This is a genomic window from Cupriavidus necator, assembly GCF_040578825.1.
GTDB classification, from domain to species: domain Bacteria; phylum Pseudomonadota; class Gammaproteobacteria; order Burkholderiales; family Burkholderiaceae; genus Cupriavidus; species Cupriavidus necator_E.
Genome location: NZ_JBEFLI010000051.1, coordinates 1 through 51,398, shown reverse-complemented (window position 1 = coordinate 51,398; position 51,398 = coordinate 1). Strand labels below are relative to the sequence as shown.

The following is a 51,398-nucleotide window of genomic DNA, read 5'->3' as shown; positions in this document are numbered from 1 at the left end:
GTACTTGATAGCCAGCCGCTCAGGCGACGCGCTTTTTGGTTACTTTTTGTCGCTCGGACAAAAAGTGACCCGCCCAGGAGGGCGGAACCAAGCGGTTCAACACCAACAACATGTCACCAACAGCGAAAACCAGTCGAGCATCGACAAAGATGTAACCCGTAACGCACACCCCCACCCAAACCAATCCCAATCACCCCCCAAAAATCCGGGAATACCCCAATTCATCCATACTTGTATATACAAGACTATACATCCCTATGCGTCGCAGCCAAAAACCCATCCGCGCCGCCCCGAACCCGCAAGACCCAAAGGAGCACCCCATGACCACCCCCACCCGCTTCCGCGACACCGAAATCCGCGCCCCGCGCGGCACCAAACTCACCGCGAAGAGCTGGCTCACTGAAGCCCCCCTGCGCATGCTGATGAACAACCTCGACCCCGAGGTTGCAGAAAACCCCAAAGAACTCGTCGTCTACGGTGGCATCGGCCGCGCCGCCCGCAACTGGGAATGCTACGACCGCATCGTCGAAGCCCTGACCCGCCTGGAAGACAACCAGACCCTGCTGGTCCAGTCCGGCAAGCCCGTCGGCGTGTTCCAGACCCATCGCGACGCCCCGCGCGTCCTGATCGCCAACTCCAACCTGGTCCCCCACTGGGCCAACTGGGAACACTTCAACGAACTCGACGCCAAGGGCCTGGCCATGTACGGCCAGATGACCGCAGGCAGCTGGATCTACATCGGCAGCCAGGGCATCGTGCAAGGCACGTATGAAACCTTCGTCGAGGCCGGCCGCCAGCACTACGGCGGCGACCTGAAGGGCCGCTGGGTGCTGACCGCCGGCCTCGGCGGCATGGGCGGCGCGCAGCCGCTGGCCGCCACGCTCGCCGGCGCCTGCTCCCTCAACATCGAATGCCAGCAAAGCCGCATCGATTTCCGCCTGAAGACCCGCTACGTCGACGAACAGGCCACCGATCTGGACGACGCACTGGCCCGCATCGACCGCTACACCTCCCAAGGCAAGGCCATCTCGATCGCGCTGTGCGCCAACGCCGCCGAAGTGCTGCCAGAGCTGGTGCGCCGCGGCGTGCGTCCGGACATGGTGACCGACCAGACCAGCGCGCATGATCCGCTCAACGGCTACCTGCCCGCCGGCTGGAGCTGGGACGAGTACCGCGAGCGCGCGCAGCGCGAGCCGGCCGTGGTGGTCAAGGCCGCCAAGGCATCGATGGCCGCGCATGTGCGCGCCATGCTCGACTTCCAGCAGGTGGGCGTGCCCACCTTCGACTACGGCAACAACATCCGCCAGATGGCCAAGGAAGAAGGCGTCGCCAATGCCTTCGACTTCCCCGGCTTCGTGCCCGCGTACATCCGCCCGCTGTTCTGCCGCGGCATCGGCCCGTTCCGCTGGGCCGCGCTGTCCGGCGATCCGCAGGATATCTACAAGACCGACGCCAAGGTCAAGGAACTGATCCCCGATGACGAGCACCTGCACCGCTGGCTCGACATGGCGCGCGAGCGCATCAGCTTCCAGGGCCTGCCGGCGCGTATCTGCTGGGTGGGGCTGGGCCTGCGCGCCAAGCTCGGCCTGGCCTTCAACGAGATGGTGCGCAGTGGCGAGCTGTCGGCGCCGGTCGTGATCGGCCGCGACCACCTGGACTCGGGCTCGGTCGCCAGCCCCAACCGCGAGACCGAGGCCATGCAGGACGGCTCGGACGCCGTGTCCGACTGGCCGCTGCTGAACGCGCTGCTCAATACCGCCAGCGGCGCCACCTGGGTCTCGCTGCACCATGGTGGCGGCGTGGGCATGGGCTTCTCGCAGCATTCCGGCGTGGTGATCGTGTGCGATGGCACCGATGAGGCCGCCGCGCGCATCGCCCGCGTGCTGCACAACGACCCCGCCACCGGCGTGATGCGCCATGCCGATGCCGGCTACCAGATCGCCGTCGACTGCGCGCGCGAGCAGGGGCTGGACCTGCCGATGTTGCGTAACTCTTTGCGCGACTGATCCGGCGGCCGACAAGAGCCGCTGTGCCGAGCCGGGCCGCCGTGCGCGCCCGGCCAACTCCATTCCATTCACGGAGACACCCATGTCAATCAACACCACCGCCGGCGTGGCGGTCGCCGCGCCACCGGCGCAGTTGTCACGCACGCGCGCCATTGCCGCCATCACCATCGGCAACGGCCTGGAGTTCTACGATTTCGTGGTCTACAGCTTCTTTGCCACGCTGATCGGCCGCCTGTACTTCCCCGTGGACAATCCCACCGGGCAGTTGCTGATGTCGTTCGCCACCTTCGGCGTCGGCTTCCTGATGCGCCCGCTTGGCGGCCTGCTGATCGGCATGTACGCCGACCGCGCCGGGCGCAAGCCCGCGGTGGCACTGACGCTGTGGCTGATGGGGCTGAGCTCGCTGATCTTTGTGGTGACGCCGCCGTACGCGCAGATCGGCCTCCTCGCGCCGGTGCTGGTGGTGGTGGCGCGGCTGGTGCAGGGCTTCGCCATCGGCGGCGAAATGGGCGCCTCCACCGCGCTGCTGCTCGAATACGCCGACGACCGCACGCGCGGCTTCTATACCGCGTGGCAGCCGTTCAGCCAGGGGCTGGCGGCGCTGCTGGGCGCGATCACCGGCCTGGTGCTGAGCAACGTGCTGGCGCCGGCGGACCTCGAAGCATGGGGCTGGCGCCTCGCCTTCCTGATCGGCATCCTGGTGATTCCCGTCGGCCTCATCATCCGCCGCCGGCTGGAAGAAACCGCCGCGCCGGTGCGCCATGGCGAGCACGCCGCGCAATGGCCGCTGCTGCGCCGCCACGGGCGCGAGGTGATCGCCAGCATCCTGCTGATGGTCGGCCTGGCCTCGTCGACCTATATCGTCGTCTACTACCTCAGCAACTACGCGGTGAGCGTGCTGAAGATGCCGCTGTCGCTGGGCATCTGGGCGGCTTGCGTCGCGGCGCTGGTGCAGGTGGTGCTGTCGCCGTTCGCCGGCTGGCTGGCGGACCGCGTCGGCCGCAAGACCGTGGTGCTGTGGTCGCGCGTGGCGCTGCTGGCGATGGTCTATCCGGCCTTTGTGCTGATCAATGCCGAGCCGTCGCTGACGCGCCTGCTAGTGGTGGTGGGCTGCCTGTCGGTGCCGATGTCGATGACCGCGCCGGCGTCGATGGTGCTGGTCAGCGAGGTGCTGCCGCAGCGGCTGCGCGCAACGGGCCTGTCGATTGCCTATTGCGTGGCGATTGCGATCTTCGGCGGCTTTGCGCAGTATTTCTCGACCCGGCTCATTCAGATCACCGGTGATGTCAATGCGCCGGCACTGTATGTGATCGGCTGCGGGCTGGTGTCGCTGGTCGGCCTGGCGATGGTGCCGGAAACGCTGGGGCGCCGTCTGAAATGAGCGAGGCAGCAACACGGGTATCGCCCGGACCGTCCGACACGGTCTGGCGCGGCCGGCGCGATGCCGGCGAGGCGGGCGATACCCGCCGCATGTTTGAAATCGTCGCCGGGCGCGCCACTACGCGCGAGGCAGGCGTGCCGGTGCTGCTGGGCTTCTGCTGCGATGCCGGCGTGCTGCGCAACCAGGGCCGCCCCGGCGCCGCCGGCGGTCCGCGCGAGATCCGCCGCGCGCTGGCCGGCGTACCGGCGCATGCGATCGGCCGTTTTATCGACGGCGGCGATATCGTGTGTGAAGGCGATGCGCTGGAAGACGCGCAGCAGCGGCTGGGCGCGGCGGTCGCCGCCGAACTGGCCGCGGGCGCGTTCCCGCTGGTGCTGGGCGGCGGGCACGAAGCGGCGTGGGGCACGTGGCAGGGGTTGCGCGCGCATCTCGATGCGCAAGGCGACCGCGGCCGCGTGCTGATCGTCAACCTCGATGCCCACTTCGACCTGCGCGGCACGCGGCCCGGCAGCTCTGGAACGCCGTTCGACCAGGTCGCCAGCGATTGCCTGCGCCGCGGCGAGCGCTTCGATTATGCGTGCCTGGGCGTGAGCCGGCTCGGCAACACCGCCGCGCTGTTTGCGCGTGCCAATGCGTTGGGGGTGCGGTATGTCGAGGATGTCGACATGCAGGAGCGACACCTTGACGCGCAGCTGGCCGAACTCGACCAGTGGGTGGACGAGGCCGACCATGTGTACCTGACCATTGACCTCGACGTGCTGCCCGCGGCGGTGATGCCGGGGGTGTCGGCACCGGCGGCGTATGGCGTGCCGCTGGTGGTGGTGGAAGCGATTGCCACCAGGCTGCGTGACAGCGGCAAGCTGCGGGTGGCGGATATTGCGGAGTTCAATCCGCTGTATGACAGGGATGGGTGTGGGGCGCGGGTTGCAGCGAGGTTGTGTTATCGGTTGCTTGGGGGCTGAGCCAGGCCAACGGTTTTGGGTGCTCAAAGGCCGCCCGAACCAGCCTAAGCAAGGTGTTCTACCAACTTCCCACACTTCACTTTCCCCACCCAAACCCTCGGGTTAACACCTAGAACGCCGTTCGGTTTCCCGAACGGCGTTTTCCCATCCCGGTCCGGATTCCCGAACCGTGCGCCGGAAGCACTTAAGTTTCCCATTTAAATTCAACAACTTACATCCAAAAAGAAAGCCCTCCCGGCTGGCACACCCCGTGCATATAGGGCGCCCGCTGACAGCGCCAACAGGTCGGCCGGCACGCCCCAGTCGTCCCGGCCCATGCCAAAAAACAAAGGAGGAAACACATGTCTGACCCCGCCTTGCACACCCCCCATATCGCCGCCCGGGCGAACCGCTGGCACCTGTTGCCGCGCTGACAAAACTCACGGCCGGTCCGGCACTCCCAAACGCCGCCCAGCCTTTCCGCAATACAGACGCCCGTCCCGGCATCAACACTCGCCAGGGAACGGACGCACAGGCCTGATCCACGATGAAACTGAATCGACTGCCCACCCTGATCTTCATTGCGATGCTGCTCGGCGTGCTGGTCGGCACCGCCGCGCACAATATGGCGCCGGACGCCGCCACCGCCAAATCGATTGCGAACCACCTGTCCATCCTGACCGACATCTTCCTGCGGATGATCAAGATGATCATTGCGCCGCTGGTGTTCGCCACGCTGGTGGCAGGCATTGCCAGCATGGGCGACGGCCGCGCCGTCGGCCGTATCGGCATGAAGGCGATGATGTGGTTTATCGTCGCCTCGGTCACCTCGCTGCTGCTGGGCCTGGTGATGGCCAACCTGCTGCAGCCGGGCCACGGCATGAACCTGGCGCTGCCGGCCGCTGACGCCACGTCGAACCTGAAGACCGGCGCACTGAACCTGCGCGACTTCATCGCCCACATGTTCCCGAAGAGCTTCGCCGAGGCGATGGCGCACAACGAGATCCTGCAGATCGTGGTGTTCTCGCTGTTCTTCGGCTTTGCGCTGGGCACCGTCAAGGACGGCGTGGGCAAGCCCGTGCTGCAGGCTATCGAAGGCCTGGCCGAGGTGATGCTGAAGGTCACCAACTACGTGATGGCGTTCGCGCCGGTGGGCGTGTTCGGCGCGATCGCGGCGGTGATCACCGCGCAGGGCCTGGGCGTGCTGATCGTGTACGCCAAGCTGATTGGCAGCCTGTACCTGGCGCTGGCGCTGCTGTGGGTGGCGCTGATCGCCGGCGGCTACTACTTCCTGGGCCGTGACGTGTTCCGCCTGCTCAAGCAGATGCGCGCGCCGCTGATGATCGGCTTCGCCACCGCCAGCAGCGAATCGGCCTACCCGAAGGTGATCGACCAGCTGACCCGTTTCGGCGTCAAGGAGCGCATCACCAACTTCGTGCTGCCGCTGGGCTACTCGTTCAACCTGGACGGCTCGATCATGTACACCTCGTTTGCCGCGCTGTTCGTGGCGCAGGTGTATGGCATCGAGCTGTCGCTGACCCAGCAGATCACCATGCTGCTGGTCCTGCTTATCACCAGCAAGGGGATCGCCGGCGTGCCGCGCGCCTCGCTGGTGGTGGTCGCCGCCGTGCTGCCGATGTTCGGCCTGCCGGAGGCCGGCATCCTGCTGGTGCTGGGCATCGACCACGTACTCGACATGGGTCGCACCGTGACCAATGTGCTCGGCAATGCCATTGCCACCGCCGTCGTCGCCAAAAGCGAAGGCGCCATCGGCGCGCCGGTACCGTCCGAGGAGGATGAACCCGTCGCGGATACCACCACCGGCCTGGCATCTGCCCAGGTCGTGGCGGGCAAGTAACAGCGTCCGCCTGGCGTGCCAGGGCCCGGTTGCCGACGAGGCAACCGGGCCTTTTTGCATTCGGGCGCGGGATCTTGCTCCCTCGCTGTGGTAAAAGTAGGACCCGCGCCGGCCCCCCGCCTTCCCCGCGCGGCGGCTTTGCCACCTGCCTTACCCAACACCTGATGACCGGCCCGCTACACCCCCGCGGCGATACCACCCGCCCGCCTTCCTCCTTTGCCGCCTCCGCTGCCGGTGCCGCTCCCGCTGGTGCCGCCAATGGCGCCACGCGCCGGCCGCATGGCCTGCGCGGCGCCGCGCCGCTGCTGGCATTGCTGGCGCTGGCGGTGCTGGTGGGACTGGCCGGCTCGCTCGGCTACCGCTACAGCTACGACACCGCGCTGGCGCGCCAGGCCGAGCGCGGCCAGGTGCAGCTGCGCCTGTACACCCAGGCGCTGGAAAGCGAGCTGGCCCACTACGACTACGTGCCCGGCCTGCTGTCGCTGGATGAACGCATCGCCGCGCTGCTGCTGCGCCCGGACGACCCCACGCGGGTAGCGCGCGCCAACGACTACCTGAGCGCGCTCAATACCCGCGCCGGCACGCGCGTGGTCTACGTGCTGGATGCCCACGGCAAGGTGCGAGCCACCAGCAACTGGCAGCGCCCGGACAGCTACCTGGGCGAGGACCTGAGCTTCCGCCCCTACTTCCGCTCGGCCATGGACGGCCAGCTCGGCCGCTTCTACGGCGTGGGCACCACCCGCAGCGAATCGGGCTACTACCTGTCCGCGCCGCTCGGCGACCGCGACAACCCGACCGGCGTGGCGGTGGTCAAGATCGGCCTGGAGCCGCTGGAAAACCGCTGGCAGGGTGCCGACAGCCAGATGCTGCTGACCGACGAGAACGGCGTAGTGATCCTGGCCTCGGACCCGTCGTGGAAACTGGCCGCGCTGCGCCCGCTGTCGGACGAGACACGCGAGCGGCTGTCGCGCAGCCTGCAGTACAACCGCGCCCCGCTACCGCAGTTGCCGCTGGCCACGGTGCGCAAGCTGGCCAATGGGAACGGGGGCAACGGGGGCAACGCGGGCAACGGCGGCAACACCAGCAGCGATGAACTGGTGCGCCTGCGCCGCGGCCCGCCGATGCTGGCGCAGCATGCCGCGCTGCCCGGCACCGACTGGCAGCTCACGCTGCTGACCAACACCTCGCTGGCGCGCGTGGCGGCGCTCAACACCGCCGCGCTGGCCGGCGTGCTGACCGCCTTCGTGCTGCTGCTGGGCGCGGCCTGGAACGTGCGCCGGCGCATCATCAATGAACGCCTTGCCGCGCGTGCCGCGCTGGAAGCGGCCAACAGTGAGCTGGAGCGCAAGGTGGCCGAGCGCACGGCCGACCTGTCTGCGGCCAACCAGCGCCTGCAGGCCGAGGTGGCCGAGCGCATCCGCGCCGAGACCGTGCTGCGCCAGGCGCAGGACGGGCTGCTGCAGGCCGGCAAGCTGGCCGCGGTGGGGCAGATGTCGACCGGCATCGCGCATGAGCTGAACCAGCCGCTGGCGGCGCTGCGCACCATTTCCGGCAATACCGGCAAATTTCTCGAGCGTGGCGACTACGGCACGGTGCGCGCCAACCTCGACACCATCATCGGCCTGGTCGAGCGCATGGGCCGCATCACCGGCGCGCTCAAGTCGTTCGCACGCAAGTCCGGCACCGGCAGGCGCCAGGCCAGCCTGGCCGAAGCCATCGACAACGCGCTGTTCCTGCTGCAGACGCGCGTGGACGCGGTGCAGCCCGGACTGCAGCGCGATATCGACCCGGCGCTGGCGGTGGTGTGCGATCCGAACCGGCTCGAGCAGGTGCTGGTCAATCTGCTCGGCAATGCGCTCGACGCAGTGGCCGGCACGCCCCAGCCGCGCATCGCGCTGCATGCGCACCTGTCCGGCGGCATGGTGCACCTGACCGTGCGCGACAACGGCACGGGCCTGTCCGAAGAGGCCTTCGCGCGGCTGTTCGAACCGTTCTTCACCACCAAGCCGGCCGGACAGGGACTGGGGCTCGGCCTGACGCTGTCGGCCGGCATCCTCAATGAGAACGGCGGCAGCCTGTCCGCCGCCAACCACCCCGACGGGGGCGCGTGTTTCACGCTGGTGCTGCCGCTGGCGCCGCCGCAGGAAGCCAACCCGGCCACCACACAGGATGCAAAGCATGCCGGCTGACCTGACCGTTCTGATCGTCGAGGACGATGCCGATGTACGCCTCGGCTGCGAGCAGGCGCTGCGCCTGGAAGGCATCGCCACGCGCGGCGTGGGCAGCGCCGAGGCGGCGCTGCGCGAGGTTGGCCCGGGCTATCGGGGCGTGGTCGTCAGCGATATCCGCCTGCCGGGGCAAGACGGCATGGCGCTGCTGGCGCAACTGCGCGGGCGCGACCCGACGCTGCCGGTAATCATGATTACCGGCCACGGCGATGTGGGCCTGGCGGTGCAGGCGATGAAGCAAGGCGCCTACGATTTCCTGGAGAAGCCATTCTCGCCCGAGCAACTGGTGGAAGCCACGCGCCGCGCGCTGGAACAGCGCCGCCTGGCGCTGGAAGTGTCAGAACTGCGCGAACGGCTGGCCGGGCGCCAGAAGCTGGAAACCCTGCTGATCGGCCATTCGCCCGCGGTGGAACGGTTGCGCCGGCTGATCGCAGACCTCGGCGCCACCGATGCCAACGTGCTGATCCACGGCGAAACCGGCACCGGCAAGGAGCTGGTGGCGCGCTGCCTGCACGAGGCGAGCCAACGCCATGCGCGCAACTTTGTCGCGATCAATTGCGGCGGGTTGCCGGAGCAGTTGTTCGAGAGCGAGATCTTCGGGCATGAGGCCGGCTCGTTCACCGGCGCCGCGCGCCGGCGCATCGGCAAGATCGAGCATGCCGAGGGCGGCACGCTGTTTCTCGACGAGATCGAGAGCATGCCGATGCCGCTGCAGATCAAGCTGCTGCGGGTGCTGCAGGAACGCGTGGTGGAGCGGCTCGGCTCGAACCAGCCGGTGCCGGTCAACGCGCGCGTGGTGGCCGCCACCAAGGCCGACCTGCGCGTGCTGTCCGATGCCGGCCAGTTCCGCGCGGACCTGTACTACCGGCTGAACGTGATCACGCTGGAGCTGCCGCCGCTGCGCGAGCGGCGCGAGGATGTGCCGGCGCTGTTCGAACACTTTGTCGCGCAGGCGGCGCTGCGCTTCGCACGCGAAGCCGTGCCCGCGTCGCCGGCCGAGCTGGCCGCGCTGGTGGCCTACCCATGGCCGGGCAATGTGCGCGAGCTGCGCAACCTCGCCGAGCGCCATGTGCTGGGACTGGGCTGCAACCCCGGCCAGGGCACCACCGCGCCCGAGGCGCTGTCGCTGGCGCAGGCGGTCGAGCAGTTCGAGCGCGCGCTGATCGCCGACGCGATGCGCCGCCACGACGGCAACCTGAGCCGCGCCAGCGAAGCGCTCGGCATGGCCAAGACCACGCTGTTCGACAAGGTGCGCAAGTACGGGTTGTAAGCCAAATGTCAACTCAGCCGTGCAAGCTTGCGGACTGCGCCGATCCATCACGGCGCGACAAGACATGCTGAAGCGGCTGCTGAATTCCGACGCGCCCGCCCCGCGCATTGTCGACCGCGCCGGGAACCACCTCGTCAACACGGTGTCTGCGTTACTGGTTCAGGGGGTTGCATCCCCGGTACAAATGTGCGGCGAAGAACAAAAGTGCGTCTGAATATAGTTTTTTCTTACTTATAGGCTTGCCTTTGCGGCATATTATGGGGTTCCGGCAAATCCGGACCCGAGGCATGCAATTTGCGGAATTGGTTGCAGCCTCAGGAAAATGACAAAAACGTCAAATTAAAACAAACAGCCGTCCGGCCGGCGGGGAGCGGGCCAGGACACAGGGTCAGTCAACCATTGGCAGTGACAAGAACGCGGCGCAGTGCCTGGCGCCGCGTGCGCATTCCGAACGCGACTGCCTTCAGGACCACGGGTGATTGGATGAAACTGGATCCGGCACTGGCTGAAAAGCCTTACTACAGCACGCGTACAGCGGCAAAACTGCTCAATGTCTCATTGGGTACCGTACAAAAGATGGTGGAACGCGGCGAACTGGGCGCATGGAAGACCAACGGCGGCCATCGACGCATCCACAAGGAGACCGTGCATCGCCTGCTGGCGACGCGCATCGGTCACGAACCCGCCTCGCCGCACGGCCTGGACCTGGTGGTTTTCCATCCCAACCACCAGGAAGCGCAGCGCATCCATAGCCAGCTCGCCAAATGGGGGCTGCCGCTCAAGAGCGTGGTGGTGGACGATGTGCTCGACACCGTGATCACGTCGGTCAGTGCGCATCCGCGCGTGGTGCTCTACTACGTCGAGGAACTGAACGACAACGAGTCGGCCACCATCGAGAAACTGCAGAATTTCTTCGCCAGCCAGCACGTGATCTTTGCGGTGATCACGAACCGGCAGGCCTATGACGGCGTCGCCGACGCGCTGCAGCACTGGGGCATCATGGTGTTCCTGAAGACGCCTTCGCTGGAAGAAGTCAAGGGCTTCCTGCGCGCGCAGTTGATGATGGGGCGGGCTACCTGAGGCCGGGCTGACCTATTCCGGCTGCCGGTTTGCTCCCCTCTCCCGCTGGCGCGCTGGCGGGAGAGGGAGCAGCCAAGTGGTGAAGCTTCAGGCCACCGCCGCACGACGCGGCGTCACCACCCCCACCTGCCCATCCGCCTGCGCCATCATCCACCCATACAGGTTGCGCGGATCCGGCGGCATCGCCACCAGCTCCACCGCACTGCCAACCCGGTGCGCATGCGCCGCGGCATACAGCCAGCGCAGCGCCGAGTAGTCTTCGAGCGCAAACCCCACCGAGTCGAACACCGTGACTTCGTCGGCCGCCGTGCGTCCCGCCGCGCGGCCGGCCAGCACCTGCCACAGCTCGGTGACGGGCGCGTCGGGCGGCAGTTGCTGGATCTCGCCTTCGATACGCGTCTGCGGCTCGTACTCGACCACGATACGCGCGTGGCGCAGGATGTCGGCATGCAGCTCGGTCTTGCCGGGGCAGTCGCCGCCGACCGCGTTCAGGTGCATGCCGGGGCGCACCATCTCCGGCGTCAGGATGGTGGCGCGGGTCTTGTCGGCGGTCACGGTGGAAACGATGTCGGCATCGGCCAGCGCGGCTTCGATCGACGCCGCCGCATGGATCGTGAGTCCCTGCACGCCCGACAGGTTGCGCGCCAGCCGCGCCGTGGCGGCGGGATCGATGTCATAGGCGGCGATCTCGCGCACACCCAGCATGGCGTGGAAGGCCAGCACCTGGAACTCCGCCTGCGCGCCGTTGCCGATCAGCGCCATGGTGCGGGCGCCGGGCCGGGCCATGGCGCGCGCGGCCAGCGCCGAAGTGGCGGCGGTGCGCAGCGCGGTGGCCAGCGTCAGGTCCGCCAGCATCAGCGGGAAGCCGGTTTCCACTTCGGCCAGCAGGCCGCACGCCATCACCGTGGGCATGCCGTGCTGGGCATTGCGCGGATGGCCGTTGACGTATTTAAACGCGTACTGGATGCCGTCGCTGACCGGCATCAGCTCGATCACGCCGCGCGCCGAATGGCTGGCCAGGCGCGCGGATTTGTCGAAGGCGTCCCAGCGCAGGAAGTCCTGCCGCACCTGCTCCGCCATCTGCACGATGGCGGCCGGCGCGCCGACGGCGGCCACCAGGCGGGCCACGTCGTTGGCGTCGAGAAACAGCGACCGGGCGGTATTGTTCATCATTGTCTCCGGGGGATGGGGTGTGGATATCAGGCAGCCGCCGCGGCAATGCGCCGCCCGCTGCTGCGGTCCAGCCGCAGCGTCATGCAATACGCGCCGCCGCCGGACAGCATGAAGGGGGACAGGTCGACCTCGTGCAGCGTGTAGCCGCGCCGGCCCAGCTCGGTGCGCAGATGCGGCGTGGTGCGGGTCATCACCACCTGGTCGTCCAGGTTGACCGCGTTGACGCTGAAGTGGCGCAGGTCGTCGGCGGTGGCCTCGATGCGCAGCCGCGCCGGCACGCGCGCGCGCAGCTCGCGCAATGCGGCTTCGCTGAAGGCCGGCGGGTAGTACAGCACCTCGCCCCCGGACAGCGGGCAGAAGCACACGTCGAGGTGGTAGCTCTGCTCGGTGGCCAGTTCCAGCGCCACCACGTCCTTGCCGAAGTAGTCCGATACGGCGGTCGCCGCCTCGTGCGACGAGCGCGGCCCGAAGCCGGCCCAGAAATGGCCGCGGCCGGCGTCCCAGATGCAGTCGCCCGCGCCTTCCTGGAAGCAGCCTTCGGGCAGCAGCGCGACGTGGTCCAGCAGGCCGCGCTCGCGCAAGCCGCCAAAGATCGCGGCGAACGGGGCTTCTTCGCCGCGGCGCTGCGGATAGCGGAAGCGCGCCAGCAGCGCGCGGCCGTCGAGGACCACGGCGGCGTTGGCCGGGAACACCATGTCGGGCAGCCCCGGCGCGCCGGCAGCCACTTCCACCGCAAAGCCGGCCCGGCCAAGCGCCTCGCGCAGCCCCTCGAACGACTGCATCGCACTGCGGTGCATGCCGCGCGGATCGCGCGCCCAGGCGGCGGGGTCCATCCACGGATTGATGCTATACGACACGTCGTAGAAAGTCGGCTCGACAAGCAGGATCGTGGGGGTGTTGATCACGGCGGCTCCTTTTGGGTTCTTGGTAGTGGGGTCGGGAAAGAAATCGGTCGATTCAATTCTCCGGCAGGCCCGCGCTAACTAATAGCCAGCAATTTGCGCAATTTGCGCCTACCATTCAGCAAATTGCCAGCCTGTTCCGGCAAATCGCAAAGCCTCTCTACCGCCCCGCCATGGATGCCACGGATCACCAGCTGCTAGCCCTGCTGCGCGACAACGCGCGCACCCCCGTCACCGCGCTCGCCCAGGCGCTGCGCGTGTCGCGCGCGACTGTGCAGAACCGGATCGACAAACTGGAAAAAGAAGGCGTGATCGTCGGCTACACCGTGCGTTTGCGGCCCGAAGCCGAGTCGCACCGCATCCGCGCGTGGATGACCATCGCGGTGGAGGGCAACAAAGCCCGCACCGTACTACAGGCGCTGCGCGGCGAGCCCAACGTGCAGGCACTGCACACCACCAACGGCCGCTGGGACATCATTGCCGAGCTGCGTGCCGACACCCTGGAGGCGTTCGACCGCACGCTGGACCGGGTCCGGCTGATCGACGGCATCAGCGCCACCGAGACCAGCATCCTGCTGTCGACCTACAAGCTTTAGGGCACGGCGCGGGCAGCGACCGGACCGCCCCATTACAGCGGCAATGTTCTTGTGCGGTGCAGAATGCCCCGACATGGGGAACTATCTGCACCACAGGCAACGGAATATATCAACGCGTGATATATTTCATGCACCATTCCAAAGCGCCCCCCGTCACAAGAATGCCAACCGCCCCCGCCGTCTCCGCCCTGGCGCAGAATGCCCGTGCCTGGCTGCGCACATTTGCCCCCGTTCCGGTCGCCGCCAGCCGCCATGAGCGCCTCAAGGGTTGCATTGGCGCCTTGCTCGGCCTCTTTTGCACCGAGTGGATCTGCCACCAGACGCTGGGTGGCTTCAATCCCTGGTTCGTCGCCCCGATGGGCGCTTCGGCAGTGCTGCTGTTCGCAGTGCCGTCCAGCCCACTTGCGCAGCCATGGTCGGTGATCGGCGGCAACCTGCTGGCGGCGGTTGTCGGCGTGGCGTGCGCGCGCTGGATACCGGATCCCGGCCTGGCTGCGGCCACGGCGGTAGCGGTGGCAATTGCGCTGATGTTCCAGTTCCGCTGCGTACATCCGCCCAGTGGCGCGGTGGCGATCACCGCGGTGTTCGGCGGGCCCGCGGTGAGCGCGCTGGGCTTCGGCTTTGTGGTAGTGCCGGTGCTGTTCAACTCGATGCTGATGCTGCTGATGGCGCTGGCCTTCAATAACCTGTCGCAGCGGCGCTACCCGCACCGGCCGCCCGAGCCCGCGGCCCAGCATGGAACTAAGGACGTGCCGCCGACCCAGCGCGTGGGCTTTATCCGCGCCGACCTGGATGCGGCGCTGAAGGCGCGCGGCGAATTCCTCGATATCGAAGAAGACGACCTGGAGCAGATCCTGGTGGCGGCGCAGCTGCGCGCCTACCGGCGCCACTTCGGCAATGTGCTGTGCGGCGAGATCATGTCGCGCGATGTCATTACGGTGCGCCCCGACCAGCCCGCCCACGAGGCCGGCCACCTGCTGTCGCGGCACCGGATCAAGGCGCTGCCGGTGGTGGACGCGAACCGCAAGCTGGAAGGCATCATCACCCAGAGCGATTTCTTCGCGGCGCAGCGCGATACCGGTGCGCGCCGGCTGGCGGGCACCGTGCGCAACCTGATGACGCGCGTCGTGGTCACCGCGCGCGCCGACCAGCCGATGGTGGAGCTGGCGCAGGCGTTTTCCGATGGCGGGCTGCATCATGCGCCGGTGATCGACGACCAGCGCCGCGTGGTCGGCATGGTGACCCAGTCGGACCTGGTTGCGGCGCTGCTCAAGAGCGGCGTGATGGCGGTGCCGGCCTGAGCCCGGCTGCGCTCGCTGGCCGGCTGTTCCTTCCCGCCTCTTTTCCCTTCGCCCTCCCCTCGTTCCCGCTACCGCGGGGACGGCGCCGCGCCGCTGTTCAATGTCATCAAGCTATGGCACTGTGGGCGCATCCGGGCATGCTGCACTGCGGTGACGGCTGACGCACCCGCCCCCCGCTTTGGCATGGCCCGACACGACGTAGGCTATATTTACGCCGTTTCCGTCACCCCCGACGGCTAGGAGAGCCATCAAATGAGTTCCGGCCAGTTAATCGAAAAGATCGCCGCGGTCTTTGCCCTGATCGTTCTGATCGGCGGCTCGCTGCTGGTGCTCGCGCCGTTCACTACGGCGCTGCTGTGGGGCGCCATCCTGGCCTTCAGTTCCTGGCACCCGTACACCGTGCTGTCGCGCTGGCTGGGCAACCGGCGTGGGCTGGCGGCGCTGATCTGCGTGCTGCTGGCCACCGTGATCGTGCTGGGCCCGTTCGTCTATGCCGGCGCCAGCTTCTCGGCGCATCTGGACGAGCTGTCCGCGCTGGTCGACCGCTATGTCGAGCAGGGCCTGCCGCAGTTGCCGGACTGGCTCAGCAGCCTGCCGCTGGTCGGCCCCTATCTGCATAGCTCGTGGGACAGCGTGATCAACGCCGATTCCGAGATGATGGCCAACCTGCGCAAGCTGATCGCGCCGGTGGGCCATGTGCTGCTGGGCGCCGGGCTGTCGCTCGGGGCCGGGCTGGGCCAGCTCGCGCTGTCCATCATCCTGGCGTTCTTCTTCTATACCGGCGGCGAGTACGCCATCGCCTGGCTGCGTGCCGGCATGCGCCGCATCGCCGGCGAGCGTGCCGACCACTTGCTGGAACTGGCCGGCAGCACCGTCAAGGGCGTGGTCTACGGCGTGCTGGGCACGGCCTTTATCCAGGCGGTGCTGGCCGCCATCGGCCTGTGGATCGCGGGCGTGCCGGGCGCGGCCATCCTCGGCTTCGTCACCTTCTTCCTGTCGGTGATCCCGGTCGGCCCGCCGCTGGTGTGGCTGCCGGCGGCGCTGTGGCTGTACCACACCGGCGCCACCGGCTGGGCCATCTTCCTGGTGGTGTGGGGCGTGGTGGTGGTAGGCATGGCCGATAACGTGGTCAAGCCGCTGCTGATCAGCAAGGGCACCGGCATGCCGCTGATCTGGATCATGCTGGGCGTGCTCGGCGGCGCGCTGGCGTTCGGCTTCCTGGGTGTGTTTATCGGGCCGACGCTGCTGGCGGTGGCCTATGCGCTGCTGCGCGACTGGACCGTCGGCTCGCAGGGCGAGTTGAAGGAGGACCTGCGGGTTGCCGAGGCGATGGCTTCGGGTGCGCCGGCCGCAACGGCCGCGGCCACGGCGGCGGCAAACCCCTCCACGCCGGCAGGAGCGGCAACTGCGGCCGGCCCGGCAAGTCCGGCAAATCCAGCAAATCCGACAGCGGCGGCTGACCCTGCCATGGTCGACAATCCCGACGTCCCGCCGGCGGCAACCGGCAAGCATCCCGGCTGATGGCAGTACACGAAGCGCCCCCTACGGCTGACACCACCTCCGACACCTCGCCCCCCGCGCTGCACCGGCTGGTGGCGTGCGAATACTGTGACGCAATCTACGAGCGCACGCCGATCTCGCCCGGCGAGCGCGCGCTGTGCCTGCGCTGCGGCGGCGAGCTCTACCGCGAAAGCCGCCGCCACTACCGCCGCCTGCTGCCGCTGGTGATCACCGCGCTGATCCTGTTCCTGATCTCCAACGCCTTCCCGATCGTCGAGATGGACCTCAAGGGCGTGCGCACCGAGACCACGCTGGCGGGCGCGGTGCAGGCGCTGTACGACGACAACATGGCGCTGGTGGCGGCGCTGGTGTTCGCCACCACCATCCTGTTCCCGCTGTCAGAGCTGCTGATGATGACCTACCTGCTGATACCGATGGCGCAGCACCGCATGCCCGCCGGCTTCGACCGCATCGTGCGCGGCATCCGCCAGACGCGCCCCTGGGGCATGATCGAGGTGTTCATGATCGGCGTGCTGGTGACGCTGGTGAAGCTCTCCACCATGGCGCGGGTGCTGCCCGGCGTTGCGCTGTGGTCGTTCGGCGCGCTGGTGATCGTGCTGGCGGCGATGCTGTCGTTCAACCCGCGCGACCTGTGGCGCTACCTGGAAACGCCTGCAGACAAGGCTGATGCTGCTGACGCCGAGGAAGGCCGATGACAGGCACGCCGCGAATGCCGCCGCAATCCACGCCGCCCCGCCCCAACAGCCGCCTGGCGCGTCCGCGCCAGCTTGCGCGCGACGTGGTGGCGGAGCTGACCGACGACGACGAACGCACCCCGCTGCCCCAGGTGCCCACCGCGGCCCGCCTGGGCCTGCTGTCCTGCCACGCCTGCGACCTGGTCAGCCCGCGCACACTGGAGGGCGAGCCCTGCCCGCGCTGCGGCGCCAGGCTGCACCATCGCAAGCCCGACAGCCTGGCGCGCACCTGGGCCTTCCTGCTGGCGGCCTATATCCTCTATATCCCGGCCAACCTGCTGCCGGTGATGGTCACCCAGTCCATTCTCGGCACGCAGGAGGACACCATCCTGTCCGGCGTGATCTACCTGTGGCTGTCCGGCTCGCACATGCTGTCCGTGGTGGTGCTGATCGCCAGCATCATCGTGCCGCTGCTGAAAATGGTGATCCTGACCTTCCTGTTGTTGTCGGTACATTTCCGCTCGAGCTGGCGGATCCGGCAGCAGACCCGGCTCTTTGGCCTGGTCGAGGTAATCGGCCGCTGGTCGATGCTCGATATTTTCGTGGTGGCGCTGCTGGCCTCGCTGGTGCGGGCCGGCGCGCTGGCCACCATCATCCCTGGCGGCGGCGCGCTCGCCTTTGGCGCGGTCGTGGTGCTCACCATGCTGGCCTCGCTCAGCTTCGATCCGCGCCTGCTGTGGGATTCGCTGGAACATGACAATGCCCGACACTGACAACCAACCCTCTACCCCGCCGCCGGCGCAGCCTGCTCCGCCGGGGCTGCCGCGTCCCGAACGCCGCCGCCGCGCCCGCTGGATCCCCTCGCTGGTCTGGCTGATCCCGATCGTCGCCGCCGTGGTCGGCGTGTCGCTGCTGATCCATACGCTGGCCTCGCGCGGGCCCGAGATCACCGTCACCTTCCGCACCGCCGAGGGCCTGACGCCCGGCAAGACCGCGGTGCGCTACAAGGATGTCGATATCGGGCTGGTCAAGTCGGTGCGGCTGGCACGCGACCGCTCGCACGTGGTGGCGATGATCGACCTGACCAAGGACGCCGAGAACTTCGCCGTGGCCGATACCAAGTTCTGGGTGGTGCGTCCGCGCTTTGCCGCCAGCGGTGTGTCGGGCCTCGAGACGCTGCTGTCGGGCGCCTACATCGGCGTCGACGCCGGCAAGTCGGAAGAGTCCGCGCGCAGCTTCAAGGGCCTGGAAGTGCCGCCGGTGGTCACCACCGATGCCTCGGGCAAGCAGTTCGTGCTGCGCGCCGCGGAGCTGGGCTCGCTCGATATCGGCTCGCCGGTCTACTACCGGCGCGTGCAGGTCGGGCAGGTGGTGGCCTACCAGCTCGAGCCCAACGGGCGCGACATCACGCTGCGAGTCTTCATCAACAAGCCCTATGACAAGCTGGTGACCGCCGACACGCGCTTCTGGCATGCCAGCGGCGTCGACCTGAAGCTCGATGCCGGCGGCCTCAAGCTGTCGACGCAGTCGCTGGTGACGGTATTGCTGGGCGGCGTCGCCTTCCAGGCGCCGGACCACACCGCCGCCACCGAGGCCGCAGCGGAGAATACGCAGTACCTGCTGGCCGCCGACCAGACCGAGGCGATGAAGGAACCGGAAGAGCTCGCGCCGACGCTGGCCGTGCTCAACTTCGACCAGTCGGTGCGCGGCCTGTCGCCAGGCGCGCCGGTGGACTTCCGCGGCGTGATCGTGGGCCAGGTGCGCTCGATCGGCCTCGAATACCAGCGCGACAAGAAGGCCTTCCGCATGCCGGTGGTGGTGGAGCTGTACCCGTCGCGCATGGGCTTCCGCGAACGCGACGTGGAGGACCGCGCGCGTGCCCGCCAGATCATCGAAGGGCTGCTCAAGCGCGGCATGCGCGCGCAGCTGCGCACCGGCAACCTGCTGACCGGCCAGCTCTACGTGGCGCTCGACTTCTTCCCGAAGGCGGCGCCGGCCAAGGTCGACCTCGATGCGCCGATCCCGGAATTCGCCACCACGCCGGGCACCTTCGACCAGCTCCAGGCGCAGGTGGGCGATATCGTCAACCGCATCGACAAGGTGCCGTTCGACCAGATCGGCCAGGACCTGCGCACCACGGTGGCTAGCCTGAACAAGACGCTGGCCACCGCCGACAAGCTGGTGCAGCAGCTCAACGGCGACGTCGCGCCGCAGGTGCTGGCGGCGCTGCAGGACGCGCGCAAGACGCTGACCACGGCCAACGGCACGCTGGCGTCCGACGCGCCGCTGCAGCAGGACACGCGCCGCATGATGCAGGAGCTGACGCGCACCGCGACCTCGCTGCGCACGCTGACCGATTACCTCGAACGCCATCCCGAAGCGCTGCTGCGCGGCAAGACGGAGCAAGAATGATGAAGTGCCTTCCTTTCACCCGCTTGCTCGCCGGCGGCCTGGCCGCGGCCGCGCTGGCAGGTTGCGCCTCGCCCGAGCCGCGTTACTACACGCTGGCGCAGGGGCCGGCCGCGGTGGCCACGTTGCCGGCGACGACACCGGCGGCATCGACCAACACGCTATGGCTGGAAGTCGCGCCGGTGCGCGTGCCGGAGCGGCTCAACCGGCCGCAGCTGGTGGTGCGCGATGGCGGCGGCGGCGACGCCAGCCTGCGCTTGCTCGACCTGGCGCGCTGGTCGTCGCCGCTGCCGGACGAACTGCGCGATGCCCTGTCGCAGCGGCTGCAGGCGACGCTTGGCGCGGTGGATACCTACCAGCAAGGGTTGTCGGATGTGCAGCCGCTGTACCGGATCACTACTGAAGTCCTGCGGCTCGATGCGGACGTAGGGCAGCGGGCTGGCGCCACCATCAACTGGACCGTGCGGCGGTTGCCGGATGGCAAGGTGGTCAGCGGACGGACGCAGGCAGAGCTGCCGGCGCCAGGTGCGGTGGATGGCGTGGTGGCGGCGTATCGGGAGATCGTGGCGAGTACGGCGGCCGATATTGCGGCGGGAGTGCAGGCGTTGCGGCGGTAGTCAAGGGGAGCAAGCGCGCGCGATCGAACAGGCAACGCCATGACGGATGGCGTCAATCATCTCCCCAGGCCGCCGCATCCCTCTCCCTGCGCGCCGCCGCCTCGGCCACCCGCCGCCGGTCCGCCGCCGCCATCGCCGCCAGGCACTCCGCTGCCCCACCCTGCACCAGCCTTACCGGACACGCCAGCATCAGGTTCTTGCCAAGGCCAAAATCCTCCACCACGAACCCGCGCGCATCCAGCGGCCGCCCTTGCTCGTCGGTGACCACCGCTGCGCGATCGCGCACCGTGCCGGTCTCCGCGCCATAGCCCCATACCGGCTTCTGCAGCGCCACCGCAAATCCCACCTCGAACGCCGTGCCGGAGTCCGGCTCGCCCGGACCGCGGAAATCGTCGAGGTTGGCCATCACCATGTCGGCGCGGCGCAGCAGCGCGATATTGGCGTCGTAGATCCAGCGCGCGGCAGCGGGGCCGGACAGCCCTGCGGGCACTGACTTGTCGAGCGGATACAGGCCGGTGAAACCGTGCGCGGTGCACAGCGCCTTGAGGTGTTCGCCCCAGGCAAGCGCATCCTTGCGAAAGACGTCAAAGCCAGCCAGGTAGATGGTTTTCATGGCACGTGGAGTCAGGAAGAGAATGACATCCGGAGGATAACCCGGCGCTCGCGCCGCAGACCGCCGGCAAGGTGCTGACGCCGGTGCTGAAGTGCCCGACCTGCCTGCCTATACTGGATGCGCCGGCCCTCCGTTCCCCACTGCGGGCCGACGTCTGGAGGGCAATATGGCACGCAAATTTATCGATTGCCGCGAGTTCCCGAGCGAAACCAACTGCACGGTTGCGATGAGCGCCGACAGCGAAGACGAACTGCTGGAAGCCGCGGTCCAGCATGCGGTGGCGGTGCACAAGCATCAGGACACCCCTGAGCTGCGCAGCCAGTTGAAGTCATTGTTCAAGGAAGGCACGCCGCCGGCCTGAAGCCGGCAAGGCTGGCGCCCGGGGGCGCCGGCTCACTCCCCTCGTGCCCCGGGGTTCATTCGCAGCCCCTGATACAGCACTTTCGCCTGCCCGAATACCCCTGTCCCCCGTCATGGCGCATCATTGACGCAGCGCTATATACAGACTTATATTGCGCCTTACAGCCCACCCGCCTGGCCGCACTGCACCAACCGCAGCGAGACAGGGCCGCTTCCCGAGGATGCCGATGTCCGCTTTCCGCTTCCGCCCGCGCGGCTTGCTGCCCCGCGTGCTGGCCACTGGCGCCGCCGCGCTGGCGCTGGCCGCCCCGCCCGCCTTCGGCGCCGACCTGGTGGTGTCCGCCGCCGCCAGCCTGACCAACGCGTTCAAGGCGCTGGCCGAGTCGTACCAGCGCGCCCATCCCGGTACGCAGGTGGTGTTGAACTTTGGCGCCTCCGACGTGCTGATGCAGCAGATCGTCAAGGGTGCGCCGGCCGACGTGTTCGCCTCGGCCGACCAGGAAGCGATGAACAAGGCCGAGGCCGGGAAGGTGATCGCCCCCGCCTCGCGCCGCAACTTCGCCGCCAACCAGGTGGTGCTGATCGTTCCCGCCGACAGCAAGCTGGCGATCGGCTCGCTGCAGGACCTGACGCGGCCCGAGGTCAGGCGCATCGCCTACGGCAACCCGGCGTCGGTGCCGGTGGGCCGCTATACGCGCGGCGCGCTGGAAGCGGCCGGGCTGTGGGACGCGGTGGCCGCCAAGGGCGTGCCCGCGCAGAACGTGCGCCAGAGCCTGGACTACGTGGCGCGCGGCGAGGTCGAGGCCGGCTTCGTCTTCGCCACCGACGCCGCGGTGATGCCGGACAAGGTCAGGGTCGCGGTACGCGTGCCCAGCCGCACGCCGGTGACCTATCCGATCGCCGTGACCAGCCAGTCGCGCCAGCAGAAGGAAGCGGCGCAGTTCGTCGACTATGTCGCCTCGCCCGAGGGGCAGGCGATCCTGTCGCGCCACGGCTTCCAGAAGCCCTGACGCAGCGCTGCCCGCATCATGGACGCCGTCTGGGTACCGCTGCTGCTGTCGCTGAAGGTGGCGGGCTGGGCCACCGCGCTGAACGCCGTGCTCGGCGTGGGCGCGGCATGGGCGCTGGCACGCTGGCGCTCGCCCATGCGCGACGTGGTCGATGCGGTGCTGACGCTGCCGCTGGTGCTGCCGCCCACGGTGCTGGGCTACTACCTGCTGGTGCTGGTGGGGCGCCGCGGCGTGTTCGGCGAGTGGCTGGCGCGGCTCGGTATCGAGCTGGTCTTCACCTGGCAGGGCGCGGTGCTGGCATCGACCATCGTCGCCTTCCCGCTGGTGCTGAAGTCCGCGCGCGCCGCGTTCGAAGGCGTCGACCACCAGCTTGAAAACGCCGCGCGCGTGCTGGGCGTGCCCGAGACCGGCATCTTCTTCCGCGTGACGCTGCCACTTGCCGCGCGCGGCATCATTGCCGGCGTGCTGCTCGCCTTTGCGCGCGCGCTGGGCGAGTTCGGCGCGACGCTGATGATCGCCGGCAACCTGCCCGGGCGCACGCAGACGCTGTCGGTTGCCATCTATGAAGCCGTACAGGCCGGCGACGACAACACCGCCAACCTGCTGGTGCTGGTGACCTCGGTCACTTGCGTGCTGCTGCTGGTGGTCGCGGGCCGGCTGGTGCCGGCGGCCGCGCGCAATCCCGCCCATCTCTACGAACGCCGGCGCCTGCGCCCGCGCATCCTTCGCTGAGCCCCGCCATGAGCATGCACGTCAGCATCCGCAAGCAGATGGTCTCGGCCGACCGGCATTTCGCGCTGGATATCGATTTCGATTCGGCCAGCCGGCGCATCGCGTTGTTCGGGCCGTCCGGCGCGGGCAAGAGCCTGACGCTGCGCGCCATCGCCGGCCTGCTCGCGCCCGACAGCGGCCGCATCGTGCTGAACGGGCGCACGTTGTTCGACGCCGAGGCCGGCGTCGACATACGCCCGCAGGATCGGCGCGTGGCCTACCTGTTCCAGGAATACGCGCTGTTCCCGCACCTGACCGTGGGCCAGAACGTCGCCTTCGGCCTGTCGCGCGGCTGGCGCAATCCACGCCGCGGCGCGATGCATCCGGAGGCGCAGCGCTGGATCGATGCCTTCGGGCTGGCCGATATCGTGGGCAACTATCCCGCCGAAATCTCCGGCGGCCAGAAGCAGCGCGTGGCGCTGGCGCGCGCGCTGGTGGCGCAGCCCGATATCGTGCTGCTGGACGAACCGTTCTCAGCGCTCGATCCCGCGCTGCGCGCGCGCATGCGCGCCGAGCTGCGTGCGCTGCAGGCCAGCCTCGATGTGCCCATGCTGGTGATTTCGCACGACCCCGCCGACGTGGAGGCACTGGGCGACCACGTGCTGGAAATCCGCGAGGGCCGCATCTTCGGCAGCGGCACCAGCCGCCAGCACCCGCCGGTCTACGCGCCGGTGTCGGCGCGCGTGGCCTGAGCGCGCAGCAGGTCGACGTAGGCGCCTTCGATCAGGTTCGACGCGGGAATCCCCAGGCGCGCCAGCAGCGCATGCGCCTCGGCCACGCCGTCTGCCACGCTTTCCTCGTCGGCCAGCACTACTTCCAGCTCCAGGAAATCGCCCAGCGCCTCGACCCGGTCCAGGTGCACACGCGTGCGGCCGGCCAGGTACAGCGTGCGCAGCTTGCGCACGCGCCCGCCCTCGCCATGCGCCGCAGCCAGCGCGGCGCGCAGTGTATCGGGCGAGCGCGTCGGCGACAGGATGTAGAAGCTCTCCCTGGGCCCGGCCCCGTCGGCGCGCGCATAGAAGATCAGTTCGCCATGGTCGGGGGCGAACTCGCGCAGCTTGAGCCGGCCGTTCGCGCAGGGAAAGAAGGTATCGTCCTGGCGGATAGATTCCGGCCCGCTGTCCGCGACCGCTGCCGCATGCGGCAACACGGCTTCGATGCTATCGATGCGAGCCTTGATCTCGACATTCCGTGGCATTGCGTCTCTCCATAGAATCAGCCCAGCGGCAGCCGCGCGGCAATCACCCACATGGTGATCCCGATCACCACTTCCAGCACCTGCCAGGCGCGCGGGCGCGCCGCGTTCGAACGCCACGCCGCGACGAAACTGCGCGCGCCATACCATACCAGGAAAGCCGCGCCGCCCTAGCGCATCGCCGTATCGAGCCACGGCAGCGTGCGGATGATCACCGCGAAGCCGGACACGCCCAGCAAGATCAACAGCGCATCTGACAGCGCGCAGACCAGGCAGACCCAGAACACATGCTCGCGCCGCAACCCTTGTCGCAGTACGAAGGCATTGTGGGAACCGATGGCAAGGATCAGGGACAGGACGAGGGAAAAGCCGGCCAGCGCGGCATGCATTGGTTGTGGTGCGGCTGTTTTTTGGGGGGCCATTATTGCATGCGCCTCCAGCAAGACCACTGCCCTTTGCGCTTCCCAGTGGGTGCTCCCTCTCCCGCTTGCGGGAGAGGGGAGCAAAACCACAGTGGGAGATGCGCCGAGGTATATCGCCGCCTACCCCACCACCCCCAGAATCACACTGGACGCCTTGAACACCGCCACCGCCGGCACCCCTACCGCGAGCCCCAACGCCTCCACACTTCCATTGGTCACGATCGCCGCAATCGTGCCCCCGCCATCCAGCTCGATCACCACCTCGGCATTCACCGCCCCCGGCATCACGCGCGACACCACGCCCGGCAACTGATTGCGCGCCGACAGCCGCATCCCCGGATCCGGCAACCCCACCAGCACCGAAGACGCCTTGATCAGGGCAAACGCTTCCACGCCAGCGGCCAGTTCCAGCGTCTCGACGCTTTCGTGCGTAATGGTGGCGACGATGCGCTGCCCGCCGGGCAATTCCAGCACGACCTCGTCATTGACGGCGCCGCCGCGCACGCTGGCCACACGCCCGAACAGCTTGTTGCGCGCACTGGTCTTGATCATCATTCGCCTCATCAGGTGGATATCGTCGGCCGCGCCCTCGCCCAGCCGCGACAGCTGCGCGACAAAGCGCTTGTGCTCGTCCTCGAGTGCGCGATAGGTGCGGATCAGCTGCTCGCCACGCTCGGTCAGGCGCGTGCCGCCGCCGCCCTTGCCGCCGGCGGCGCGCACCACCAGCGCTTCGCCGGCGCTGTTGTTCATGGCGTCGATGGCATCCCAGGCGGCCTTGTAGCTGATGCCGACCGCGCGCGCGGCCGCGGTGATCGAGCCGTGCTCGCCGATGGCGGCCAGCAGCGCAATGCGGTCCTTGCCGCCCCAGTCTTGCGAGCCGGAGCGGAACCAGATGGCTCCCTGGAGTTCGAGCATGGGTGCGGAGGGGGCGCCGGCAAGCGCCGCGAAGAGGTCGGAAACGCGGCTATGGTAATCCGATTCCGGGCCACTGCGGCCAACACGCAGGAAGGCAGCGTCAGTCGGCGAGATAGTGCCCGCGCAGTTGCGCGACATCGACCTGCAGCGCGTCGCACAGGTAGCGGTCGACGCTGCCCCACTCGCGCTCGATCGCCTGCATCGAGGCCTCGAGGTAGCTGGCGCGGACTTCCAGCAGCGGCGTCATTACTTCCGCGCTCACGCCGAACTGCGCCATGCGCGCCAGCGCCGCCTGGTTGAACTGCGCATTGCGCCGGTTCGATTCCAGGTAGTTGACGAGGATATCGTCCTGCGCCACGCCCAGCGCCGCCAGCAACAGCAGCGAGGCGAAGCCGGTGCGGTCCTTGCCCGCGGTGCAGTGGAACAGCAGCGTCTTTCCGCCTTGTGCGGTCTGCATGAAGCCGCCAAAGGCCGCGCGGTAGCGTACCGGGAAATCGCGGTAAACCTCCAGCATGAAGGCGTCCATCTGGGCCGGCGTGCTGGCGCGCAGGCGCGGCATCAGCACATCCATCGCCATGTTGCCTTCAAGCACCGGCACCGCGACCCAGTGGAAGCGCTGGCCGAAGCCGGCCTCGTCTGGCGATTTCTCGCCGGGCGAGCGGAAGTCCACCACCATGTCGAGGCCGAGCGCATGCAGCCGTTCAAGGTCCGCCGCGCTGGCCAGTGCCGGGTTGCCGCTGCGGTACAGCCGGCCGTGGCGCACGCGCCGCCCGGCCGCGCCAATCAGGCCGCCGAGATCGCGTGCGTTGCTGATGGTGTCGAAGATAAGCTCGTTCCGGCTGGCTGTGCCGTCCCCGCCACCGGCGGCCGCCGCCGGCGCCGGCGGCACGACCGCATGGGCGTGCAGGCATGCGGCCCGTTGAAGCCATTGGATCATTGTTGTTTCCTGACGTTCTTGTCGATGCGGGCGCCTGCATCAGCGGCGCCCGTGCACTGCAACTTCTGTCTCCGGCTTCGATTATTTCAGATCGCCGGCGCGCGCGCATCACCCTGCCGGGCGGCAACGTGCCGCACGCAACCTTGATTCCGCTGATGGCTGCGGATTTTGGACCAGCGCGGCCGCCGCACTGGCAAAATACGCGCCATGAAAAGCCTTTGGTCCGCCTTCATCAGGTTGCTGCTGCTCGCCGTGGTCGGCGGTGCGCTGCTTGCCACCATTGCCATCCTCGCCCTCGACCGGCAGTTGCCATCGCTCGACGCATTGGCGGATTTCCGCCGCACGCCTGACTACGTTTCCCTCTCGCGCTACCCGCGCGACCTGATCGATGCCGTGGTGGCGATCGAGGACGAGCGCTTCTATGTGCATGACGGGATCGACTACATCGGCGTGCTCCGCGCGGGGCTGGCGAACCTGTCTGACGACCTCTCGCAGGGGGCGTCGACGATCACCATGCAGGTGGCGCGCAATTTCTACCTGTCGCGGGACAAGACCTATACCCGCAAGCTGTACGAGGTGCTGCTGTCGTACCGGATCGAGAAAGCGTTCAGCAAGGACGAGATTCTCGAGCTGTACATGAACAAGATCTACCTCGGACAAGGGGCTTATGGATTTGCCGATGCGGCGCGGACCTACTTCGGCAAATCGCTGAACCAGCTATCGCTGGCGGAATGCGCGATGCTGGCCGGGTTGCCCAAGGCGCCTTCGGCGAACAACCCGGTTGCCAACCCGCGGCGGGCGCGGCAGCGGCAGGCTTATATCCTGCGGCGGATGCTGGAGCTGGGAAGGATTTCGCATCCGGAATATGACGGGGCGTTGCTGGAGCCTTTGCGGTTGAAGTGATGCGGCGGGCCCAGGGTCTGGGCCGTGCGGAACGATTCATTGCCGGGCAGACCCAAACCATGACGGGCCATGCCATCGCAGGGGCCCGCCTGGTGGCGGGAAGCTCACGTTGCATGGTCCATTCGCGGGACCCTGTCCCGACAGGAGGGCCGACATGAATGCAGAGTCAACACTTACCCCCGCCACTGAACTGGCGCAACGCAATCCCGTCCACTTCCCCAATGAAAGTGCCGAATACCGCAAGGCGCGCAATGCGCTGCTGGTGGAGGAGATCGAGCTGCGGCGGCATATCGAGCGCGTGGCCGCGCAACGCCGCAAGCTGCCCCCCGGCGGCGAGGTGACCAAGAACTATATCTTCCAGGGCGAACACGGGCCGGTCACGCTGGCCGAGCTGTTCGGCGACAAGGACACGCTGGTGGTCTACAGCTATATGTTCGGCCCGCAGCGCGAACGGCCCTGCCCGATGTGCACGTCGATCATGGCATCGTGGGACCACAAGGTCCCGGATATCGAGCAACGCGTGGCGCTGGCGATGATCGCGCGCTCGCCGGTCGATCGCCTGGTGGCGGCGAAGAAAGAACGCGGCTGGACCAGGCTGAAGGTCTACGCGGACGTCGACGGCCAGTTCACCCGCGACTATGTCAGTCCGGAGGATGCCGACGTACCGGGTTACTCCGTCTTTACGCGCCGGGACGGCAAGATCCGCCATTTCTGGAGCAGCGAGATGTATGCCCTCACGACGGACCCGGGACAGGATCCGCGCGGCGCGCCGGACCTGGATCCGCTATGGACCTTGCTCGACACCACGCCGGAAGGCCGCGGCACCGACTGGTACCCTGAACTGGAATACAGCAAGTAGCGTTACCTGGTGCCGACCGGGGCTTCTATTCCAGCAACGCACGATGCCGGCCCAGCGCCTCCTGCACGATCTCCAGCAGGCCGCTGCCGGCGTCGTCGTCCACATGCCCGAGCAACGCGCGCCGCATCCGCGGCTCCCAGAACCGCTTGATATGCCCGGCGATATCCGAGATGGCTTCCTCGCGGTCCGGCATCGCCTCGAAGAAGCTGCCGATCTGGTTGGCCATGGTGATCAGGTTGTCGACGTTCATGCCAGGCTCGTCTCGTGTTGCAGGCGTTGGGGGTGGGCATAGACCACGTGCGCACCCGCGCGCACGAAGCCGGCCAGCGTGATATTGGCCTGTTCGGCCAGCCGCACGGCCAGCGCGGTGGGGGCGGACACGGCCGCCAGCAAGCCGGCGCCGATGGCAGCGGTCTTCAGCACCATTTCATAGCTCGCACGGCTGGTGACCAGCACCGCGCCGCCGGCGGTATCCTCGCCGCTGCGCGCAAGCGCACCGGCCAGCTTGTCCAGCGCGTTGTGGCGGCCGACGTCCTCGCGCACCAGCGACACATGGCCATCGGCGCGCAGCCATGCGGCGGCATGCGTGGCGCCGGTGTGGCGCTGCAGTTGCTGGCGCAGCTGCAGTTGCACGAAAGCGGACTGGATCACATCGGTGTGGAAGCTCGCATCGCTGCGCACCGGCGCCGGCATCCGCATCACCTGCTCCAGCGATTCGGTCCCGCACAAGCCGCAGCCGGTACGCCCGGCCAGTGAACGGCGCCGGTCCTTCAGCCGCATGAATGCCTCCGAGGCGATCTCGAGCTGCACCGCGATGCCATGCTCGCGCGTATCGATGTCGATGCCATAGACTTCGCGCGCGCTGCCGACGATGCCCTCGCTCAGGCTGAAGCCCAATGCGAAATCCTCCAGGTCCGCCGGCGTCGCCAGCATCACTGCGTGCGAAATGCCGTTGTATTCCAGCGCGACCGGCACTTCCTCGGCGACTTCGTCGGGACTCAGCATCAGTTCGCCCTGGCGCCAGCGATTGACGGCAAAGGTGCTGTGGGTGGCCGGTACGGCGTCTTCCTGCGCGGAAGGATCGACTTCCTGTGACTGCATGCAGCGCATCATGATGCGGCCCTCCGCTCAGTTCGCCGCCGCTTGCGCCGGATCGGCGCTGGCCGCCTCCAGCAACTGCAACTGCTGCGTATTGAAGTCGTGGTACTGCCGCTGCCACGCCGACGGCTGCGCCACCGGCATCACCTGCACCGCGGTGACTTTGTATTCCGGGCAGTTGGTGGCCCAGTCCGAGTTGTCGGTGGTGATCACGTTGGCGCCGGATTCCGGGAAATGGAAGGTGGTGTAGACCACGCCCGGGTGCATGCGCTCGCTGACGATGGCGCGCAGCACGGTGTCGCCGGCACGGCTTTGCACGCCGACCCAGTCGCCGTCCTTGATGCCGCGCTCCTCCGCATCGTGCGGATGGATCTCGAGCCGGTCCTCGGCGTGCCAGTGCACGTTGTCGGTCCGGCGCGTCTGCGCGCCGACGTTGTACTGCGACAGGATGCGGCCGGTGGTCAGGATCAGCGGGAAGGCGCGCGTGATCTTCTCGGTGGTGGGCACGTACTTGGTGATGATGAACTTGCCCTTGCCGCGCACGAAGGCATCGATGTGCATGGTCGGCGTGCCTTCCGGGGCCTCGGCGTTGCATGGCCACTGGATGCTGCCCAGCTCGTCCAGGCGCTTGTAGCTGACACCCGCGAAGGTCGGCGTCAGGCGCGCGATCTCGTCCATGATCTCGGACGGATGGTTGTAGTCCATCGGGTAGCCCAGCGCGTTGGCCAGCAGGATGGTCGCCTCCCAGTCGGCATAGCGCGCCTTGGGCGGCATCACCTTGCGCACGCGCGAAATGCGGCGCTCGGCGTTGGTGAAGGTGCCGTCCTTCTCCAGGAACGACGACCCCGGCAGGAACACGTGCGCGTACTTGGCGGTCTCGTTCAGGAAGATGTCCTGCACCACGATGCATTCCATCGACGACAGCGCTTCGGACACGTGCTGCGTGTTCGGGTCGGACTGGACGATATCCTCGCCCTGGCAGTACAGGCCCTTGAAGCTGCCGGCCAGCGCGGCTTCGAACATATTGGGGATGCGCAGGCCCGGCTCGGGGCTGATCTCGACATTCCACGCGGCTTCGAACAGCCCGCGCGTGGTCGAGTCCGATACATGGCGATAGCCCGGCAGCTCATGCGGGAACGAGCCGATATCGCACGAGCCCTGCACGTTGTTCTGCCCGCGCAGCGGATTCACGCCCACGCCTTCGCGGCCGATATTGCCGGTGGCCATGGCCAGGTTGGCGATGCCCATCACGGTAGTGGAACCCTGCGCATGCTCGGTCACGCCCAGGCCGTAGTAGATCGCGGCATTGCCGCCGGTGGCGTACAGGCGCGCGGCGCCGCGCAGTTGTTCGGCCGGGATGCCGGTGACTTCGGCCATCGCCTCGGGCGAGTTCTCCGGCAGCGAGACAAAGTCGCGCCATTGCTGGAACGCGCGATCCTCGCAGCGCTCGGCGATAAAGGCTTCGTTGAGCAGGCCTTCGGTGACGATCACGTGGGCCAGCGACGTCACCAGCGCGACGTTGGTGCCCGGGCGCAGCTGGAGGTGATAGTCGGCGCGGATGTGCGGGGAATCGACCAGGTCGATGCGGCGCGGATCGACCACGATCAGCTTCGCGCCGGCGCGCAGACGCTTTTTCATGCGCGAGGCGAACACCGGGTGGCCGTCGGTCGGGTTGGCGCCGATCACCATGATCACGTCGGCCTTCTCGACCGACTTGAAGGTCTGCGTGCCGGCCGATTCGCCCAGCGTCTGCTTCAGGCCGTAGCCGGTCGGCGAGTGGCACACGCGCGCGCAGGTGTCGACGTTGTTGTTGCCGAAGGCGGCGCGCACCAGCTTCTGGACCAGGTAGCCCTCTTCGTTGGTGCAGCGCGACGACACGATGCCGCCGATCGAATCCTTGCCGTGCTCGGCCTGGATGCGCCTGAACTGCGATGCGGCGTAGTCGATCGCCTCTTCCCACGACACCTCGCGCCACGGGTCGGTGATCTTCGCGCGGATCATCGGCTTGAGGATGCGGTCCTTGTGCGTGGCATAGCCCCAGGCAAAGCGGCCCTTGACGCAGGCGTGGCCTTCGTTGGCCTTGCCGTCCTTGTACGGCACCATGCGCACCACCTCGTTGCCCTTCATCTCGGCCTTGAACGAGCAGCCCACGCCGCAGTAGGCGCAGGTGGTCACGGTGCTGTGCGAGGCCTGGCCCAGCTTGATGACGGAGGTCTCGGTCAGCGTCGCGGTCGGGCAGGCCTGTACGCAGGCGCCGCACGACACGCAGTCGGATTCCATGAAGGACTGGCTGGTGCCAGGCGACACGCGCGAATCGAAGCCGCGTCCGCTGATGGTCAGCGCGAAGGTGCCCTGCGTTTCCTCGCAGGCGCGCACGCAGCGGTTGCAGACGATGCACTTGGATGGATCGTAGGTGAAGTAAGGATTGGATTCGTCCTTCTTCATCTGCGTGTGCGTGGCGATCGGTTTCGCTTCGGGGCCGCCATCGTTGTAGCGCACCTCGCGCAAACCCACCACGCCGGCCATGTCCTGCAGCTCGCAGTTGCCGTTGGTCGGGCAGGTCAGGCAGTCCAGCGGGTGATCCGAGATATAGAGCTCCATCACGCCGCGGCGCAGGTCGGCCAGCTTGTCGCTCTGGGTCTTCACCTTCATGCCGGCTTCGACCGGCGTGGTGCACGATGCCGGATAGCCGCGGCGCCCTTCGATCTCGACCAGGCACAGGCGGCACGAGCCGAAGGATTTGAGGCTGTCAGTGGCGCACAGCTTGGGCACGGCGATCTGGGCTTCCATCGCGGCACGCATCACCGAGGTGCCGACGGGCACGGTGACGCTGACGCCGTCGACCTCCAGCGTGACCAGTTCGGTGGATTCGCTGGCGGGGGTGCCGAAGTCGATTTCGTTGCGGGCGTTCATGACGTGTGTCTCCCGTGTCTTGGGGCTCAGGCGGCCTTGGCCGGGTTAGGGGCGAGGCCGAAGTCCTCGGGGAATTCATTGAGCGCGGACAGCACCGGGTACGGCGTCATGCCGCCCATCGCGCATAGCGAACCGTTGAGCATGGTGTCGCACAGGTCGCGCACCAGCGCCACGTGTTTTACCGGTTGCTCGCCGGCGATGATGCGGTCCATCACCTCGACGCCGCGGGTCGAGCCGATCCGGCACGGCGTGCATTTGCCGCAGGATTCGATGGCGCAGAACTCCATCGCGTAGCGCGCCTGCTTTGCCATGTCGACGGTCTCGTCGAACACCACGATGCCGCCGTGGCCGACCACGCCGCCGAACGCGGCATAGGCCTCGTAGTCCAGCGGCACGTCGAAGCGCGACTCGGGCAGATAGGCGCCCAGCGGCCCGCCCACCTGCACCGCGCGGATGGCGCGGCCGCTGCGCGTGCCGCCGCCGTAGTCGACCAGCAGCTCGCGCAACGTGACGCCGAACGCCTTCTCGACCAGTCCGCCTTGTTTGATATTCCCCGCGAGCTGGAACGGCAGCGTGCCGCGCGAACGGCCCATGCCGTAGTCGCGGTAGTACTGCGCGCCGCGCGCCAGGATCACCGGCACCGTGGCCAGCGAGATCACGTTGTTGATCACGGTGGGCTTGCCGAACAGTCCTTCCAGCGCCGGCAGCGGCGGCTTGGCGCGCACCACGCCGCGCCGGCCTTCCAGGCTTTCGAGCAGCGCGGTTTCCTCGCCGCAGACATAGGCGCCGGCGCCCTTGCGCACCTCCAGGTGGAAGCGCCTGCCGCTGCCGCGGATATCGTCACCGAGCCAGCCCGCCGCATTGGCGATGCCGATCGCGCTTTGCAACACCGCGATCGCATGCGGGTATTCGGAACGGCAATAGATATAGCCCTGCTCCGCGCCGACCGCGAGGCCGGCGATGGTCATGCCTTCGATCAGCATGAAGGGATCGTCTTCCATCACCATGCGGTCGGAGAACGTGCCCGAATCGCCTTCGTCGGCATTGCAGACGATGTACTTCACGGCCGACTGCGCGCCCAGCACGGTCTTCCACTTGATGCCGGTGGGGAACGCCGCACCGCCGCGGCCGCGCAGGCCGGAGTCGGTGACTTCCTGCACGATGTCGGCGGGCGCCATCGACAGCGCGCGCTCCAGCCCGGCAAAGCCCTCATGCGCGCGGTAGTCTTCCAGCGACAGCGGATCGGTGATGCCGATGCGCGCGAAGGTCAGGCGCTCCTGCTGCTTCAGGAACGGGATCTCCTCGGTCAGTCCGTGCGCCAGCGCATGCGCGCCGCCTTGCAGCAGGCCGGCGTCGAACAGCGCCGGCACATCCGCCGCGCTGACCGGGCCATAGGCCACGCGGCCGGCATCGGTCTGCACCTCGACCAGCGGCTCCAGCCAGAACATGCCGCGCGAACCGTTGCGCACGATACGCACGTCGTTGCCGCGCGCCGCGGCTTCGCGGGCGATGGCGCGCGCTACGTCGTCGGCGCCGAGGGCCAGCGCGGTGGAGTCGCGCGGCACGAAGATGGTGGTGGCGCTCATGCCTGGCCCTCCGCGGTCTGGTTGGAGGCGTGCGCCTCGCGCAGCGACCGGAGCAGCGCATCGAAGCGCTTCGGATCCACATAGCCATGCAGTTGTTCGCCGACCATCACCGCCGGCCCGCACGCGCACTGGCCCAGGCAATAGACCGGCTCCAGCGTCACCTGTCCGTCGCCGCTGGTTTCATGGAAGCCGCAGCCGAGCGCGCGTTGCGCATGCTCGGCCAGCGCCTCGGCGCCGACCGCCTGGCAGGCTTCGGCGCGGCACACCTGCACCACGTGCCGCCCCGCCGGCTGCTGGCGGAAGTGGTGATAAAAGGTGATCACGCCATGCACTTCGGCGCGCGACAGGTTCAGCGCGCGGGCGATCACCGGAACGGCGTCATCGGGGATATAGCCCTGCGTGTCCTGGATCTCATGCAGGATCGGCAGCAAGGCGCCCGGCATGTGCTGGCGCGCCGCCACGATCGCCGCGATCGCAGGCGTGCGCGCAGCGTCGGCGGATGCCGTTGCGGTGGGGGCGGTTTCTGGCATGGCGTCTCCTGTGAGGGGTCGCACGGGGCTGGCGGTTTAGCCACTTACACCCGTATATATGCTATTTTTTTCCTATTTCCGGGCTCGCAGCGACGCTGTTTTGCCCGTTGAGGCGACTATATGAGAGTGACAGCGGCCCATCAATAAGCTATTTTCTACATATGATTCGCATCTCGCTCCATCCCCACCTGCAGATCCGGGACGACGCCACGCCCGGCGACGAAGCGCTGGACGTCTCCCGCCTGGTCGCCCTGCTCGGCCATATCGAGGAATCCGGCAGCATCAGCCACTCGGCGCAGGCGGTGTCGCTGTCCTACCGCTATGCCTGGGGCATCCTGCGCGACGCCGAGGCGCTGTTCGGCGGCCCGCTGATCGACAAGACCCGCGGGCGCGGCAGCGCGCTGACGCCGCTGGCGAAGCAACTGGTGTGGGCCAGCAAGCGCATCGCCGCGCGGCTGTCGCCGACGCTGGACAGCCTGGCGTCGGAGCTGGAAATCGAGTTGAAGAAGCTGATGGACCAGTCCGAGGCCGCCGTGCGGCTGCATGCCAGCCATGGCTTCGCGGTGGCGGCGCTGCGCGATTTCCTCGACGAGCAGCAGGTGCGGCACGACCTGAAGTACTGCGGCAGCGTCGAGGCGGTGGCGGCGCTGGCCGAGGGCGGGTGCGATATCGCCGGCTTCCATGTACCGGTGGGCGAGTTCGAGCACGGCACGTGGCGCCACTTCACCACCTGGCTCAAGCCGCAGACCCACTGCCTGGTGCACCTGGCGGTGCGCAGCCAGGGGCTGTTCGTGCGGCCGGGCAATCCGCTCGGCATCCATTCGCTGGAAGACCTGACCCGGCGCGAAGTGCGCTTCGTCAACCGGCAGGTTGGTTCGGGCACGCGCCTGCTGCTGGACCTGATGCTGGCCGCGCGCGGCATCGACCCGGCGCGGATCGAGGGCTACAGCAACGGCGAGTTCACCCATGCCGCGGTGGCCGCGTATATCGGCAGCGGCATGGCGGATGTGGGCTTTGGCGTGGAAACCGCGGCGCGGCGTTTCGGGCTGGCGTTCGTGCCGGTGATCAAGGAACGCTATTTCTTTGCGATCGAAAAGGCAAAGCTGCGCAGCCCGGCGCTGGCCGGTGCGGTGGGTGCGCTGACCAGCGAGGCCTTCCGCCAGCGCGTCAATGCGCTGCCGGGCTACGACGGCGCGCTGACCGGCACGGTATTGACGCTTGCGGAGGCGTTTCCCGACTACGCGGCAGAGCGCGTGCGTTAGCGCTCAAGCAGCGACAGACGATCAGCATGGTCGGCCCATTGCTCGTGGCCGGCAATGGGGCCCTTGGCTTTCAGCAGCGGCAGCCAGTCGGGCCGGCGCGACAGTTCCGCGTTCAGCGCGATGAAATGGCGCTTGTCCTCGGGCAGGTCGTGCTCAGAGTAGATCGCGCCGACCGGGCAAAGCGGGACGCACATCGAGCAGTCGATGCACTGGTCAGGGTCGATGGCGAGGAAGTTGGGCCCTTCGTGGAAGCACGACATCGGGCAGACTTCGACGCAATCGGTATGGCGGCACTGGATGCAGGCATCCGTCACGACAAAGGTCATGGAGGCGGGGGCGGTACGACGATCAAGACCGCGTCATCGTAGCGCCCCGCCCGCCGGCATGGGGCGGGCCGCATTGTGCGACTTGTTCAAATCGCCTGAAGCGCCCCCTCCCTTGTCGCGTCAGTACGCCACCACCGACAGCGTGGTGCTGCCCGGCACGCGCTCAGGCGAGTTCGCGCATCAGTTCTTCCTTGCGCGCGGCCATCGCCTGGGCCGCGTCGCGCAGGTTGATCTTTTCCTTGATCACGTTCTTGAACAGCTCGCCTTCCTCTTCCTCGATATGGTGGCCGACGTACTCCGACAGCACCGTGAAGCTGGCTTCGAGCAGGTCGCCGGCAGGGTCTTCCTCGATCGCGGCGATCAGGTCCTTGGCCACCTGGTGCTCGACCTTGGCCTCGTCCAGCATGTCGTCGATGTCATCGCTGGCGCCACGCAGCGCCGGGTAGAAGATCTCTTCCTCGATGGTGGCGTGCACCGTGAGCTGCTGGCATACGTCGAGCGCGATCGCTTCCTTGTCGTCGCGGCTCTCCGTGTCCTTGAACGCCTTGAACTGCTTCTTCACTGCCCGATGGTCATCCATCAGTGCGCCGAGGGCCTCGGCCTGGTCTGCGGGGATCTTCGACTTGTCCACGATTGCCTCCTGAGGGGTGGGAACCGGTATTCCGGCTTCGCTACGTGAAGGCAGTTTCCGTGCCCGCGCGCCGCTGGTCTCTCCCATCCACATGGCACACCGATTGCGGTATGCACGCGGCGGCAATATGCACCCGCGCCGCGTACGGCATTGCAATTCCTGCGCGAAGCCTTGTAATTGTGCCCGCGGCGCCGCGTCGGTGAAGGCACTGCGGGCCCATATCGGTACGCGTTCGCGGCGCGGCATGAAAGTTGCGCGGTCTTGTCCATCCCGGCGGTCCCCGCCGCACTGCATTGTCCAGACAGGAGACGACCGTGATATCCGAAGCCCGCAAGCCCAGGCCAATCAAACGCCATGCCGCGCCCGCGCTGGCCGCGATGCTGCTGATCGCCGCGCAAGGCCTGCATGCCGCGCCGCCGTCCGGCGACGTCGAGTTCATGAACAAGGCGGCGCAGGCCGGACAGATGGAGATCGAAGCCAGCAACCTGGCGCAGAACAAGGCCGGCAGCGGCGCGGTGAAGCGCTTCGCCGGACAGATGCTGCAAGACCATCGCGCCGCGGCGGCGGACCTCAAGCGCCTGGCTTCGGCCAAGGGCGTGCAGTTGCCGACCACGCCCAGCCAGGACGACAAGAAGAAGCTGGAAGCGTTGGGCGCGCTCAATGGCGCGAGCTTCGACAAGCAGTACGCCAGCGAGGTCGGTGTGAAGGCGCACAACGAAGCGGTGGCGCTGTTTCGCAAGGCTTCGGCCGAAGCGCGCGACACCGACGTGCGCGAGTTCGCCAGGAAGACGCTGCCAACGCTGGAGCACCACCTGGAGATGGCGAAGACGATGGCCTCCGAGGTATCTCGATAGTGGGCGGCGCCACGTTGCCGGAACCGCCACGCATGCGCAAACGCCCCACCTGCCCTGTCCGAAATCAACTGCTTCCGTACGGTGAGCGCGTGCCACATGTCGCGCGTAGAGACTGCAAGCGATGCGGCTGCCGGTGCAGGGCCGAGATTTGCTTGGACTGAAGTAAGGGGAACGCGGGCGCGCGCGATTTGCCGCAACAGATCGCCCTCTGCCTCGCGTTGACCGCAGAAGTTTTTTGCAGATGCCGTGCTGGAAACCGCCATGCCTTCTACATTTTTCTATTCGAACCGCGCAGAGGGCCCCGAGGCCATCGACGAAGAACTGCAGGCCGCCCGCGAGGCCGGCTTTGCCGTCGAACTGCGCCATGCGTACTGGGATTGCGAGCCGGCCTCGGTGCCCGCGTTGCAGCGCCCGCGCCTGCGCGCGCTGCAGCAGCAGGTGCAGCCCGGCGACGCCGTGGTGATGCTGCGCCTGTGCGGCCTTGGCTGGAGCGTGCAGGAGGCACTGGCCACCATCCGGCGCTTCCGCCTGCTGGACGTGGCGCTGTACTGCGTGCAGCTTTCGCGCGCCGACCTGGCCCATGCCTCGCCGCCCGAAGCGGTGGAAGTATTGCGCGCGGTCGCGGCCCTGGAAGGCACCACGCGCAGCGTGCGCGTGCGTGAGAGCCTGGCCGCGGCCAAGGCTCTGGGTCGCCAGGTAGGCCGGCCACCCAAACACACGCCGGAACAGCGCCGCGCGATCCTGCATGCGTTGCGCGCCGGCCATTCGGTCAGCGAAATCGCGCGGCAGTTCAATACTTCGCGCCAGACCGTGCTGCGCATCCGTGCCGCGGAACCGGGCTTGCAGCCCGCGCGCGCCGAGACCCATGCGGACACGACGCCCGCCATCGAAGCGGAGGCGGAAACTACCGCCGAATGACCCGTTGCGCGCTGCAGCGACGCGGCGCAGCGACGGTTTTACGCGCACCGTTGCAAGAATCCCCCGCGCTGCGCAGCGCTTCACCGCACGCCGATGCGGTCCGCGGCTTGGAACGTTCCTTGCGAAAGTCCATGCAGAAAGTCTCCGGCACGGGCCCCGCTCAGTCATCGAGGCGCCACCGCGGGACCGGCACCCGAACCACCCCGAATACATTGGCAAGGCAACCGCGCGGCACCCGTCGTGCGACGCAGCTAGACGCCGCTCCACGCAGCCCTTGACGCAACGACATGACTATCCGACTGCAGAAAGTCGTGGGCATGCCGCCGGCGCTGGCCGAACCGGCCGGCGGCGGCAGCTCGCTGACGCCCACGCAATTCGCTTCCGTCCCCTTACCGCCGGCGCCGACATCGCAGTCCGCGCAGCCCGGTGCGCCGCTGCACTTCGCGCGCCCTACCGTTCTGCTGGAAACGCTGCTGGCCACGCGGCTGGAGCTGCTGAGCCGCGACCGCGTGTGGCCGCCGCATACGCTGGCACAGCGCCAGGCGGTATTGATGGGGCTGTGGCATGAACGCCCACCTGGCCTGTTCGAGCACGGCGGCACCGCGGAAAGCATCGAGCGCTGCCTGGCTGCGGCGTTTGCCGATGCAGCAGCGGGGCGCAAGCTGGAGGCGACGCTGCAGCTCAAGCGCGCGTATTACCTGGTCTGCTGCACGGCGTCGGCGGGCACGCGCGCGCGGGTGCGTACGGAGGGCGCGCCAGGCAACGGCGGCGGTGCGCCGGGCGAGCCGAGCAGCATCACGCCGTCACTGCGCGCAGGGTCTCGTCCCACTCGCTGACAAAGCGGCCGATGCCGAAGCGCTCGCGCGCCAGCCGGCAGCCGCGCTCACCCCAGATGCGTGCCAGCTCGGGATCGTCGAGCAGTTCGCGCATCACGCTGATCAGCACGTCGATGCGCGTATCGACATAACCGTTGTTGCCGCTCTGGATCACCGTGGACAGTTCGGTGGTGGCCAGCCCCACCACCGGCACGCCCAGCGACATCGCCTCCACCACGGCCAATCCAAGGCTGGTGTAGCGGATCGGATTGAAGAAGAAGCGGTAGCGCGCGACGAAGGCGGCCAGCCCGGGGTTGGGCACCTCGCCCAGTCCGCCCGCTTCCTGCGCCGCCATGCCGACCAGGTCCAGCGGCACCTTTTCGCGCACGCGCGCGAACACGTCGGCGCCCAGCCGGCGCCCGCGCCGCGACAGGTGATTGACCACGCTGATGCCGCGCGCCAGTTCGCCGCTGTAGCGCACCGTATCGTCCACCACCACGCCATGTTCGATCACGCGGCACGGGGTCACGCCGCTGTCCCACATCAGCGCGTTGAACGGTGTCACGTGGACCAGCAGCATGGACGGATCCTGCACGGGGTGCAGCGTGTTGGTCGGATGTTCCTGCGGCGGGTCGTGCTCCAGGTAGATCGCCGGCAGCGCGCGCTGCGCATCGGTCAGCAGCGTGACGCGGTCGTGGTCATAGTGGTGCCGGTGCTGGTACAGCACGCAATCGAAACTGCCGGCCGGCACGGCGTCGTACGGCACCTCATGCACGTTGTCGCCCCACGGCAGCGCCCCGCCGGCGCCGGCATAGCCCGGCGTGCCGTCATCGCGCGTAACCAGGTACAGGTCATGCGGGATCTGCGACAGGTAGTACAGGTAGTTGCCATGGACATGCCAGGTCAGGATGCGCAGGCGCCTAGGCATGGTCGTACTCCCGGCTGGCCAGCGCCAGCGCGGCGTCGACCACGCGCGCCACGCTGATATCGGCCGCGCACGGATGGCCGGCCACCGGGCAGACCTGATGCATGCACGGGCGGCACGGTGGCTGCTCGGCCAGCACGCGGTGCAGCGAGGCGTCCAGCGGCGCCCAGCGCGCGCTGTCGCTGCCGCACGAGATCACCACGCTGGGCGTGTCCGTCGCCGCGGCGATATGCGAGGCGCCGGTGTCGTTGCACAGCAGCAGCCGCGCATGGCAGATCAGCGCGGCCATGGTGCCGAGCGAGGTCTGCCCGCACAGGTTCACCACCGGCTTGCCGATCCGCGCGGCCAGCTCGCCCACCAGTTCGGCCTCGTCGGGGCTCCCGGTCAGCACCACCTTCCAGTGCCGGCGCAGCGCGCGAGCGGCCTGCGCAAAGCGCGCCACCGGCCAGCGCCGCGACAGCATGCGCGCGCCGGCATGGACGCACACATAGTTGCCGGCGTGCAGGCCATGCTCGTCGGCCAGCAGGCGCCAGCTTGCATGGTCGATCGGACGCAGCGGGAATTCCAGGTGGCGGTCGGCGGCCGGATAGCCGAGTTCGCGCATCAGCATTAGCAGCCGCTCCACCTCGTTGCCCTGCGGCCACGGCACCAGCAGGCAAGTGCGGCTGCGGCGCGGCGGCGTGTGCGGCGGGTCCGGGCAAAACGCCGCGATACGCCTCGCGCCCAGCCGCTTCACTACCTCGTTGCTGAGCGAGCCGCTGCCATGGAGCTGGATCGCCAGGTCGAAGCGCGCGGCGCGCGCGGCGGCATAGAAGGCCTCGGCGGCCGCGGCGTCATAGGGGCGCTCGGGCATGCCCGGTGCCCCGGGGAATACCATCAGTTCGTCGACCAGCGCGCCGAAGCGCGAGACGAACTCCTGCGCCCACGGCAGGCCGACCAGCGTGATCCGCGCATCGGGCTCGCCTTCGCGCAGCGCACGCAGCGCCGGCACCGCGCACAGCATGTCGCCGAGCTGCAGCGCGCGGAACACCGCGATGCGGCGGGTCGGGGCCGGGCGCTCGCGCGGGCGCGGCGGCAACGGCAGCGAGGAAGCAAGCGCCAGCGTCATAGGAACACCACCCGGAAAGCCAGTGCGCCGCGCAGCCGCCAGTACAGCGACAGCGGCGGGATCAGTGCCGAGGTGACCGCCATCTCGGCCACATGCGCCGGCGTCAGCGCCGCGCCGCGCAGGCGCCGCGCGCAGAACGCCGCGGTCAGCGCCAGCCACAGCAAGCCCGCGGCGGCAGCCACCTTCGGTGTGCCCGCAAGCAGGGCCACCGGCACTGCCAGCAAGGCCAGCACAGCGACGTAGTAGTGCCACGGCGGCGTGCGGCGGATGCGCTGCCGGTACAGCCGCGGATGCTTCTTGTACAGCAGCGCGTCGAAATACACCTTGGCCTGTGCGGCGATGCTGCTGCCCCATGCCGCCGGGCGCACCGGATGCTCGACGATCGCGGCCGGTGCGCGTCCCACCGGGCAGACCTCTTCGATCAGCCGGAACTGCAGGTCGGAGTCTTCCCGCCAGGCGCGGGTAAAGCGTTCGTCAAAGCCGCCGATGCGCTGCAGCGCGTCGCGCCGCACGAAGCAGTTGGCGGTGACGAACTCCGCGCGCGCCAGCCCGCCGGTATCGCGCTCGTGGTCGGTCGGGCGCGGCGGCAGCGGTACGTCCACCGCGCCGGCCACCGCGCATACCTCCGGCTGGCGTTGCAGCGCGGCGCAGCCTTCGCGCAGCCAGTCGGCATCAGGCACGGTGTCGTCATCGGTAAAGGCAATCACGCGTGCGCGCGCGCGGCGCCAGCCGGCATTGCGCGCGCCGGACGGCCCCTGCGTGCCCGGCACGGGCACATAGCGCAGCGTATGGCCCGGATGCTGCGCCGCCATCAGCGCCACCAGCCGCTCGATGCGCGCTTCACAGCCGTCGTCGGCAACGATGACCTCGTACGCCTCGGGGCGCAGCCGCTGCGCGCACAGCGCCTGCAGGCAGCGCGCCAGCAGCGCGGGGCGCCGCCAGGTGGGAACGACGACCGATACCAACGGGTCAGGCTGATCAGGCGGGAACATGGTTGCCTCCCGCGGCGGCCATGTCGTCAGCCGATGCCCGCTGCGCTTGCTGTGGCGCGGTGGGCTTCTCCAGCAGGAACGAGCCGATCACCAGCGCGTCCAGCGGCGAGGTCCAGAAGCATTCGACCGCATCGCGCGGCGTGCAGACAATGGGCTCGCCACGCGTGTTGAACGAAGTGTTGACCAGGATCGGCACGCCGGTGCGGCGCTCGAATGCGGCCAGCAAGTCGTAATACGCGGGGTTCTGCTCGCGGCGCACGGTCTGCACGCGCGCGGTGCCGTCGACATGGCAGACCGCCGGGATGCGCGGCGCCTGCTCGGGACGCACGTCGTAGATAAACAGCATGAACGGCGCTTCGCCGCGGCCGGGCTTGGCCGCGCTGAACCAGTCCTGGGTGCGCTCCTGCATCACCACCGGCGCCACCGGCCGGAAGTCCTCGCGGTCCTTGATCTGGTTCAGCCGTTGCTGCATGCCGGCGTCGATCGGCGAGGCCAGGATCGAACGCGCGCCCAGCGCGCGCGGACCGAACTCCATGCGCCCCTGGAACCAGCCGATGATCTTGTTCTGCGCCAGCAGTTCGGCGGTTTCCTCGGCGATATTGTCGAGCCGCCGATATGGCAGGTGCGCCCAATCCAGGAAGGCCGCGATCTCTTCGTCGCCATAGGCGGGCCCCAGGTACGCATGTTCCATCGACCATTGCCGCGCCGGCCGCCCACGCTGGAGGAAATCGATCCACAACGCCGCGCCCAGCGCGGTGCCGGCATCGCCCGCCGCGGGCTGCACCCACACCTCGTCAAAGGGGCTGCGGTCGCGCACGCGTGCGTTCATCACGCAGTTCAGCGCCACGCCGCCGGCCATCGCCAGCTCGCGCTCGCCGGTGGCTTCGGCCAGCCAGGTGGTCATGCCGACCACGGTTTCTTCCAGCACTTCCTGCAGCGAACGCGCGATATCGAAATGCAGCGCCCCGAAGGTCTCGCCGCGCTGGCGCGCCGGCCCGAGCAACGCCACGAGGTCGGCCTGCCCCACCCGGTAACCGCCCTCGGCATCGCGCCTGACCATGTCGCGAAAGACATCGAGAAACGCCGGCTTGCCGTACGACGCCAACGCCATCACCTTGTACTCGTCCGATGAATGCAGGAACCCCAGGTGCTTCGTCACGCGCTCATACAGCAGGCCGAGCGAATCCGGCAGGTCGATCTGCTTGATGCGCCGGTAGTCCTTGCCGTCGAACACGCCGTAGCTGGTGGTGGCGCGTTCGCCGCGCCCGTCCATGGTCAGCACCGCGCAGCGCGCGAACGGCGCCGCCAGGAAGGCGCTGGCCTCGTGCGCCATATGGTGCTCGACAAAATGCCAGCGGAACGGGCCGTCGTGGCTCACGCCTCGAAAGCGCGCCGCGAGGTGGTGCGGCGCGCCGCTGGCAAGCTGGCGCGGCGCGTTGACCACGTATGACAGGAACAACGGATCCCACGGCGATTCATGGCCACCGGGTACGCCCTGCGCCGACGGCTCCAGCGGCAGCGTCACGGTGGCGTCGTTGCGGCGCGCGCCCAGCATCAGCGCCGGGTCGAATGAATAGGCGATATGGTCGACGTCGCGCAGCGTGATGCCGGCCTCCGCCAGGCAATAGTCGATCGCATGGAACGGCAGCTCCCACGCGGTGAAGGGCACCGGGCGCTTGCCGTGCTTGATATGGGTAAAGCGCTCGTCTTCCGCGGCGGCCACCACCATCCCGTCTTTCACGAGGCAGGCTGCGGAGTCATGGTACGCGGCGTTAATGCCAAGGGTGTACATGTGCGACCTCTTCTTTGCTCGGTGAATCGGGGACCGGCACGGCATGCCGTATGTCCGGCGGCGCGCTGATGATGTCGATCGCGCCGAGCGCGCCTGGCATGGCGGCGCCCGGCCACGGCAGTTCTTGCGCGGGCAGGCTGTCGACATCGCCGCCCAGCAGCGCCAGCGCGGCCTGCACCGCCATCGCCGCCGGCACGTCGTCGAGGCAGCGGTGATGGCCCTCCGGGCACACGCTCTTGTAGCAATAGCGGCACGGCACGTCGGCGAACAGCGTGCGGTGCGGCACCTGCCATGGGGTGTGCTGGGGATTGGTCAGCGCGTACAGGTCCACCACCGGCGTGCCAAGCGCGGCGGCAAGGTGAACGGGGCCGGTATTGTTGGACACCAGCAGGTCGGCGGCTTCGAGCAACGCGCCCATCTCGCCCAGCGACAGCTCGCCAGCCAGCGGCATCACGCGCGCATGGCCGGCACCGGCGCACACCGCCTGCACCACCTCGCGTTCGGCGGCATCGCCCGTGACCAGCACATGGGCACCGGCCTGCAACGCCAGCGCGTGCGCCACTTCGGCAAAGCGCGCCGCGGGCCAGCGGCGCGACGACGCGCTGGCGCCCGGATGGATCACCACCACCGGTCCGCTGCGGCCCATGCGGCAGGCGGCGAGCCGCGCCGTCACGGCGACGCGGTCGGCGGCCAGCACGCGAAAGCGCAGCCGCATATCGCTGGCGGTTGCGCCCACCTGCGCCACCAGGTCGAGCTGGCGTTGGGTCTCGTGGCGCGGGCGCTGTCCCGGCAGCATGCCGGGTTCGCGCTCGGGCACCCAGTCGCTGAGCAACGCATAGGGATTCTCGCGGCAGCAGGCGAGCCGCAGGGGGATGCCCGCCATCGTGCACAGCATCGCAGCCGGCAGCGGGCTCTGGCTGTAGACCGTGAAGATCACCGCGGCGTCGAAGCGGTAGCGCGCGAGCCAGCGCGCGCAGGAAGCGATGGCGGGTCCGGGCGCAGGGCCACTGCCGCTGTCGGTGTCGGCATGGCGCGCCCATGGCGCGTTCCACGTCAGCACCCGGCGCACCATCGGCAGGTGCGGCGCCAGCCCGGCCGCGGCGCGCGAGGTCAGCAGCGTCAGCCGCCGTGCCGGCACCGATTCCGCCAGCGCCTGCATCGCCGGCGTGCTCATCAGCACGTCGCCCATATTGTCCAGGCGCACGCACAGCACATGCCTTGCCGATTGCCACCCGATCATGGCGACACCGTTTCGGTTCGGGGCGCGACCGCCCCCATGCGGCCGGCGACGATGCGCGCGGCAGCGTCGAGCGCCGGCACCACGTAATGCGCCTGGCGCGCCGGCGACAGCTGCCATTCGGTCTCGTTGCCGCAATCGACCAGCACTGTGCCGCAGCCGGCGCGGCGGCCGGCTTCGACATCGTTGAGGATGTCGCCGATCATCCATGACCGGCACAGCTCGAACCGCAGCGCGGCCGCGGCCTGCAGCAGCAGTCCCGGCATCGGCTTGCGGCACAGGCAGGCGCGGGTGTACGCCGGCACCTTGCCTGCGGGATGATGCGGGCAATAGAAGAAACCTGCGAGCGTGGCGCCATGCGCGGCAAACAGCCCGGCCAGGCGCTCACGCACCGGCAGCAGGTCGGCCTCGGTGTGGTAGCCATGGGCCACCCCGGGCTGGTTGGTCACCACCACCAGCGGCACGCCGAGGCTCCCCAGCAGCCGCAGCGCGGCGCCCGCGCCGGGCGCGAGCCGCATGCGCGCGGGATCGACGTTATAGGGGACGTCGTCGAGCAGCGTGCCGTCCTTGTCCAGCAGCACCGCACCCGGCAGCGCGCGCCCCGGCCTGGCCGTCTCGCTCATGGCCACGATGTCTCCTTCATCGGCAGCACCATGATTTCGGGGATCACGGTCTCTTCCGGCTGCGTCAGCACGAAGCGCACCGCATTGGCCACATTGGCAGGGTCCTGCAGGTTGCCCTGGTCGATGTCGGGAAAGCGGTCGAGCAGGAACGGCGTGCGCATGCCACCGGCCACGATCGCGGACACCTTGATGCCGTGCGGGCGAAGCTCCGCGTGCAGCGCATGCGAAAAGCCCAGCAAGCCCCACTTGGTGGCGTGGTAGGCCGACGCGTTGGGCCACGCGCGCTTGGACGCGGTCGAGGCGATATTGACGATATGGCCCCCGCCCTGCGCCTTCAGCACGGGCACCGCCGCGTGCGCCATCAGGTAAGGGCCATACAGGTTGACCATCAGCACCTTGCGCCAGGTTTCGGCATCGACCTCGTCGACCGGCAGCGTGATGTCGATGGCGGCGTTGTTGATGATGCCGTCGAGCCGCTCGGCGCGCTCGCGCACGGTATCGAAAGCGGTGCGCACCGACGCCGGATCCGACACATCGAGCCGCAGCTCCCAGGCCTGCGCGCCGGTTTCGGTGAGCGCCGAGGCGCTGTCATGCGCGAGCTTTTCGTCGATATCGGCCACGGTCACGCTGGCGCCGGCCTGCGCCAGCATGCGGCAGATCGCGGCACCGAGTCCGCGGCCACCGCCCGTCACCAGGTAATGGCGCCCCTGCAGCGGCTGCATGGATGGTGCGGAGGGATCCGGACGTGGCGAGGATTGCGGCGTTGGCATGGTCGCTCCTTGGCGGGGTTGGCGGAAAGTGAATGCACCGCGGCGGCGATGTAAAAAGCGCCGAGCGGCCGGCGCGGGATTGGTGCCACAGCGAAATATGTGCCAACGGCATCGCAGCCTTCACACCCGCCGCGCTCAGCGTGACTGCGCGCGCATGCAGGCATCGTGCGCGAGCGCGCGCAACAGCATCGCCACGCACCCGGCGAAGGCTTCGTCGTACCAGGGGTTGGCACCGCTTGCGGCCACCACGATGCCGTCCACCACGGCCGCGCCGCCAAGCAGCGTGTCGTCGCTGCGCAGCTTGTGCGGGCTGCAGTTGACCACCTGCGCACTGCTCATGCCGGTGCGCCAGCTCAGGCTCGCCTTGGCGCGCGCATAGACGCTGTAGTCGGCGTCCCAGGCCTGGCGCGACGGCAGCGAGTGTTCATAGAGAATCGCTTCCTCGAAGGTGCAATCGCCAGGCTGCAGCGTCGGGTCCATCACGACCAGATGCATGCAGCCGCTTTCGCCGATGGCCTTGTCGCGCAGCGAGGCCTGCAGCATCGGCAGTGCGAGTTCAACTGCGCGGCGCGCCGCGGCCGGATCGCTGAAGCGGCTGGCGCCGGCATGCGAGGCGCGCGGAAGTTGGTCTGCATGGTGGTTGGGATTCATGACGTCGCTCCGTGCGAGGTTGGCCTCGCAGGCATGGCCGCGTTGGCGGCGCAGCCTGCATTCGAGCCATCGACTGAGCAAACATCGCGCCGGTTGCAGCGGTGAAACAGTTTGCGCGCATGTGCGTCCGAATCGCGCAAGATTCGCCGGCGCAGCGACTGCAGCCTCACGAAACATAGGTAAGCGCAAATTACAATCTGGCAGCGTAAGAATGACTACATGCGGCAGCCGCCGCGCGATGGCCGGCGGCCGCTACGCGCGAGCGCTGCGTGCCAGAGAAGCGTTATAACGCTTCTCCATCGGTTCCCCGAATCTGCGAGCTTCCCCACGCACGCAGGGATTGGCCGATTGGCATGCTAGCTGCAGGGGCCCCCACCTGTCCCGCGACAGCCCATACTCAGCCCGCATCCCGCGGGCGTGGCGGCAAACAGGAGCCCACCATGCGCAAGATCGCGCTCATCAGCGAACATGCCTCCCCGCTTGCCAGTGTCGGCAGCACTGATTGCGGAGGACAGAACATCTATGTGGCGCACCTTGCGAAGCAGCTCGGCAGCCGCGGCTACCAGGTCGATGTGTTCACGCGGCGCGACAAGGCCCTGTTGCCCGAGGTCGCCGCGTTCGCGCCCAACGTGCGCGTGATCCACGTGCCGGCGGGGCCGCCGGTGCAGGTGCCGAAGGAACAGTTGCTGCCGTATATGGCGGACTTCGGCGACTTCCTGGTGAACTTTATCCGGCGCGATCCGCTCGGCTACGACGTGCTGCATGCGAACTTCTTCATGTCCGGCCTCGCTGCGCTGCATGCGCGCCATGCACTGGGCATTCCGCTGGTGATGACGTTCCACGCACTGGGCAAGGTGCGCCGCCTGCACCAGGGCAGCACCGACGGCTTCCCCGACGAGCGCTTCGAGATCGAGGACACGCTGGTGCGCGAGTCGGACTGCGTGGTGGCGGAATGCCCGCAGGACCTGGAGGACCTGGTGAACCTGTATGGCGCCGATCCTGAGCGCGTGCAGACCGTGCCGTGCGGCTTCGACGCCGCGGAGTTCAGCCCCGTTGCACGCGATGTTGCGCGGCGTGCGCTGGGCTGGCCACAGGATGGCTTTCGCGTGCTGCAGCTGGGGCGGCTGGTGCCGCGCAAGGGCATCGACAATGTGATCCGGGCAATCGGCTGCCTGCGCCGTGACGCCGGCGTTGAAGCCACCCTGTACGTGGTCGGCGGCAATGCCGAGCAGCCCAGCGTGCAGGCCACGCCGGAAATCGGGCGGCTGCAAGACGTGGCCGAAGCCGAGGGCGTGGCCGACCGCGTGGTCTTCGTCGGGCGGCGCGGGCGCGACACGCTGCGGCTGTTCTACAGCGCGGCCGATGTCTTCGTCACCACACCCTGGTATGAGCCGTTCGGCATCACGCCGGTGGAGGCAATGGCATGCGGCGCGCCGGTGGTTGGCGCGGACGTCGGCGGCATTCGCTCCACCGTGGTCGACGGCGTGACCGGCTACCTGGTGCCGCCGCACGCACCGGCGGCACTCGCGGCGCGGCTGGCGCTGCTGGCCGCGGACCCGGCGCATGCGAGCCAGCTCGGCGAAGCGGGCCGGATGCGGGCGCATGCGCATTTCACATGGTCTGGCGTGGCGCGGCAGATGGAAGCGGTTTATGCGAGCGTCTGCGCCAGCGTTTGCGCAGTGGCACCGGTGGCGGTGCAGGCCGGCGTGCGACGTGTTGCCGCTTGACTAAGCCTGACAAGGGGAGAGCTGAAATGAAGGAAAGCGATCGCAAGCGCATCCTGGTCACGGGCGGCGCGGGATTCCTGGGCTCGCACCTGTGCGAAAGGCTGGTGCGCGCCGGGCAGGACGTGCTGTGCGTGGACAACTTCTACACCGGCACCAAGGAAAATATCGCGCACCTGCTGGGGCGAACGAATTTCGAGCTGCTGCGCCATGATGTCACCTTCCCGCTGTACGTGGAGGTCGACGAGATCTACAACCTGGCCTGCCCGGCATCGCCCGTGCACTACCAGCACGACCCGGTGCAGACCACCAAGACCAGCGTCAACGGCGCGATCAATATGCTGGGGCTGGCCAAGCGGCTCAAGGCGCGCATCCTGCAGGCATCGACCAGCGAGATCTATGGCGATCCGGAGCTGCATCCGCAGCAGGAAGGCTACTGGGGCCACGTCAATCCGATCGGGCTGCGCTCCTGCTATGACGAAGGCAAGCGCTGCGCCGAGACGCTGTTCATGGACTACCACCGCCAGCACAAGCTCGACGTGCGCATTGCGCGGATCTTCAACACGTATGGGCCGCGCATGCATCCGGCCGACGGGCGCGTGGTGTCGAACTTCATCACGCAGGCGCTGAGCGGGCAGCCGCTCACGGTCTATGGCGACGGCGCGCAGACGCGTGCGTTCTGCTATGTCGACGATCTGGTCGACGCGCTGATCCGGCTGATGGAGGCACCCGCATCCGGCATGCCGGTGAACCTGGGCAACCCGCGCGAGACCACCATGCTGGAAATCGCGCAGCAAGTGCTGCGCGCTACCGGCTCGAACTCGCCGATCGAGATGCGGCCGTTGCCTGCCGACGATCCGCACCAGCGTTGCCCGGACATCTCGCTGGCGCGCAGCCTGCTGGGCTGGGAGCCGCACACCACGCTGGAAGAGGGCCTGCGGCATACGGTGGATTACTTTGCCGCGCGGCTCGCCGCCCACGCCCACGCGCACGGCGCGCCCGGCAATGTGGTGCCGGTGTCGCCCACCGCGCGCGAAGCGCGTGCGGTTGCGCTCAAATGACGGCGGCGCGCCGCGCTGCGCGCCGCTTGCGGGATGCCGATGGCGCTCGTGACCGACCTCACCAGCCCGGTGACCGTGATCTCGCCGCACCTCGACGACGCGGTGTTCAGTTGCGGCGCCCTGCTTGCGGCCGCGCGTGCCGCGCGCGTGGTGACGGTATTCGCGGGCGTGCCGCCGCCAGACATGCCCGCCCCCGAGTGGGACCGCGCCGCCGGTTTCACCACCGCCGAGCAGGCCATGCTGGCGCGCCGGCGCGAGGACAACCACGCGCTGACGATGCTCGGCGCGCATCCGGTCTGGCTGGACTTCTGGGACAGCCAGTATGGGCGCCACTACACCCCGCGCGAGATCGCCGACGGGCTGCAACCCGTGCTGATGACGCAGACCGAAGGCGTGATCGTGGCACCGCTCGGCCTGTTCCATTCCGACCATGCACTGACGCACGACGCCTGCCGCCTGTTGATGCAGGCCGCGCATGCGCGCGGCGCGGCGTGGAGCGCGCTGCTGTTGCCGGCACGCTCCGGGGCCGCGATCTCGCCCCCGGTGCAGTGGCTCTATTATGAAGACGCGATCTACCGCCGCTTGTCAGGCCTGCTGCAGCAGCGGCTGGTGGAATGCCAGCGCGCCGGCCTCTGCGCTACACCGGTGAATCTTCCAGTGGCGCAGTTCCTGGCGCAGAAGAGCTATGCGCTCAACGCCTACCAGAGCCAGTTGCAACTGTTCGGCGAAGACAAGCTGTGCGACCTGTGCGCGCCGGAACGCTATTGGTCGCTGACCGCCGCTGACACGGAACAACCCTGAATGCCGATGCTTTCCCAAGCCGGCACGCGCCTCGCGCCGCGCGCCCGCCCCTGCGACATCAGCGTGGTGGTGCTGACGCACAACCGGCGCGAGTCGGTGCGCACGGCGCTGGGTCACCTGAGCGACTTGCCCGAGCGCCCGCCCATTGCCGTGGTCGACAACGCTTCGGAGGATGGCACCGATGCGATGGTACGCAGCGAGTTTCCGCACGCCACGCTGCTGCGCAATGCGCGCAACCTCGGCGCGGCCGGGCGCAACCTTGGCGCCGAATGGGCGCGCACGCGCTATGTCGCGTTCTGCGACGACGACTGCTGGTGGACGCCCGGATCTCTGGCCACCGCGTGCGCGATGTTCGAGCGGCATCCACAGGTGGGTGCGCTGACCGCGCGCATCCTGGTGGGCGAACAGGGGCGCGAGGATCCCACCTGCGCGCGCATGGCAGCGAGTCCGCTGCCTTCGGCCATGCTGCCGGGGCGCGCGATCCTTGGGCTGATGGCGGGCGCGACCGCGTTCCGCACCGACGCCTTCCGCCAGGCCGGCGGCTACCACCCGCGTTTTTTTATCGGCGGCGAGGAAACGCTGCTGGCGCTGGACCTTGCCGCGCGCGGCTGGCACCTGGTGTATGCGCCGCAGCTGGTGGTGCACCACCACCCCAGCCCGCTGCGCGATCCGGTGCGACGGCAGTCGCTGCTGGCACGCAACGCGATCTGGGCGGCATGGCTGCGGCTGCCGTGGCGGATGGCGCTGGATGAGACTGCGGCGGAGCTGCCGGCGTTGATGCGCAGCCAGGGGTGGCGCGGGGTGGCGGAGGTATTGCGGGGGATGCCTTGGGTGCTGGG

General features: G+C 68.3%; 50 protein-coding genes. 28 read left to right on the top strand and 22 right to left on the bottom strand.

Features of this window, described 5'->3' with window-relative positions; genetic code table 11:
* The first annotated feature begins 320 nt into the window (after positions 1-320).
* The 7 genes from hutU to AB1I47_RS22915 all read left to right on the top strand — a co-directional run bounded on the left by hutU (position 321) and on the right by AB1I47_RS22915 (position 10,764).
* Positions 321-2,006: a urocanate hydratase gene (gene hutU / locus AB1I47_RS22945; RefSeq protein WP_354686011.1), complete on the top strand. Its 1,686-nt coding sequence runs from the start codon at positions 321-323 to the stop codon at positions 2,004-2,006.
* 82 nt (positions 2,007-2,088) lie between these two features.
* Positions 2,089-3,387 (top strand): MFS transporter, encoded by a 1,299-nt coding sequence (locus tag AB1I47_RS22940; protein WP_354686010.1) that lies wholly within the window; start codon positions 2,089-2,091, stop codon positions 3,385-3,387.
* A complete protein-coding gene (gene hutG, locus AB1I47_RS22935) occupies positions 3,384-4,349 on the top strand; it encodes a formimidoylglutamase (protein ID WP_354686009.1) in 966 nt (321 codons plus the stop codon). Before AB1I47_RS22940 ends, hutG begins: the two co-directional genes overlap by 4 nt.
* 526 nt (positions 4,350-4,875) lie before the next feature.
* Positions 4,876-6,186 (top strand): dicarboxylate/amino acid:cation symporter, encoded by a 1,311-nt coding sequence (locus tag AB1I47_RS22930; protein WP_354686008.1) that lies wholly within the window; start codon positions 4,876-4,878, stop codon positions 6,184-6,186.
* A gap of 164 nt (positions 6,187-6,350) precedes the next feature.
* Positions 6,351-8,375 (top strand): sensor histidine kinase, encoded by a 2,025-nt coding sequence (locus AB1I47_RS22925; RefSeq protein ID WP_354686007.1) that lies wholly within the window; start codon positions 6,351-6,353, stop codon positions 8,373-8,375.
* Complete coding sequence (locus tag AB1I47_RS22920) at positions 8,365-9,684, top strand: sigma-54-dependent transcriptional regulator (RefSeq protein WP_354686006.1); 1,320 nt, start codon at positions 8,365-8,367, stop codon at positions 9,682-9,684. The genes AB1I47_RS22925 and AB1I47_RS22920 overlap by 11 nt, the downstream gene beginning before the upstream one ends.
* A gap of 483 nt (positions 9,685-10,167) precedes the next feature.
* Positions 10,168-10,764 (top strand): helix-turn-helix domain-containing protein, encoded by a 597-nt coding sequence (locus AB1I47_RS22915; protein WP_354686005.1) that lies wholly within the window; start codon positions 10,168-10,170, stop codon positions 10,762-10,764.
* A gap of 87 nt (positions 10,765-10,851) precedes the next feature.
* Here the strand turns inward: AB1I47_RS22915 and AB1I47_RS22910 are convergent, their stop codons facing one another.
* Both AB1I47_RS22910 and AB1I47_RS22905 read right to left on the bottom strand, forming a co-directional pair.
* Positions 10,852-11,934: an ornithine cyclodeaminase gene (locus AB1I47_RS22910; protein WP_354686004.1), complete on the bottom strand. Its 1,083-nt coding sequence runs from the start codon at positions 11,932-11,934 to the stop codon at positions 10,852-10,854.
* Positions 11,935-11,963: 29 nt separating this feature from the next.
* Entirely contained in the window at positions 11,964-12,842 is an 879-nt protein-coding gene (locus AB1I47_RS22905) for a dimethylarginine dimethylaminohydrolase family protein (RefSeq protein WP_354686003.1), read from the bottom strand.
* A 170-nt stretch (positions 12,843-13,012) separates the two neighbouring features.
* On the opposite strand from AB1I47_RS22905, the gene AB1I47_RS22900 reads away from it, so the two are divergent.
* From AB1I47_RS22900 to AB1I47_RS22870, 7 genes are all read left to right on the top strand, one after another.
* The gene (locus AB1I47_RS22900; RefSeq protein ID WP_354686002.1) at positions 13,013-13,435 is read left to right on the top strand and encodes an Lrp/AsnC family transcriptional regulator; all 423 of its coding nucleotides are present in this window, start codon (positions 13,013-13,015) and stop codon (positions 13,433-13,435) included.
* Between the two features lie 161 nt (positions 13,436-13,596).
* Positions 13,597-14,736: an HPP family protein gene (locus tag AB1I47_RS22895; RefSeq protein WP_354686001.1), complete on the top strand. Its 1,140-nt coding sequence runs from the start codon at positions 13,597-13,599 to the stop codon at positions 14,734-14,736.
* A 252-nt stretch (positions 14,737-14,988) separates the two neighbouring features.
* The gene (locus tag AB1I47_RS22890) at positions 14,989-16,257 is read left to right on the top strand and encodes an AI-2E family transporter (RefSeq protein WP_354686000.1); all 1,269 of its coding nucleotides are present in this window, start codon (positions 14,989-14,991) and stop codon (positions 16,255-16,257) included.
* Entirely contained in the window at positions 16,257-16,952 is a 696-nt protein-coding gene (locus AB1I47_RS22885) for a paraquat-inducible protein A (RefSeq protein WP_354685999.1), read from the top strand. Before AB1I47_RS22890 ends, AB1I47_RS22885 begins: the two co-directional genes overlap by 1 nt.
* Entirely contained in the window at positions 16,949-17,704 is a 756-nt protein-coding gene (locus tag AB1I47_RS22880; RefSeq protein WP_407935887.1) for a paraquat-inducible protein A, read from the top strand. Before AB1I47_RS22885 ends, AB1I47_RS22880 begins: the two co-directional genes overlap by 4 nt.
* Positions 17,691-19,343, top strand: a complete 1,653-nt coding sequence (locus AB1I47_RS22875; RefSeq protein ID WP_354685997.1) for a PqiB family protein — start codon at positions 17,691-17,693, stop codon at positions 19,341-19,343. The genes AB1I47_RS22880 and AB1I47_RS22875 overlap by 14 nt, the downstream gene beginning before the upstream one ends.
* Positions 19,340-19,957, top strand: a complete 618-nt coding sequence (locus AB1I47_RS22870; protein WP_354685996.1) for a PqiC family protein — start codon at positions 19,340-19,342, stop codon at positions 19,955-19,957. The genes AB1I47_RS22875 and AB1I47_RS22870 overlap by 4 nt, the downstream gene beginning before the upstream one ends.
* A 52-nt stretch (positions 19,958-20,009) precedes the next feature.
* On the opposite strand, the gene AB1I47_RS22865 is transcribed toward AB1I47_RS22870, so the two are convergent.
* A complete protein-coding gene (locus AB1I47_RS22865) occupies positions 20,010-20,570 on the bottom strand; it encodes a nucleoside 2-deoxyribosyltransferase (RefSeq protein ID WP_354685995.1) in 561 nt (186 codons plus the stop codon).
* 166 nt (positions 20,571-20,736) lie between these two features.
* Between AB1I47_RS22865 and AB1I47_RS22860 the strand changes: the two genes are divergently transcribed.
* From AB1I47_RS22860 to AB1I47_RS22845, 4 genes are all read left to right on the top strand, one after another.
* On the top strand, positions 20,737-20,931 hold the full coding sequence (locus AB1I47_RS22860) for a DUF1059 domain-containing protein (protein WP_354685994.1): 195 nt from the start codon (positions 20,737-20,739) through the stop codon (positions 20,929-20,931).
* Positions 20,932-21,157: 226 nt separating this feature from the next.
* Positions 21,158-21,940 carry a molybdate ABC transporter substrate-binding protein gene (modA, locus tag AB1I47_RS22855; protein ID WP_354685993.1) on the top strand — a complete coding sequence of 261 codons (783 nt, stop codon included), beginning with the start codon at positions 21,158-21,160 and terminating at the stop codon, positions 21,938-21,940.
* Between the two features lie 18 nt (positions 21,941-21,958).
* Positions 21,959-22,672 (top strand): molybdate ABC transporter permease subunit, encoded by a 714-nt coding sequence (gene modB, locus AB1I47_RS22850; RefSeq protein WP_354685992.1) that lies wholly within the window; start codon positions 21,959-21,961, stop codon positions 22,670-22,672.
* An 8-nt stretch (positions 22,673-22,680) separates the two neighbouring features.
* On the top strand, positions 22,681-23,403 hold the full coding sequence (locus AB1I47_RS22845) for an ATP-binding cassette domain-containing protein (protein ID WP_354685991.1): 723 nt from the start codon (positions 22,681-22,683) through the stop codon (positions 23,401-23,403).
* On the opposite strand, the gene AB1I47_RS22840 is transcribed toward AB1I47_RS22845, so the two are convergent.
* The 4 genes from AB1I47_RS22840 to AB1I47_RS22825 all read right to left on the bottom strand — a co-directional run bounded on the left by AB1I47_RS22840 (position 23,373) and on the right by AB1I47_RS22825 (position 26,180).
* Positions 23,373-23,909: a class IV adenylate cyclase gene (locus AB1I47_RS22840; protein ID WP_354685990.1), complete on the bottom strand. Its 537-nt coding sequence runs from the start codon at positions 23,907-23,909 to the stop codon at positions 23,373-23,375. The genes AB1I47_RS22845 and AB1I47_RS22840 overlap by 31 nt on opposite strands.
* Before the next feature lie 167 nt (positions 23,910-24,076).
* A complete protein-coding gene (locus AB1I47_RS33865) occupies positions 24,077-24,295 on the bottom strand; it encodes a LysE/ArgO family amino acid transporter (protein WP_407935886.1) in 219 nt (72 codons plus the stop codon).
* A gap of 153 nt (positions 24,296-24,448) precedes the next feature.
* Positions 24,449-25,243, bottom strand: a complete 795-nt coding sequence (locus AB1I47_RS22830) for a TOBE domain-containing protein (RefSeq protein WP_354685989.1) — start codon at positions 25,241-25,243, stop codon at positions 24,449-24,451.
* Between the two features lie 100 nt (positions 25,244-25,343).
* Entirely contained in the window at positions 25,344-26,180 is an 837-nt protein-coding gene (locus AB1I47_RS22825) for a tyrosine-protein phosphatase (RefSeq protein ID WP_354685988.1), read from the bottom strand.
* Positions 26,181-26,387: 207 nt separating this feature from the next.
* Between AB1I47_RS22825 and AB1I47_RS22820 the strand changes: the two genes are divergently transcribed.
* Together AB1I47_RS22820 and AB1I47_RS22815 are read left to right on the top strand one after the other, a co-directional pair.
* Positions 26,388-27,083, top strand: a complete 696-nt coding sequence (locus AB1I47_RS22820) for a transglycosylase domain-containing protein (RefSeq protein ID WP_354685987.1) — start codon at positions 26,388-26,390, stop codon at positions 27,081-27,083.
* Between the two features lie 154 nt (positions 27,084-27,237).
* Positions 27,238-27,942, top strand: a complete 705-nt coding sequence (locus tag AB1I47_RS22815; RefSeq protein ID WP_354685986.1) for a DUF899 domain-containing protein — start codon at positions 27,238-27,240, stop codon at positions 27,940-27,942.
* A gap of 25 nt (positions 27,943-27,967) precedes the next feature.
* Here the strand turns inward: AB1I47_RS22815 and AB1I47_RS22810 are convergent, their stop codons facing one another.
* Genes AB1I47_RS22810 through AB1I47_RS22790 form a run of 5 tightly spaced genes read right to left on the bottom strand, consistent with a single transcriptional unit; the run spans position 27,968 to position 34,069 of the window.
* The gene (locus tag AB1I47_RS22810) at positions 27,968-28,192 is read right to left on the bottom strand and encodes a formate dehydrogenase subunit delta (RefSeq protein WP_354685985.1); all 225 of its coding nucleotides are present in this window, start codon (positions 28,190-28,192) and stop codon (positions 27,968-27,970) included.
* Positions 28,189-29,055: a formate dehydrogenase accessory sulfurtransferase FdhD gene (gene fdhD, locus AB1I47_RS22805; RefSeq protein ID WP_354685984.1), complete on the bottom strand. Its 867-nt coding sequence runs from the start codon at positions 29,053-29,055 to the stop codon at positions 28,189-28,191. The genes AB1I47_RS22810 and fdhD overlap by 4 nt, the downstream gene beginning before the upstream one ends.
* 15 nt (positions 29,056-29,070) lie before the next feature.
* On the bottom strand, positions 29,071-31,953 hold the full coding sequence (gene fdhF, locus AB1I47_RS22800) for a formate dehydrogenase subunit alpha (RefSeq protein ID WP_354685983.1): 2,883 nt from the start codon (positions 31,951-31,953) through the stop codon (positions 29,071-29,073).
* A gap of 26 nt (positions 31,954-31,979) precedes the next feature.
* The gene (locus tag AB1I47_RS22795) at positions 31,980-33,539 is read right to left on the bottom strand and encodes a formate dehydrogenase beta subunit (protein ID WP_354685982.1); all 1,560 of its coding nucleotides are present in this window, start codon (positions 33,537-33,539) and stop codon (positions 31,980-31,982) included.
* Complete coding sequence (locus AB1I47_RS22790) at positions 33,536-34,069, bottom strand: formate dehydrogenase subunit gamma (RefSeq protein WP_354685981.1); 534 nt, start codon at positions 34,067-34,069, stop codon at positions 33,536-33,538. Before AB1I47_RS22790 ends, AB1I47_RS22795 begins: the two co-directional genes overlap by 4 nt.
* Before the next feature lie 161 nt (positions 34,070-34,230).
* On the opposite strand from AB1I47_RS22790, the gene AB1I47_RS22785 reads away from it, so the two are divergent.
* Positions 34,231-35,331: a substrate-binding domain-containing protein gene (locus AB1I47_RS22785; RefSeq protein ID WP_354685980.1), complete on the top strand. Its 1,101-nt coding sequence runs from the start codon at positions 34,231-34,233 to the stop codon at positions 35,329-35,331.
* Here AB1I47_RS22785 and fdxA read toward each other — a convergent pair.
* Both fdxA and AB1I47_RS22775 read right to left on the bottom strand, forming a co-directional pair.
* Positions 35,328-35,657 carry a ferredoxin FdxA gene (gene fdxA / locus AB1I47_RS22780; protein WP_354685979.1) on the bottom strand — a complete coding sequence of 110 codons (330 nt, stop codon included), beginning with the start codon at positions 35,655-35,657 and terminating at the stop codon, positions 35,328-35,330. The genes AB1I47_RS22785 and fdxA overlap by 4 nt on opposite strands.
* A 163-nt stretch (positions 35,658-35,820) precedes the next feature.
* Positions 35,821-36,288: a hemerythrin domain-containing protein gene (locus tag AB1I47_RS22775; protein ID WP_354685978.1), complete on the bottom strand. Its 468-nt coding sequence runs from the start codon at positions 36,286-36,288 to the stop codon at positions 35,821-35,823.
* Positions 36,289-36,602: 314 nt separating this feature from the next.
* Here AB1I47_RS22775 and AB1I47_RS22770 point away from each other — a divergent pair, with 314 nt between their 5' ends.
* From AB1I47_RS22770 to AB1I47_RS22760, 3 genes are all read left to right on the top strand, one after another.
* Positions 36,603-37,142, top strand: a complete 540-nt coding sequence (locus AB1I47_RS22770) for a DUF4142 domain-containing protein (protein ID WP_354685977.1) — start codon at positions 36,603-36,605, stop codon at positions 37,140-37,142.
* A 261-nt stretch (positions 37,143-37,403) separates the two neighbouring features.
* A complete protein-coding gene (locus tag AB1I47_RS22765) occupies positions 37,404-38,060 on the top strand; it encodes a recombinase family protein (protein ID WP_354685976.1) in 657 nt (218 codons plus the stop codon).
* A 287-nt stretch (positions 38,061-38,347) separates the two neighbouring features.
* Positions 38,348-38,896, top strand: coding sequence for a hypothetical protein (locus AB1I47_RS22760; RefSeq protein WP_354685975.1), 549 nt, complete (start codon positions 38,348-38,350; stop codon positions 38,894-38,896).
* On the opposite strand, the gene AB1I47_RS22755 is transcribed toward AB1I47_RS22760, so the two are convergent.
* The 8 genes from AB1I47_RS22755 to AB1I47_RS22720 form a co-directional block, all read right to left on the bottom strand.
* Complete coding sequence (locus AB1I47_RS22755; protein WP_354685974.1) at positions 38,856-39,803, bottom strand: glycosyltransferase; 948 nt, start codon at positions 39,801-39,803, stop codon at positions 38,856-38,858. The genes AB1I47_RS22760 and AB1I47_RS22755 overlap by 41 nt on opposite strands.
* Positions 39,796-40,908, bottom strand: coding sequence for a glycosyltransferase family 9 protein (locus AB1I47_RS22750; RefSeq protein WP_407935885.1), 1,113 nt, complete (start codon positions 40,906-40,908; stop codon positions 39,796-39,798). Before AB1I47_RS22750 ends, AB1I47_RS22755 begins: the two co-directional genes overlap by 8 nt.
* Positions 40,905-41,900: a glycosyltransferase family 2 protein gene (locus tag AB1I47_RS22745; RefSeq protein ID WP_354685973.1), complete on the bottom strand. Its 996-nt coding sequence runs from the start codon at positions 41,898-41,900 to the stop codon at positions 40,905-40,907. Before AB1I47_RS22745 ends, AB1I47_RS22750 begins: the two co-directional genes overlap by 4 nt.
* A complete protein-coding gene (locus AB1I47_RS22740) occupies positions 41,887-43,692 on the bottom strand; it encodes a carbamoyltransferase family protein (RefSeq protein WP_354685972.1) in 1,806 nt (601 codons plus the stop codon). Before AB1I47_RS22740 ends, AB1I47_RS22745 begins: the two co-directional genes overlap by 14 nt.
* Positions 43,673-44,932: a glycosyltransferase family 9 protein gene (locus tag AB1I47_RS22735; RefSeq protein ID WP_354685971.1), complete on the bottom strand. Its 1,260-nt coding sequence runs from the start codon at positions 44,930-44,932 to the stop codon at positions 43,673-43,675. The genes AB1I47_RS22740 and AB1I47_RS22735 overlap by 20 nt, the downstream gene beginning before the upstream one ends.
* Complete coding sequence (locus AB1I47_RS22730; protein WP_354685970.1) at positions 44,929-45,552, bottom strand: D-glycero-alpha-D-manno-heptose-1,7-bisphosphate 7-phosphatase; 624 nt, start codon at positions 45,550-45,552, stop codon at positions 44,929-44,931. Before AB1I47_RS22730 ends, AB1I47_RS22735 begins: the two co-directional genes overlap by 4 nt.
* A complete protein-coding gene (locus tag AB1I47_RS22725; RefSeq protein WP_407935884.1) occupies positions 45,549-46,322 on the bottom strand; it encodes an SDR family oxidoreductase in 774 nt (257 codons plus the stop codon). Before AB1I47_RS22725 ends, AB1I47_RS22730 begins: the two co-directional genes overlap by 4 nt.
* 135 nt (positions 46,323-46,457) lie before the next feature.
* Positions 46,458-46,973: a hypothetical protein gene (locus AB1I47_RS22720; protein ID WP_354685969.1), complete on the bottom strand. Its 516-nt coding sequence runs from the start codon at positions 46,971-46,973 to the stop codon at positions 46,458-46,460.
* A gap of 440 nt (positions 46,974-47,413) precedes the next feature.
* Between AB1I47_RS22720 and AB1I47_RS22715 the strand changes: the two genes are divergently transcribed.
* From AB1I47_RS22715 to AB1I47_RS22700, 4 genes are all read left to right on the top strand, one after another.
* The gene (locus AB1I47_RS22715; protein ID WP_354685968.1) at positions 47,414-48,700 is read left to right on the top strand and encodes a glycosyltransferase; all 1,287 of its coding nucleotides are present in this window, start codon (positions 47,414-47,416) and stop codon (positions 48,698-48,700) included.
* A 26-nt stretch (positions 48,701-48,726) separates the two neighbouring features.
* On the top strand, positions 48,727-49,758 hold the full coding sequence (locus AB1I47_RS22710) for a UDP-glucuronic acid decarboxylase family protein (protein WP_354685967.1): 1,032 nt from the start codon (positions 48,727-48,729) through the stop codon (positions 49,756-49,758).
* Between the two features lie 39 nt (positions 49,759-49,797).
* Positions 49,798-50,559, top strand: coding sequence for a PIG-L family deacetylase (locus AB1I47_RS22705; RefSeq protein ID WP_354685966.1), 762 nt, complete (start codon positions 49,798-49,800; stop codon positions 50,557-50,559).
* Positions 50,560-51,398: glycosyltransferase family 2 protein (locus tag AB1I47_RS22700; RefSeq protein ID WP_354685965.1), on the top strand; the 839-nt coding region annotated here is incomplete at its 3' end.

Coding starts and splice junctions, on each gene's coding strand:
- hutU (WP_354686011.1), top strand. CDS start 321: ATGACCACCCCCACCCGCTTCCGCGACACCGAAATCCGCGCCCCGCGC.
- AB1I47_RS22940 (WP_354686010.1), top strand. CDS start 2,089: ATGTCAATCAACACCACCGCCGGCGTGGCGGTCGCCGCGCCACCGGCG.
- hutG (WP_354686009.1), top strand. CDS start 3,384: ATGAGCGAGGCAGCAACACGGGTATCGCCCGGACCGTCCGACACGGTC.
- AB1I47_RS22930 (WP_354686008.1), top strand. CDS start 4,876: ATGAAACTGAATCGACTGCCCACCCTGATCTTCATTGCGATGCTGCTC.
- AB1I47_RS22925 (WP_354686007.1), top strand. CDS start 6,351: ATGACCGGCCCGCTACACCCCCGCGGCGATACCACCCGCCCGCCTTCC.
- AB1I47_RS22920 (WP_354686006.1), top strand. CDS start 8,365: ATGCCGGCTGACCTGACCGTTCTGATCGTCGAGGACGATGCCGATGTA.
- AB1I47_RS22915 (WP_354686005.1), top strand. CDS start 10,168: ATGAAACTGGATCCGGCACTGGCTGAAAAGCCTTACTACAGCACGCGT.
- AB1I47_RS22910 (WP_354686004.1), bottom strand. CDS start 11,934: ATGAACAATACCGCCCGGTCGCTGTTTCTCGACGCCAACGACGTGGCC.
- AB1I47_RS22900 (WP_354686002.1), top strand. CDS start 13,013: ATGGATGCCACGGATCACCAGCTGCTAGCCCTGCTGCGCGACAACGCG.
- AB1I47_RS22895 (WP_354686001.1), top strand. CDS start 13,597: ATGCCAACCGCCCCCGCCGTCTCCGCCCTGGCGCAGAATGCCCGTGCC.
- AB1I47_RS22890 (WP_354686000.1), top strand. CDS start 14,989: ATGAGTTCCGGCCAGTTAATCGAAAAGATCGCCGCGGTCTTTGCCCTG.
- AB1I47_RS22885 (WP_354685999.1), top strand. CDS start 16,257: ATGGCAGTACACGAAGCGCCCCCTACGGCTGACACCACCTCCGACACC.
- AB1I47_RS22880 (WP_407935887.1), top strand. CDS start 16,949: ATGACAGGCACGCCGCGAATGCCGCCGCAATCCACGCCGCCCCGCCCC.
- AB1I47_RS22875 (WP_354685997.1), top strand. CDS start 17,691: ATGCCCGACACTGACAACCAACCCTCTACCCCGCCGCCGGCGCAGCCT.
- AB1I47_RS22870 (WP_354685996.1), top strand. CDS start 19,340: ATGATGAAGTGCCTTCCTTTCACCCGCTTGCTCGCCGGCGGCCTGGCC.
- AB1I47_RS22865 (WP_354685995.1), bottom strand. CDS start 20,570: ATGAAAACCATCTACCTGGCTGGCTTTGACGTCTTTCGCAAGGATGCG.
- AB1I47_RS22860 (WP_354685994.1), top strand. CDS start 20,737: ATGGCACGCAAATTTATCGATTGCCGCGAGTTCCCGAGCGAAACCAAC.
- modA (WP_354685993.1), top strand. CDS start 21,158: ATGTCCGCTTTCCGCTTCCGCCCGCGCGGCTTGCTGCCCCGCGTGCTG.
- modB (WP_354685992.1), top strand. CDS start 21,959: ATGGACGCCGTCTGGGTACCGCTGCTGCTGTCGCTGAAGGTGGCGGGC.
- AB1I47_RS22845 (WP_354685991.1), top strand. CDS start 22,681: ATGAGCATGCACGTCAGCATCCGCAAGCAGATGGTCTCGGCCGACCGG.
- AB1I47_RS22840 (WP_354685990.1), bottom strand. CDS start 23,909: ATGCCACGGAATGTCGAGATCAAGGCTCGCATCGATAGCATCGAAGCC.
- AB1I47_RS33865 (WP_407935886.1), bottom strand. CDS start 24,295: ATGCATGCCGCGCTGGCCGGCTTTTCCCTCGTCCTGTCCCTGATCCTT.
- AB1I47_RS22830 (WP_354685989.1), bottom strand. CDS start 25,243: ATGCTCGAACTCCAGGGAGCCATCTGGTTCCGCTCCGGCTCGCAAGAC.
- AB1I47_RS22825 (WP_354685988.1), bottom strand. CDS start 26,180: ATGATCCAATGGCTTCAACGGGCCGCATGCCTGCACGCCCATGCGGTC.
- AB1I47_RS22820 (WP_354685987.1), top strand. CDS start 26,388: ATGAAAAGCCTTTGGTCCGCCTTCATCAGGTTGCTGCTGCTCGCCGTG.
- AB1I47_RS22815 (WP_354685986.1), top strand. CDS start 27,238: ATGAATGCAGAGTCAACACTTACCCCCGCCACTGAACTGGCGCAACGC.
- AB1I47_RS22810 (WP_354685985.1), bottom strand. CDS start 28,192: ATGAACGTCGACAACCTGATCACCATGGCCAACCAGATCGGCAGCTTC.
- fdhD (WP_354685984.1), bottom strand. CDS start 29,055: ATGATGCGCTGCATGCAGTCACAGGAAGTCGATCCTTCCGCGCAGGAA.
- fdhF (WP_354685983.1), bottom strand. CDS start 31,953: ATGAACGCCCGCAACGAAATCGACTTCGGCACCCCCGCCAGCGAATCC.
- AB1I47_RS22795 (WP_354685982.1), bottom strand. CDS start 33,539: ATGAGCGCCACCACCATCTTCGTGCCGCGCGACTCCACCGCGCTGGCC.
- AB1I47_RS22790 (WP_354685981.1), bottom strand. CDS start 34,069: ATGCCAGAAACCGCCCCCACCGCAACGGCATCCGCCGACGCTGCGCGC.
- AB1I47_RS22785 (WP_354685980.1), top strand. CDS start 34,231: ATGATTCGCATCTCGCTCCATCCCCACCTGCAGATCCGGGACGACGCC.
- fdxA (WP_354685979.1), bottom strand. CDS start 35,657: ATGACCTTTGTCGTGACGGATGCCTGCATCCAGTGCCGCCATACCGAT.
- AB1I47_RS22765 (WP_354685976.1), top strand. CDS start 37,404: ATGCCTTCTACATTTTTCTATTCGAACCGCGCAGAGGGCCCCGAGGCC.
- AB1I47_RS22760 (WP_354685975.1), top strand. CDS start 38,348: ATGACTATCCGACTGCAGAAAGTCGTGGGCATGCCGCCGGCGCTGGCC.
- AB1I47_RS22755 (WP_354685974.1), bottom strand. CDS start 39,803: ATGCCTAGGCGCCTGCGCATCCTGACCTGGCATGTCCATGGCAACTAC.
- AB1I47_RS22750 (WP_407935885.1), bottom strand. CDS start 40,908: ATGACGCTGGCGCTTGCTTCCTCGCTGCCGTTGCCGCCGCGCCCGCGC.
- AB1I47_RS22745 (WP_354685973.1), bottom strand. CDS start 41,900: ATGTTCCCGCCTGATCAGCCTGACCCGTTGGTATCGGTCGTCGTTCCC.
- AB1I47_RS22740 (WP_354685972.1), bottom strand. CDS start 43,692: ATGTACACCCTTGGCATTAACGCCGCGTACCATGACTCCGCAGCCTGC.
- AB1I47_RS22735 (WP_354685971.1), bottom strand. CDS start 44,932: ATGATCGGGTGGCAATCGGCAAGGCATGTGCTGTGCGTGCGCCTGGAC.
- AB1I47_RS22730 (WP_354685970.1), bottom strand. CDS start 45,552: ATGAGCGAGACGGCCAGGCCGGGGCGCGCGCTGCCGGGTGCGGTGCTG.
- AB1I47_RS22725 (WP_407935884.1), bottom strand. CDS start 46,322: ATGCCAACGCCGCAATCCTCGCCACGTCCGGATCCCTCCGCACCATCC.
- AB1I47_RS22720 (WP_354685969.1), bottom strand. CDS start 46,973: ATGAATCCCAACCACCATGCAGACCAACTTCCGCGCGCCTCGCATGCC.
- AB1I47_RS22715 (WP_354685968.1), top strand. CDS start 47,414: ATGCGCAAGATCGCGCTCATCAGCGAACATGCCTCCCCGCTTGCCAGT.
- AB1I47_RS22710 (WP_354685967.1), top strand. CDS start 48,727: ATGAAGGAAAGCGATCGCAAGCGCATCCTGGTCACGGGCGGCGCGGGA.
- AB1I47_RS22705 (WP_354685966.1), top strand. CDS start 49,798: ATGGCGCTCGTGACCGACCTCACCAGCCCGGTGACCGTGATCTCGCCG.